This is a genomic window from Pseudomonas sp. E45-MNA-CIBAN-0222 (assembly GCF_040310405.1).
GTDB lineage: Bacteria > Pseudomonadota > Gammaproteobacteria > Pseudomonadales > Pseudomonadaceae > Stutzerimonas > Stutzerimonas stutzeri_AC.
The window spans coordinates 172,133-228,128 of sequence record NZ_JBEOPU010000008.1 but is presented as its reverse complement, the minus strand read 5'-3'; the positions used below and the strand labels follow the sequence as shown (position 1 = coordinate 228,128).

Genomic DNA, 55,996 nt, shown 5'->3' with positions numbered 1-55,996 from the left:
GCAATGATCCGCTGCTGTCGACGTTGCAACAGGCCGGGTATCCCGCGCGTCTGGCAAGCGGCGACACCCTGTCCAGCCAATCAACAGAAGGCGGCGGCCGAAGTTGCTGCAGCCGAAATTCTTAAAACATAGGAAGAGGTGTAATACACATGAACCGTACTACTCAATTTCGCTCTCTGATTGTTGGTGCCTGTCTTGCGACCGGGTTGCTGATCACATCGGTCGCTCAGGCCCATATCTCCCTCGTCAAATCCACACCGACGGCCGATGCTGTTGTCACGACACCGCAGCAGATCGATCTCGTCTTCAGTGAACAGCTTGTACTTCGCGCCTCGCGCTTGGAGCTGAGCGTCATAAAGGACGGTGGGGCCGCAGAGAAAGTCGAGCACATCGACGTTGAACTCATCAACGACGGCAAGACGCTGCGAGCTACGTTGCATAATCCCCTCGGAGTAGGCGTCTACCACGTGCAATGGCGCGCCGTCGGTGATGACAACCATCCGATGACTGGCGAATACAGCTTCACCATCAGATGAGCGGGCGCCAACATCATGTCCAGTCTTCCCGACTATACGCTTCGGTTCATGCAGTACCTAGACTTGATGCTGCTGTTCGGATTGCCGCTATTCGCGTGGTACGGTCCGGTCGCCTCAACGATCGGCGGCGATAAGCGCTCCCCCCAGCCCAGATGGGCCTTGACCCGGGGGCTCCTGGTCTGTGGAGTGCTCGGCTTGGCGCTAGTGGGCATTGAGATTGTGCGCAGCACGGCTGGCATCATGGGGGGCGCGGTTTCCGATCTGGTGCGGGACGACTTGGCCTGGTATCTGTTCGACACCGCCGCTGGGCGCGCCGGGCTGACGCGAGCATTCCTGCTGGTTCTGCTGCTTGCTGTACTCGGCTGGCAGTCGCAGCGCGCCGAGCGCCCATTCCCCATTCGGCGAGTGACCCTGCTGGCCGGTGTGGCGCTGGTCAGCCTGGCGTGGAACGGACACGCTGCCAGTGGCGAGGGTGTGAGTGGTACGGTGCGGCTGGTGGCTGGTATGGCGCACCTGCTCGCTGCCGGCGGCTGGATCGGGGCCATCTTCGCCTTGCTGATTCTGTTCGTTCGACACGGAAAGCCCGCCGCGGGTGAGGGCTTGCACATGCTGTGGCGGGCACTGCACACCTTTTCGCGCCCAGGCACCGTCTTCGTCGGTGTCCTGGTGGTGACCGGCATCCTTCACTACGGGGATCTGGTCGGCTGGTCCATCGCACCGCTGTTTCACAGCCGGCACGGCAACCTGATGCTGCTCAAGCTGGCGCTGTTCGCTGCGATGCTGGGCCTCGCCGCCCTGCATCGCTGGTGGTTGGTGCCCCGGCTCGAACGTGACATCCATACCGGCGCCCCCTCGCACTCTGCACAGCACCTGCGACTGAGTGTGACCATCGAGGCGACGATCGCGCTCCTGATTCTGGTAAGCGTAGCGGTACTCGGCACCCTCAGCCCTCATGGATGACAACACTTGGAGGCCAACAGGTGGACAACAACCAACCAGGGACTTCGTGCATGCCATGCACGAGTAATGAAGGGGCCTCATGGAGCTACGTCATTTACGATGCTTTATTGCAGTTGCGAAAGAACTCCATTTCGCCCGCGCTGCGGAGCGGCTACACATCGAGCAGTCGCCGCTGTCACGCGCCATTAAGGAATTAGAAGAAGAACTCGGGGTTCGTCTGTTCGACAGGACGACCCGCAGCACGCGATTGACCCGCGCGGGGAAACTTTTCCTTGAGCATGTGCCACGTGTCTTTACTGCTCTGGAGCAGGCGCGTGGCAGCGTGAGGGCAGCGGCGGCCGGCTATCAGGCTCAACTGCGCATCGCGTTGTCCGATGGCATCACACCGTCGCGCTTCACTGCCTTGCTGGCGCAATGCCGACAGGACGAACCGGAGGTCGATATCCGGTTGTATGAAGTGCCGCTGTCGCAGCAGATCAGGGGATTGCACGACGATCTCTACGACGTAGGATTCGCGCAGTCCGCCGAGGTGGGTGAAGGCATCCTGGCCGAAGCGGCCTGGAGTGATCCGCTGGTGGTCGCCGTACCCGCACGGCATCCACTGCTGACGTACAAACGCATTCCGCTGGACGAAGTGCTGCGCTATCCGCTGGTGATGTGCGATCCGCAGCTATGCGAAGGCTATGGCCGGCAGATTGCGCGCATTCTTCGCACCGTGGACGTGGAACCGCTTGTCGCGGAAGAAGTGGCGTCGCTGGACCTGATGCTGGCGCTGGTGGCAGCAGGGTATGCACTGGCGTTGGTCGGATCGTCGCAGATCATCGCTTGCCGTAACGCCGACGTGATCGGCAGACCCCTGGCGGGCGGTGATTGACCCGACCAACCTGATGCAGAACACGCTGACCGCGATCCGCACGCTGGAGCAGATCAACAACCAGGTGCGGCAGCTTCAGAACGAAGCGCAGATGCTTATCAACCAGGCGCGCAATCTGACGAGCCTCGACTACAACGTGGTCAACCGGCTGCGCTCGACGCTGGCGACCACCGAACGCCTGATCGCCGAGGCGCAGGGCCTGGCCTATGACGTGGCGAGCATGGACCGGGAGTTTGCCCGGCTGTACCCGCAAGAGTATGCCGCCACCGTCAGCGGCGACCGCATGGCGCAGGACGCGCGCGAGCGCTGGCGCCACACGCTCGACGGCCTGCACACCGCGATGCGGATGCAGGCACAGGTGTCGCAGAACCTTGGTGAGGACGAAGGCGTGCTGGCCGATCTGGTGGGCCAGAGCCAGTCGGCCACCGGCGCGCTGCAAGCAGCGCAGGCGACCAACCAGTTGCTGGCCTTGCAGGCCAAGCAAGCGATCCAGTCTCAGCAGCTCCAGTTGACGCAGGACCGCGCCGCGTCGCTGGAGCTGGCGCGGCAGGCGGCGGCCACCGAACGTGCCCGCGAAGTGCGGCGGCGATTTCACGGCGAGGGCACGCCCTACACGCCGCAGACCGTGCCGTTCTACGGCGGCGACTGAGGGCACGCGCCATGAACGACATCTCGGTGATCGACCGCTTCCTCATCGTCTTCTCCACTTACATCGACTCGGGCTTCGGTCTGCTGGGTGGCGAGGTGGCGTTCCTCACCGCCACCTTGATCGTGATCGACATGACCATCGCGGGCCTCTATTGGGCGATGAGTCACGCCACCGGCCAGGGCGACGACGTGATCGCCAAGCTGATCCGCAAGGTGCTCTACATCGGCGCTTTCGCCTACATCATCGGCAACTTCAACTGGCTGGCGAGCATCTTGTTCCGCTCGTTCGCGGGGCTGGGTCTGATGGCGTCGGGTTCCACGATCTCGCAGGCCGAGTTCCTGCAACCCGGTCGGCTGGCCAAGGTGGGCGTCGATGCCGCCGCGCCGATCCTCGAACAGATCAGCGACATGGCGGGCTTCCCCGAGGTGTTCGTGAACATGACCCCCATAGTGGTCATGTTCCTGGCCTGGCTGGTGGTGATCGTCACGTTCTTCGTGCTGGCGATCCAGCTTTTCATCACGCTGATCGAGTTCAAGCTGACGACGCTCGCAGGCTTCGTGCTGGTGCCGTTCGCGCTGTGGAACAAGACCGCGTTCCTGGCCGAGAAGGTGCTGGGCAACGTGGTGTCCTCCGGCATCAAGGTGCTGGTGCTGGCGGTGATCGTCGGTATCGGCACCGGCCTGTTCGCCGAATTTCAGGTCGCGCCGGATGAACCCTCCATCGACCACGCGCTGGTCATCATGCTGGCGTCTCTCTCGCTGCTGGCGCTCGGGATCTTCGGGCCGGGTATTGCTACCGGCCTGGTGTCCGGTTCGCCGCAGCTCGGCGCCGGTGCGATGGCGGGTGCCACGCTCGGCGCGGCCGGTACGGCTGTCGCGGTGGGCGCGGTGGCCACGGGTGTAGGTGGTGCCGTCGCGGCCGGTGCGCGCATGACGCCCGGCGCTGCCCGCATGGCCGTCGGCGGCGCACGTTCGATGGCATCGACCGCCAGCAGCGCCAGGTCCGCCTTCCAGGCAGGTTCCGCCGGTGCTGGCGGTGGCCTCAGGGGCGCGGCGATGGGTCTCGGCAACGTCGCCCGGACCGGCGCGCAGTCGGTCGGGCAGCGCGTGGCCGCCGGTGCGCAGTCGCTGAAGGCGCGTGCCGCTGCTGCCGTCAATCCCGATGGTTCCACAGGCAGCGCTGCTACCGGCTCGCCCGCTCAGGGCAGCGCGGAGGCCGCGACCGCCAACACCGGACAACCCGCGTGGGCCAGCCGCCTGCAACGCCGCCAGCAGCTCACCCATGCCGCCACCACCGTCGCACACACGCTGCGCGGCGGCGACGGTGGCGGCTCGGGCAGCGGCCCCAGTCTGCGCGACCCATCGAACTCATAAGGAGAACCTGCCATGCGATTCAAACGACCGCAGGTGCGCTACGCCGACACACCGCAGCCGGCCACGCCGTACCAGGCCGCCGAACAGGTATGGGACGAGCGCATCGGCTCGGCCCGCGTACAGGCGAAGAACTGGCGGCTGATGGCCTTTGGCTGCCTCGCACTCGCGTTGCTGATGGCCGGCGGCCTTGTGTGGCGCTCAGCGCAGTCCATCGTCACGCCCTACGTGGTGGAGGTGGACCACGGCGGGCAGGTGCGCGCCGTTGGCGAGGCCGCCACGCCGTACCGGCCCAACGATGCGCAGGCCGCGCATCACCTCGCGCGCTTCGTCACGCTGGTGCGCTCGCTGTCCATCGATCCGATCGTGGTGCGGCAGAACTGGCTGGATGCCTACGACTACACCACCGACCGCGGCGCAGCCGTGCTCAACGACTACGCGCGCGTCAACGATCCCTTCGCGCGCATCGGCCGGGAAACGGTGACGGTACAGGTCAACAGCGTCGTGCGCGCAAGCTATGCGTCATTTCAGGTGCGGTGGACGGAGCGCCGCTACGTCAACGGCGCAGCGGCAGGACTGGAGCGCTGGACGGCGGTGGTCTCGATCGTGCTGCAAGCGCCGCGCACCGAGGAGCGGCTGCGCCGCAATCCCTTGGGCATCTACATCAACGGCTTGTCGTGGAGCCGGGAACTCGACTCGATCGAAGGAGACAGGCCATGAAACCGTCTTTACGCTTTTACGCTGTTGTACTGATTACCGTCACGCTGGCGGGCTGCGCCACGCCGCGCAAGCCGCCGACCATCACGCTCGACGAGCCGGTGCAGGCGCAGCCCCTGCCCGAACCGCCCCTGCCGGTAGAAGTGGTCGCGGTGCCGGAGCCCTTGCCGCTGCCGGGACAGTTGATGCCGCTGCCGGTGCAGGACGAGACGCCGCCGACGCCCGAGCCGGAAGACGCGCGCGAGCGCGTATCCCTCGCCAACGCGGAAGCACGCATGGCGCCCACACGCGAAGGCTACATCAACGCGATTCAGGTCTGGCCCTTCACCGACGGCGCGCTCTATCAGGTCTATACCAGTCCAGGCCGCGTGACGATGATCGCCTTGCAGCCCGGCGAGGAACTGGTGACGGTCGCCGCCGGCGACACGGTACGCTGGATCGTCGGCGATACCTCCAGCGGCGGCGGTGACGAGTTGCGCGTCAACGTGCTGGTGAAGCCCACCCGCACCGGACTGAAGACCAACCTGGTCATCACCACCAGCCGCAGGACGTACCTGATCGAGCTGACCTCGACCGAGAGGGCGTGGATGGCGTCGGTGTCCTGGGACTATCCGCGCGACCGCATGCTCGCTTTGCAGCGACAGTCACAGGCGGCGCAAAGCACCGCGCCGGTCGATACCGGCCTGACGCTGGAGAACATCCGCTTCCGCTATGCGATCAGCGGCAGCAATGCATCGTGGAAGCCGCTGCGCGCCTTCGACGATGGCGAGAAGGTTTACATCCAGTTCCCCGGCGGCATCGCACAGGGCGAGCTGCCGCCGCTGTTCGTGATCGGTGCGCAGGGCGATGGCCAGCTCGTGAACTACCGCTTCCGGTCGCCGTACTACATCGTGGACCGGTTGTTCGGCGCCGCCGAACTGCGCCTGGGCGGCGACAAGAGCGACGTGGTGCGCATCGAGCGCACGGATGGCGTCGCGCGGAGGAATTGACCATGAACCAGGACGATTCCCCAGACATGCCTGGTGCCGCACCGAAGCTGGCGCCGGAACAAGTCGCCCTGCGGGCGCAGCCGCGTCCGGTCACGCGGTTGAACCGGCGCATGCTGGCGATTCTGGTTGGCAGCGTGGCCACCGCAGTATTGGGCGCAACGCTCTGGTCGCTGCAAGCACCGCAGCGCCGTGGCGCAGGCGAACCGGCCGAGCTGTACAACGTCGATCGGGTGTCGCGCTCCGAAGGGCTGGCGCAGTTGCCCGCCAACTATTCGCAACTACCGCCGACCTTGCCATCGCTGCCGCCGGAGCTGGGCGAACCCTTGCCCGGCGACCTCGGCGCGCCAATCCTGCGCGCCGAGCAGCGGGCGCAGGGTTACGCACAACCGGGCTATGACCCGGCAGAGACCGAGCGCCTGGCGCGGCTCAAGGAGGCCGAGGAAGCGGCGGCTTCGTCCGTGTTCTTCAGCACGGGCGGACAGCGCGCCACCGTAGCCTCTCCCACGCAGAGCGTGGCAGGGCCGCCACCGCTGACCGGACTGACTGGCTTCGATCCGCTGGCCGCCGGGCCGGCTTCGACGGCCGCGCAGCCTGCCGATCCCACCGCCGTGCAGAACCGGCAGGACCAGAAGGAAGCGTTTCTGAGCAATGCCGGTTCTACGCAAACCCGTAATTCCGGCAACCTGCAACTGCCGGCCTCACCGTACCAGGTGATGGCCGGCACGGTGATCGCGGGCGCACTGGTGACGGGCATCAAGTCCGACCTGCCGGGCGACGTGATCGCCACGGTGACGGAGCCGGTCTACGACACCGCCACCGGCCACCATCTGCTGATCCCGCAGGGCTCGCGCATCCTGGGCCGCTACAACAGCCAGGTCAGCTACGGGCAGACCCGAATCCAGATGGTGTGGCACCGACTGATCCTGCCGGACACTTCATCAAGCCAGCTCGACAACCTCGTGGGCACCGACCCGGCCGGCTATGCGGGCCTAGAGGATGGTGTCGATTGGCATTGGGACCGCGTCTTCGCTGGCGCGGTGCTGACCACGCTGCTGGGTGTCGGCGCCGAGCTGGCCGCCCCGGAGAATCGCCAGGACGGCGATCGCGTCATCGTCGCCGGCCGCGACAGCGTGCAGGACAGCGTGAACCAGATCGGCCAGGAGATGACCCGCCGCAACATGAACATCCAGCCCACGCTGACGGCTCGCCCCGGCCTGCCGGTGCGCATCATCGTCAACCGGGATCTGGTGCTGCGGCCGTACCAGCCTTTGTTCTTCCAGAGAGGATCATCGCAATGAACACGAATAAACTGCGGCTCGGCCCACTGCCCAAGAGCGAGACCTTCAAGCTGACATTCGCGTGTCCGGCCAGCCTGAAGGCTGACCTTGACCGCTACGCCACGCTGCACACGCAGACCTACGGCGAGGCGGTCGACGCGGTGACGCTGATCCCGCACATGCTGGAAGCGTTCATCGCACGAGATCGGGGATTCAGGAAAGGGATGGCCGCGAAAGCGCCACCAGCGCCCCGGCGGGACGCGCCGCCGACGTAGGCGTGCCTCACATCGGCGGCAACTCACGAAGGCGCAGGTCACTGACCTGCGCCTTCGCTTTTCTGGCTATGGCTCGCGGGAGCCTTGTCATATCATTTGCACGGACATTGCCGGACGCTTGCTCGGCTACGCCGAGACCCGCAACCGCCTTGCTCCTATGTGGCTCCCAGCTTGCAAGAGCAGGTATGTGCTAGAAGCTGGCATAGAAGCCAAAATCCTTGTCCCATATAGACTTAGGTGTTTTGCCTGTCAGCAGAGAGTTCTTGACAGGCGACATTTTTTATTGCCTCTGGACTCTCACCAGGGACTGCGTCCCAGGTTATTCGCTTCGCTCACCCCTTCGGGGCCGCGCTGAAGCGCGTTCTAGGGTCTTCATAAACGACGCGTACACCCCGCTTGCAGGCATTCAGTCAGGAACCGGCACGCCCACTCGCTGACGCCACCACGCCTGCGCCAGCATCCAGCCACACCAACCGGAGATGACACCCAATACGTTCGCGACCATGTCCCAACGCGAAGCCGTTCGATGGGGCAAAAGGCCTTGTGCCATTTCGATCCCCAACGCCGCCATAAGCGTAAGGCCTATCCCCCAGAATATTGGCAGGCGCGGAAAGGCGAGCCGCAGAGTAAAGACGAGCGCCGCGAAGCCCATCATGTGATGAAGCTTATCCTGCTGATTGAAAAGCTGCGGCACGGGGTCCGGTTTGAGACCGGCGAAAAGAACGACCGCCAGCACAATCAGAAAGGGCAACATTCGCAAATAAGGCATACGGCGGTTCTCGTTTGAAGATTTGGTCGATGGCAGGCTCCTGCAACGACGCGTCCTCTGACCCGCAAAAATCGGTAAAGATCACCGCCAGCGGACGCTGATTCTTTACTTCATATCTCGGTCACAAAAAAATACCCGCATCAACGGATGCGGGCATTTTTTGAAGCACCTACGGTAACGTCAGATGCTTATGCTTCGGTCTTGCCGACAGCTGACTTGATCAGAGGCTGCAGCTCGCCCTTCTCGAACATCTCAAGAATGATGTCGCTACCACCGACCAGCTCACCATTGACCCACAGCTGAGGGAAGGTCGGCCAGTTGGCATAAGTCGGCAGGTTGGCACGAATTTCGGGGTTCTGCAGGATGTCGACATAAGCGAACTTCTCACCACAGCCCATTATCGCCTGGGTCGCACGAGCGGAAAAGCCGCACTGCGGGGCGTTGGGCGAACCCTTCATGTAAAGCAGCACCGGGTTGTTGGCGATCTGTTCTTTGATGGTTTCGATGATATCCATGGAGTACCTCGGCTAGACACGGTTGCCGCGCATTGTAACGGAAAACGCACGGGAAAGCCGAGCGGAGGACTCGGCTTTATTGTGGCGTAAAGGCCGTCAATGCTGCGATTCAGCCCACCGGAGGCCGTGGGTCGTGGATTTGCGCCTGTGCTCGCTTTCTGGATAAGATCGCGCCTTTCCCGTTTCGTCGCTCCCCGTGCGACCCTCAGTCGTCGGTCCCCTTTTTCTGTCGAAAAGCACTGGATCGCGCTGCGGCAATAAAGGTAGTTGATATGAGCGCAAGGCATTTTCTCTCACTGATGGACTGCACGCCCCAGGAGCTGAACAGCCTGGTCCGCCGCGGCATCGAGCTGAAGGATCTGCGCGAGCGCGGCGTCCTTTTCGAACCGTTGAAGAACCGCGTGCTGGGCATGATTTTCGAGAAAGCCTCGACCCGCACCCGACTGTCATTCGAAGCCGGCATGATCCAGCTCGGCGGCCAGGCGATCTTCCTCTCTCCGCGCGACACCCAGCTGGGTCGCGGCGAGCCGATCAGCGATTCGGCCATCGTCATGTCACGCATGCTCGATGCGATAATGATCCGCACCTTTGCTCATGCGACCCTCACCGACTTCGCCGCCAACTCCAGCGTGCCGGTTATCAACGGCCTATCGGATGACCTGCACCCCTGCCAGCTGATGGCCGACATGCAGACCTTTCATGAACACCGTGGCAGCATCGCCGGCAAAACGGTGGCCTGGATCGGCGACGGCAACAACATGTGCAATACCTATATAGAAGCGGCCATCCAGTTCGACTTCCAACTCAAGGTCGCCTGCCCCGAGGGCTACGAGCCCGACGCCGAGCTTATGGCGCGTGCAGGTGATCGCGTGCAGGTAATGCGTGATCCGCGTGAAGCCGCCGCAGGCGCGCACCTGATCAGTACCGACGTCTGGGCGTCCATGGGCCAGGAAGACGAAGCCGCAGCGCGGCTCGCCACTTTCCGCCCCTATCAAGTAGACCGCGCCCTCCTCGACTGCGCCGCCGAGGACGTGCTGTTCATGCACTGCCTGCCGGCCCACCGTGGCGAAGAGATCAGCCATGACCTGCTCGACGATCCCCGTTCCGTGGCCTGGGATCAGGCCGAAAACCGCCTGCATGTACAGAAGGCGCTACTGGAATTCCTCGTCGAACCGGCCTATCACCACGCATGAAACACGAACCGCCGCTGCTGCAACTGCGTGATCTGGCCTGCGGCTACGGCGAGCAGAGCATCGTCCAGCACCTCAACCTGCACCTGAATCGCGGTGACATCGGCTGCCTGCTGGGCCCTTCCGGTTGCGGCAAAACCACCACACTGCGTGCCATAGCCGGGTTCGAGCCTGTACACCAGGGCGAAATTCAGCTGGCAGATACGGTTATCTCCCGCGCCGGTTTTACCCTGGCACCGGAGAAGCGCCGCATCGGCATGGTGTTCCAGGATTACGCACTGTTCCCGCATCTAACCGTGGCAGAGAACATAGCCTTCGGGATTCGCAAGCAGCCTGACTACTCACGCATCGTTTCCGAGATGCTCGAACTGGTGCACCTGTCGGCCCTCGGCAAACGCTACCCCCATGAGCTCTCTGGGGGGCAGCAGCAGCGCGTGGCGCTGGCCCGAGCCCTGGCACCGGAACCCGCATTGCTGCTGCTTGACGAACCCTTCTCCAACCTTGACGTTGAATTACGCCGACGCCTCAGCCATGAGGTGCGCGAGATCCTCAAGGCGCGTAATACCAGCGCAATCCTAGTCACTCATGACCAGGAAGAAGCCTTCGCTGTCAGCGATCAGGTTGGCGTGTTCAAGGATGGTCGCCTGGAGCAGTGGGATACCCCCTTCAACCTCTATCACGAACCGCTGACACCCTTCGTTGCGAGCTTTATCGGCCAGGGTTACTTCATTCGCGGGCAACTGCTGGACCCTGAAACCGTACAGACGGAGCTCGGCACGATTCGCGGCAACCGGGCCTACACCTGGCCCGCCGGCAGCTCGGTCGACGTGCTGCTGCGCCCGGACGACATCATCTACAAACCGGAAAGCCCGCTGCGCGCGCTGATCGTCGGCAAGACCTTTCTTGGCGCATCGACGCTATACCGGCTGCAGCTGCCCACAGGCAATCAGCTCGTGGCAATCTTCACCAGCCATGCCGACTACCCGACTGGGCAGGAAGTGGGTATCGCCATTGCGGCCGATCATCTGGTAGTGTTCCCGGCCCAGGGCAGTATTGCCGCCCATGAAACCCTGCCACTGGCCGGCGTGGCTCGCTAGGCTTTCTGCCGGCGCTGGCGGAAGAACTCGCTGAGTACCGTTCCGCATTCCTCGGCCAGCACGCCCCCCTCGACCAGCACCCGGTGATTGAGAAAGTCCTGCTCGAAGAACTTGCCGCGACTGACCACCACGCCGGCTTTTGGCTCGGCAGCGCCGTAAACGACACGCTGAATACGCGAGTGCACGATAAGACCTGCGCACATGCTGCACGGCTCGAGCGTGACATAGAGCGTAACGCCGGGTAGCCGATAGTTCTGCAGCGCCTGCGCCGCATCGCGCACCGCGACCATCTCGGCATGCGCGCTGGGGTCGTGCTGCGAGATCGGGCAGTTGTAGCCACGCCCGATGATCTGGCCGCCCTGCACCAGCACCGCGCCCACCGGCACCTCGCCCAAGGCCGCGCCCTGCGCCGCCAGCACCAGGGCTTCGCGCATGAAGTGCTCGTCCTGGCTGCGGTCAATGATCTGCGGTTTTCTCACTGCTGCGCCCTGCCCTTTCTCATACCACCTCGATCGCCGCCATCAACCCGGTTTCCATGTGGTCGATGACATGACAATGGAACATCCAGACACCCGGATTATCAGCGACGAGCGCAATACGGGCCGTTTCGTTCTTGCCCAACAAGTAGGTATCGGTGAACCACGGATCGATCTTGCGGCGACTGGACGAAATCACCTTGAAGGTCATGCCGTGCAGATGGATCGGATGCTGGTACTGGCTGAGATTACGCAGCTCGAAGATGTAATGGCCATCCTTCTTCAGCGTCGCAATCGGGCGATCGGCGCAGGTCTTGTCATTGATGTCCCAAGCCTGGCCGTTGATCTGCCAGAAGGTATAGGCGCCGCCCTGCTCGACGTCGGCCGACAGGGTACCAGCCCACTCGAAATTGAAGCGCAGGGTTTCCGCGCGTTGCAGATCCGGCTCCGCCACGGGATTGGCCGGCAACGCCGGCGGCCAGTCGCTAGCGATTTCGTCATGCGCCACCGAGCGCAGCGTCGCCAGCCGTAGCGGACCATTGCGCAAGGACAGCTCCGTGCCGACCTCCGGCACCTTCAGCGCCAGGTCGATACGCATGCCCGGCCCAAGCCAGTATTCCTTGCCCAACGGCATCGGAGCGACTGGATGTCCATCGAGCGCATAGATACGCGCCTCGCCCTCCGGCAGATTCAGCCGATAGGTCAGCGTGTTGTCGAGATTCAGCAGCCGCAGCCGCACGACCTGCCCGACTGGTAGCTCAACCGTGGGCGCATGCGTGCCGTTCACCGTCGACAGCACACCTGGCGTACCGCCGCGGGCCGCTTCGCGCGGCACGCTGAATTCGGTGAACGCACCCTGCTTGTCGACGTGCCAGCTTTTCAGATTGAGCGTGCGCTCGTGCCTGAAACCGCTCGGTTCGCGCTCCTCGACAATCAGCGGACCGACCAGCCCACGCCCCAGCTGCGCCGCACTACTGGTGTGCGGGTGATACCAGAAGCTGCCGGCATCGTGCAGCTGGAAGCGATAGTCGAAGAACTCGCCGGGCAAAACCGGCAGCTGCGATACATAGGGCACGCCGTCCATTTCCAGCGGCAGACGAATGCCATGCCAGTGGATGGTAGTGGGCTCGGGCAGGTTGTTGATGAAGCGCACCCGCAGCCAGTCACCCTGACGGCCACGCAGCTCCAGGCCCGGCGCCTGCCCACCATAGGCCCAAGCCGGCGTGACGTGACCAGGCACCAGCTCCACATCCAGCGGGGCGGCAATCAACTCATAGTCATGGGTGGTGATGTCGGCCGGGCGACCGAGCCAGTAGCGCGCGCCACTGCCGGCAAGGCCAACGACACCAAGACCGGCCAGGCCGGTGAGAATCTGTCTACGGGTAAAGGACATGCATGGGCTCCAGCCAGTCCGAATTCATGGGCCCATCAGGCTCGACGCGCTTCTCTGCGGAAGCTGCGCATAGCATGAGGGCAGCCTGGGCTGCCCTCATTGCTTCAGATCACTCCCACTCGATGGTGGCAGGCGGCTTGCTCGACACATCGTAGGTCACCCGGGAGATGCCTTCGATTTCGTTGATGATGCGGTTGGACACCTTCTCCAGCAGCTCGTAAGGCAGGTGCGCCCAACGTGCAGTCATGAAGTCGATGGTTTCCACCGCGCGCAGTGCAACGACCCAGGCGTAGCGACGGCCGTCGCCTACCACACCGACCGACTTCACCGGCTGGAACACCACGAACGCCTGGCTGGTCTTGTGATACCAGTCGAAGTTGCGCAGCTCTTCGATGAAGATGTGATCCGCGCGACGCAGCAGGTCGGCGTATTCCTTCTTCACTTCGCCGAGGATGCGAACGCCCAGGCCTGGGCCTGGGAAAGGATGACGGTAGACCATGTCGTAGGGCAGGCCGAGTTCCAGACCGATCTTGCGCACCTCGTCCTTGAACAGCTCACGCAACGGCTCGACCAGCTTGAGGTTCATTTCCTCCGGCAGGCCACCGACATTGTGGTGCGACTTAATGACATGCGCCTTGCCGCTCTTGGCGCCCGCAGACTCGATCACGTCCGGGTAGATGGTGCCTTGGGCAAGGAACTGGATGTTGTCCAGCTTGCTGGCTTCGGCATCGAACACGTCGATAAAGGTGCGACCGATGATTTTGCGCTTCTTCTCCGGGTCCGCCTCGCCTTCGAGGTTGCCGAGGAACTGCGCTTCGGCGTCGGCACGGATCACTTTGACGCCCATGTTCTCGGCGAACATGGCCATCACTTGATCACCCTCGTGCAGGCGCAGCAGGCCGTTGTCGACGAATACGCAGGTCAGCTGCTCGCCAATGGCCTTGTGCAGCAGCGCCGCGACCACCGACGAATCGACACCGCCGGAAAGGCCGAGCAGGACGTTGGCATCACCGACCTGGGCACGCACCTGGGCAATGGCATCTTCGACGATGTTCGAAGGCGTCCACAGTGCTTCGCAGCCGCAGATATCGAGGATAAAGCGCGACAGGATGCGCCCACCCTGGCGAGTGTGGGTCACTTCCGGATGAAACTGCACGCCGTAGTAACCACGGGAATCGTCGCCCATTGCGGCGATCGGGCAGCTGGGGGTGCTAGCCAGGAGGTGGAAGCCGGCCGGAATCTCGGTGACCTTGTCACCATGGCTCATCCATACGTCGAGGCCGAATACACCATCGTCATCCATGTGGTCTTCGATGCCGTCGAACAGCCGTGACTTGCCGACCAGGTCGACGCGGGCATAGCCAAACTCGCGAACGTCCGAGCCCTGCACCTTGCCGCCCAGCTGCTCGGACATGGTCTGCATGCCGTAGCAGATACCGAATAGCGGCACACCGAGATCGAACACAGCCTGAGGCGCGCGCGGGCTACCCTCTTCGTGAACCGACTCGGGGCCACCGGCGAGAATGATGCCGCGCGGGGCGAAGGCACGGATGTCCTCATCGCTCATGTCCCAAGGGTGCAGTTCGCAGTAGACGCCGATCTCACGCACACGACGAGCGATCAGCTGGGTGTACTGGGAACCGAAATCCAGAATCAGGATGCGGTGGGCGTGGATGTCAGGATGAGCCATAGATGCCTCTGCGAGGCAGCTGCAAGCCTCAAGCTGCAAGCTGCAAGTGAAAAAACGAAGCGGCAGCCACGACACCCATTGGCTTGTAGCTTGCCGCTTGAAGCTGGTGGACCTTAGCCGACCCGGTAGTTCGGCGCTTCCTTGGTGATCTGCACGTCATGCACGTGCGACTCGGCCATGCCGGCACCGGTGATACGCACGAACTGCGGCTTGCTGCGCATCTCGTCGACGGTAGCACTGCCGGTATAGCCCATGGATGCACGCAGACCGCCCATCAGCTGGTGGATGATCGCGGCCAGCGAGCCCTTGTACGGTACGCGGCCTTCGATGCCTTCGGGGACCAGCTTCTCGGCACCGGCGGCGGAGTCCTGGAAGTAACGATCCGAGGAGCCCTGTGCCTGGGACATGGCACCCAGCGAGCCCATGCCGCGGTAAGCCTTGTAGGAACGGCCCTGGAACAGCTCGATTTCGCCCGGGGCTTCTTCGGTACCGGCGAACATCGAGCCCATCATCACGGCGTTGGCGCCTGCAACGATGGCCTTGGACAGGTCACCGGAGAAGCGGATACCACCGTCGGCGATCATCGGCACGCCGGTGCCTTCCAGTGCGGCGGATACGTTGGCGATGGCGGAGATCTGCGGCACGCCGACACCGGCGACGATGCGCGTGGTGCAGATCGAGCCCGGGCCGATACCGACCTTGACCGCATCGGCGCCGGCCTTGACCAGGTCCAGCGCAGCTTCGGCAGTGGCGATGTTGCCGCCGATCACCTGCACCTGCGGGAAGTTCTCCTTCACCCAACGCACGCGATCGATCACGCCACGGGAATGGCCGTGGGCGGTGTCCACCACCACCACATCGACACCGGCAGCAGCCAGTGCTTCGACGCGATCACCGGTATCGGCGCCGGTACCGACCGCTGCGCCAACGCGCAGACGCCCCTGGCTGTCCTTGGAGGCCAGCGGGTAGGTCTTGGCTTTCTCGATGTCGCGGAAGGTGACCAGGCCGCGCAGGTGGAAATTGCCGTCTACCACGAGCATCTTCTCGATGCGGTGCTTGTAGAGCTCAGTCTTGATTTCTTCCAGGGCGGTGCCTTCGAGCACGGTGACCAGCTTGTCCTTGGGCGTCATGATCGCTGCGACGGAGTCGCCGGCATTGGGTGTGAAGCGCAGGTCTCGACCGGTGACGATGCCGACCAGCTCCTTGCCGGACACTACCGGAAAGCCGGAGAAGCCCAGTTCATGCGCCTTGCGCAGCAGCTCGCTGATCTTGGTCTCCGGCGTGACGGTGACCGGATCGTGAACGATGGCGGTCTCGTGACGCTTGACCTTGCGCACCTCGGCAGCCTGCTGCTCGATGCTCATGTTCTTGTGGATGATGCCGATGCCGCCTTCCTGAGCCATGGCAATGGCCAGGCGCGCTTCGGTGACGGTGTCCATGGCCGCGGAAACCAGCGGAATGTTCAGCTCGATTTCGCGGGTCAGACGGGTCTTCAGGCTGACATCCTTCGGCAGAACCTCGGAATATCCCGGGATCAGGAGAACATCATCGAAAGTCAGGGCTTCTTGGCTGATACGCAGCATGGCGGGGGCTCCCAGGCGGGAAAAAGGAAGCGCGGCATTATACCCACGGACCCCTCCTCGCTCAATGCGGATGTGCGGGGCTTCGCGCTCGACTAAAAGCGCAGCCCTCAGAAAATGACCGACCGGTCACAGTCGATCGATCACCAGAGCCACCTTAAAACCCAGGCGGTCGGCGAATTCATCGAGAAACGACTGACGCAAGCCCGCCTCGCCCCAGCCGTTGAAGATAAAGCCAAGATTGGAAAAGCCGCACGCCGGAATGAACAAGAAGCCGTTGATGTCGTCTTCGAAGCCACATTCCGGGCAGGTGAAGTTGTCGGTCTGCCGAGGCATCCATTCGTCGAGACTCTCGAACAACGCTTCTCCGATCTCGCGACGACATTCAGGGCAGCCTGCCTCCTCGGCAAAATCTCGTGTCGGCGTGTAGATGCAGCGTTTGGTCACCACCTCAAGGCCGTTGATGGCCTCGCCAAAGGGCAAGCGTTCCGGATGCTGCACGACACTGCGCGCGCCGGAAGCGATGGCGTAGCCCATGCCGCCTACACCGCGACCGCAGGTGGTTGGCAGCGCCTCGACGATGCGCCGCTCGGCCAGCCAGCGCAGAATCATCCGCGCCTTGGCTTCGTGCGCCGGGAACGTGGAAATGCGCGGCACGATGATCGCTTGACTGTGGCTCATGGCGGCTCGGAACGGGAGATGAAGAAAGGCCGCGCAGCTTAGCGCCACCCGTTGGCCGGTCAAGGCCCGCTGGACGGAGGCGAAGCAGATTCGGTTTCCGCCTGGCCGCGCCCGGCTTATCATCGCCGCCATGCTCAAAGATCCCTTCCAGCGTCTGAATCTCGATCGCGAAGTGCTGACCGTCAGTCAGCTCAACGGTCGCGCCCGCCTGTTGCTCGAGGACGTGTTCGCCCAGGTCTGGGTCGAAGGCGAGATTTCCAACCTCGCCCGCCCGGCTTCCGGCCACATCTATTTCACCCTCAAGGACAAGAACGCCCAGGTGCGCTGTGCGCTGTTCCGGCAGAACGCGGCGCGGGTTCGCCAGGCACTGCGCGACGGCCTGGCGGTGAGGGTACGCGGCAAGGTTTCGCTGTTCGAGGGACGCGGCGACTACCAGCTGATTCTCGACACGCTGGAGCCGGCCGGCGACGGCGCTTTGCGCCTAGCCTTCGAGGCACTGAAGGAAAAGCTCAGCACCGAAGGCCTGTTCGCTGCCGAACGCAAGGCTGCCCTGCCCGCCCACCCGCGGCGCATCGGCATCGTCAGCTCGCCGACCGGCGCGGTCATTCGCGACATCATTTCGGTGTTCAAGCGCCGCGCACCTCAAGTCGAGCTGACGCTGATCCCCACCGCCGTGCAAGGTCGCGAAGCCACCGGACAGATCGTCCGCGCACTGCAGCTAGCCGATGCCCAGGGCTTCGATGCGCTGATTCTGGCCCGCGGCGGCGGTTCGCTGGAGGACCTATGGTGCTTCAATGAAGAAGCGGTGGCGCGCGCGGTGGATGCCTGTGTCACGCCGATTGTCAGCGCCGTGGGCCACGAAACCGATGTCTCGATCGCCGACTTCGTCGCGGACGTTCGCGCGCCGACGCCATCGGCTGCCGCCGAACTGCTGGCACCGAGCAGCGCCGACCTGCAACACCGGCTGAGCGGGCTGCAACAGCGCCTGGTATTGCGCATACGCGACCGCCTGCACCGTGACGCCATGCGCCTGGAAAGTCTGACTCGCCGCCTGCGCCACCCCGGCGAACGCCTACAACAGCAGGCCCAGCGCATCGACGACCTCGAGCAGCGCCTGCTACGCGCCGTCGACCGACGCCTGTGCAGCGGGCAGGAGCGTGTGGCACGCCTGGAAACCCGACTCGCCGCGCAACATCCGGGGCGCACCCTCAACCTGTTGCGTCAGCGCCTCGAGCATCTGTCCTCGCGCCTACCACGGGCAATGCAGGGCAACCTGAAGGGGCGACGCCAGCACCTGCAAGGCCTCGCCCAGACACTAAACGTGGTGAGTCCGCTGGCCACGCTCAGCCGCGGCTACAGTATTCTGCTCGACGAGCGCGGCCAGGCGATCCGCAGCGCCAGCCAGACCCAGCCTGGCCAGCGGCTGAAAGCCAGGCTCGGTGAAGGGGAACTGGAGGTCAGGGTGGAAGACAATCATCTGGAGCCGATCACACTGCCGCTGCTATAAAGCGGGCGCTGTAGTTGGGCGTGTGGAGCAATAAGCCTGCGCGTAGTGCCCCCCCTTCTATTGCAGCCCGAAAGCTTCGCCTCGAGGGCGTGCCGCCCACGAGACAGCTGAGATGCGCCCAACTATCTGAGTTCAAAGGGTACCCACGACGGTCGGCACGCCGACCAGCAAGAGGCGACATCGACGCCCGCCGCGCAACGAGGCAGGCCGGCACCACTGACCTGCCTCTTTCTCTCTGCCGATGTTTACGCGAGGATGGGCCGTTTCTATTAGCGGATCCATCCATGTCACGTTTCCTCGCCCTGCTGCTCTGCCTCACGCTTGCCCTACCCACCCACGCCGAAGGCTTCATCACCCGTCTGCTGAACAAGCCCGTACCTGGCGGCGTTGCCGTGATCGAGCTAGGTGACGGCGCTACCGCACCGCAGGCTCGCTATCAGGGCAAGCCGACGTTGGTGGTGCGCGAGGATGGCAAGCGCTGGATCACTATCGTCGGTATCCCGCTGTCGGCGAAGCCGGGCCAGCAACAACTGGAGGTCGACGGCCGTCCCCAGACCTTCCAGGTCGAAAGCCGCGAGTACCGTGCGCAGCACATCACCCTGAAGAATCAGCGCCAAGTCAATCCGAACCCGGCAGACCTCAAGCGCATCGAGCGTGAGCTGGACGAACAGAACCGCGCCTACCGCCAGTTCAGCACCAATCAGCCGAGCAACCTGCTATTCGATCGCCCGGTCAACGGCCCGCTATCTTCGCCGTTCGGCCTGCGTCGTTTCTTCAACGGCGAGGAGCGCAATCCGCACTCAGGGCTGGATTTCGCCGCAAAGACCGGCACTCCGATCAAGGCACCGGCAGCGGGCAAGGTCATACTGACCGGCGACTATTTCTTCAACGGCAAGACAGTCTTCGTCGACCATGGCCAGGGGTTGATCAGCATGTTCTGCCATCTTTCCGAGATCGGTGTGAAAGTCGGCGACCAGCTGGCACGGGGTCAGGTGCTCGGCAAAGTCGGGGCAACCGGGCGTGCCACTGGCCCCCACTTGCACTGGAACGTAAGCCTTAACGACGCGCGAGTCGACCCGGCCATCTTCATCGGCGCGTACAAGCCTTGAACACATCAAGAGGAACGACAGCGATGCGCATCAAAGCGACGGACTCCACCCTGCTGATCATCGACATCCAGGAACGCCTGTTCCCGGCCATCCTCGACAATGAAGCCATGGCCGAGCACACCGCCTGGCTGCAGCAGGTGGCCCAGCGAGTCGGCGTACCGGTGCTGCTGACCGAGCAGTACAGCAAGGGACTCGGCCCAACGATCGCCGCCCTGCGCAATGGGGTGGATGAAGCGGCCATTGTCGAGAAGCTGCATTTCTCCGCGGCAGGCGACGGCGAGCTGTTCCAACGCGCTGGTGGCGAACGCCGGCAGTTCATCATCTGCGGCTGCGAGACTCACGTGTGCGTGCTGCAAACCGTGCTCGAGCTGCGCGAGCGCGGCAACGAGGTCTTCGTCGTGGAAGAAGCCGTCAGCTCGCGGCGGGCCAGCGACAAGGCGCTGGCCTTGGAGCGCATGCGCCAGGCCGGCGCGGTGATCGTCTCGCGGGAGATGGTCGCTTTCGAATGGATGGAACGCGCCGGGACCGAGATGTTCAAGAGCATCAGCCGCGAATTCATCCGCTGAGCAAAGCCGCCACATGAACAACCGAGCCGCGACCGGCGCACTTTTGCCAAGGTCGCGCCCGAACATATTGGATGGAGTAGATCATGTCTGACGATCTGGCCGGCTGGCTGGACTGGCTCAGAGCCCACCCTGAACTGCAGACGCTGCTCGCCAGCGCCACGCTGATATTCGCCGCCTGGCTGTCCAACTGGGTTGTCAAACGCATCCTGGTGCGTGGCCTTTACCGCCTGCTGCAACACACCCGCGAGAACAAGCTGCAGGATTTCGGCGTCATCAAGCGCCTGTCGAACATCGTCCCGGCACTGGTGCTGTCGATCGGCGTGACGACCGTGCCGGGTCTGCCGAAAGCCGCGGTAACCGTGGTGCAGAATGTCTGCGGCGGCTTCATCGTGCTGACCATCGCACTGGCCCTGGGCGCGGTGCTGGACATCATCAACCTGATCTACCAGCGCCGGCCGGATGCGCGCCTGCACCCGATCAAGGGCTATCTGCAGGTGGTGAAGATCGTCGTCTATGCCATCGCGACGATCCTGATCATCGCCACGCTGATCGACCGCTCGCCGCTGATCCTGCTATCCGGCCTTGGCGCCATGGCGGCGGTGCTGATGCTGATCTTCCAGGACACCCTGCTCTCACTGGTGGCCAGCGTGCAGATCACCTCCAACGACCTGATCCGCGTCGGTGACTGGGTAGAGATGCCGCAGCTAAACGCCGATGGCGACGTGATCGATATAGCCCTGCACACGGTCAAGATCCAGAACTGGGACAAGACCATCACCAGCATTCCCACCAAACGCTTCATTTCCGACTCGTTCAAGAACTGGCGCGGAATGCAGGAAAGCGGCGGCCGACGCATCAAGCGCAGTCTGTATCTGGATCAGCAGAGCGTGCATTTTCTGAGCGAGGACGAGTGCAAGCATCTGCACCGCTTCAACCTGCTGGACGAATACCTCACCAACAAGCGCCATGAGATCGACGAATGGAATGCCAAGCTCGAAGAGCGTGGCAAAGAGCCGGTGAACACCCGGCGTATCACCAATATCGGCAGCTTCCGTGCTTACGTCGAACGCTACCTGCGCAGCCACGGCGGCATCCATCAGAACATGACGCTGATCGTACGGCAGCTGAGCCCGACCGCGGACGGCCTGCCACTGGAGATCTACTGCTTCACCAACACAGTGGCGTGGACGCAATACGAGGCGATCCAGTCGGACATTTTCGACCATCTGCTGGCGATCCTGCCGGAATTCGGTCTGCGCGTGTTCCAGCACCCAAGCGGGGCCGACATGCGCAACTGGGGCGAGTCGCTAGGGCAGCGTGGCGCACCGGCACTTCCGCCTGCGGAAGAACAGCCAGTCGTGCGCGATCGTGAAGAAAGTACGTCAACGATAGCTGAGCAGAGGTAGGCAATGATCGGCGCGCAAGCAGCGTTTTGCGAGCCGACGACTCGAACCGAGTCATAACGCAGCGTCGCCAACCCGGGGGCTTCACAGAGCCCTAATCGTAGGTTGGCGCTGAGGCACGAAGCAGCTGGTGAAGCTTTGAGCACTGCCCATGCGTCGTCCCTGACGCCAGCGCCGCGAGCCGCTCCAGCACGCCCCGCGCCTCAGCGCCAACCTACGTCCGGAGCGAGGCGAACCCTCGCTCCTTTATCGCCGTTGTCTCGTTAGAAGCTCATGTCGACCCGCGCCCAGTAGGTGCGGCCCGGTTCGTTGACTCGGCTGGTGGGCTCAAGGCCGTAATCGGCGAAGCCCGCACTGCCGGCTAGATTGAGATGCTCGCTGTAGGCCTTGTCCAGCAGGTTGTCGACGCCCGCACTGAGCTTTAAGTTCTTGTTCAGCCGGTAGGCGCCGTTGACCGCCAGCACGCCGAAACCAGCGCTCTCGTCGAAGTCCTTGCCGACCACCGTGCCCTGGTTCTCTGCGACCCTTCCCTGCGAGGCAACCACGCGCCAGAGGCCACTGGTGCTCCAGTTGTCGCGCTCGTAGGTCAGCCCCAGGCGCGCTTCCAGTGGCGGAATCTGTGGCATGGCGCGATCATCGCTGCGGTTCTTGCCCCAGGCGTAGGCCAGGCTCGCATCACCCTTCCAGTTGCTGGTGAAACGGTAGCTTGCGCCCATCTCGGCACCGGCGATGGTGGCGTCGATATTGCTGACCTCGGCACGGAGCATGCCGGGCATCACGCCAGGCACATAGCTGAACAGGATGTAGTCCTCGACCAGGCCGGCATAGGCGGAAACCCAGGCCTCCAGTGGTCCTTTTGCGTATTGCAGGCCGACATCCAGCTGGGTGGTCTTTTCCGGCCGCACCGAATCGAAGGGTTGCACCGTGCCCACCGGGCCGGGATTGGAGACGAACAGCTCCCAGTAGTCGGGAAAGCGCTGCGCGTGGCCGAGACCTGCGTACCAGGTCGCCGGCAGGCTGACGAGCTCCTCCTCAAAGCGCACGAAGCCGCTGTAGAGCGTGTCGCGACGGGTTTCGCCCTGGGTCGGGTTGTCCCAATCCTGACTGACCGGCATACCCATCATGTTTTTCAGGGTCGGGTGATGGCTGCGGAAGAAATCGCGCTCGTCTGTCGCCTCATGCAGGTCCAGACGCAGGCCAGTGATGAGCTTCTCACGCTCACTGAGCTGCCACGTCAGTTCGCCGAAGATGCCATAGCTATGCAGCATTGCGTCCGGCACCCAGGGCAGCGCGTCGCTTCCCGCGGCCGCAACCATCTGGTTGACGTGCAGGTTCGGGTCCATGACCTTGCGATGCTCGCTGCGCTGCGCATCGACACCAGCCTTCAGTTCGGCATCAGCCCACTGCCAGGTGCCCACCAGGCGGCCGCCCAGCGTGCGGCGATCAACGCGCGACAAGGTCCGCTGGGTCATCATCGAAGTCGGCACGAAGTCGCGCAGGCTGTAGTTGTCCATGATGTGGTCGGCGTAGTTGTAGTAGACCTGCGCCTCCAGGCCGTAGAAGGTCTCGCCCAGATTGGTCTTTTCGAAGCGCAGCCCCAGGCTTTCGCGCTGGAACTGGCTACCGTCCATGCCGCGCCCGGCATAACGCGCGTAACCGTCACCACGGCCGGCGGTCAGCTCGACCAGGGTGTCCGCATCCGGCGTCCAGCCCAGCGCCACGTCGGTGTTCCACTTGTCGTAACGCGACGGCACGGTGTTGCCATTGCCATCGGCGTAATCGTCGGCCTGGGAGCTGTTGGCCATCAGCCGTGCGTAGCCCTGGCTGTTGCCGGCGGCCGCATCCAGGTTGCGATCGAAGCGGCCGTTGGAGGCAGTCAACAGGCTGCCGTTGATGCGGTAATCCGGCTCGGTGAACTGCTCCGGCTCGCGCTCGAAGAGCACGGTGGCAGCCGAAGCGCCTGGCCCCCAGAGCACGCTCTGCGGCCCTTTGATGACCGTCAGCTTGTCGAAGGTATCCGGGCTGATGTACGAGCTCGGCGAATCCATGCGATTCGGGCAGGCACCGAGCATTTCGCCGCCGTTGGAGAGCAGTTTCAGGCGCGAACCGAACATGCCGCGGAACACCGGATCGCCATTGACGCCGCCGTTACGCACGGCAGAGAAGCCGGGAATGGTCTTCAGGTAGTCGGCACCATCGCTGGCCGGCATCGGCTGGCGTGGGATCTTGGGGTCGGTAACGACCGTCAGCGGGGATTGCTGGCCGACGCCGGTAATGACCATCGGCGCCAGTTCGACGGCATCGGCGTGCGCCGCATGAACGGAGTGGTCGGTTTCGGCCGCCAGTGCACTGCCGGCGAGCATCCCCAGCAGCGCGGCATGGGCGAACTGCCAACGCAGACGGGACGGTTGAATCGAAAAACGCTCAGACAGGCGCGCAGGCGCCGTACAGCCATGAGTAATGCTGGACATAAGAACTTCCACTTCTGCATGTGATTAGGCCGCAACGAGGCGGCCGATTACGGTCAGCAGTGGAGATGCGGTGGAGCGCGGGGGTGGCCGCTGCTGCGGCGAGACGCAGGAGCCTGCGGCTGTTCGGGAAGTGGGTGGAAGTAGGCCGGCGCGTGGCGCGGCAGCACCAGATCGACGGACAGGTTGAGCGGCGGGTTGACCGTCAACAACTCGCAATAGCCGCAAAGCTCGAGCGCTGCTAGCCACGCAGGCTCGCCTGCACGCGCCTGGCCGTGATGACCGTGGGCAGCGGGCTCATGCTCGGCATGGTGATGGTGCTGCGCATTGGCCTGGGCGGCCTGGACGGCGGAGTACAACGGGCCGACATGAATCATCAGCATGGCGAACAGGCCAAGCCAGATGCTCATTGTCGAAAGCCGTTTGCGTGTCACTGGCGTGTCCTTCGTGACATGACCCTATGGAGTGGCTGGATGATCGCACAGCCTTTTCGCCCCGGCCGCTGCGACATGAGGCCGCAACAGAGCCGCGCAATCAAGCTTTGATTTTCATAACCAAGCCAGCACCAATCACCAATAAGCACCACTTACAGCAATAAAACATCAATTTTTTATCATCCCTTGCAATGCATAACCACGAAGCACTAGCTTTGCACCATAAACCAATGCTCGTAGTGGGCAGACATGTTGCTAGCTCAAGGATTGCCTGGGGAAAAACCATGACCATGCTCAAGAACCCTTCGAAAAAATACCGCGCCTTTCGGGCCATCGATATTCCGGATCGCACCTGGCCGTCCAAGTCGATCACCCAGGCACCGATCTGGCTGAGCTCGGATCTGCGCGATGGCAACCAGTCGCTGATCGAGCCGATGGATGCCGCGAAGAAGATGCGTTTCTTCAAGACCTTGGTTCAGGTCGGCATCAAGGAAATCGAGGTCGGCTTCCCCTCTGCTTCGCAGACCGACTTCGACTTCGTCCGCGAGCTGATCGAAGGCGGCCACATCCCCGACGACGTAACTATCCAGGTGCTGACCCAGGCGCGCGAAGACTTGATCACCCGCACCTTCGAGTCGCTGAAAGGCGCCAGGCAGGCCATCGTCCACTACTACAACGCCACCGCTCCGAGCTTCCGCCGCATCGTCTTCAATCAGGACAAGGCCGGCGTGGTGAACATCGCGGTCAACGCAGCAAAGATCATCAAGCGCCTGGCCGCACAGAATCCGGAAACCGCCTGGCGTTTCGAGTACTCGCCGGAGATCTTCAGCTCCACCGAGCCGGAATTCGCGGTCGAGGTATGCAACGCCGTGATCGAGGTGTTCCAGCCGACACCCGAGCAGAAGCTGATCCTTAACCTGCCGGCCACGGTCGAAGCCGCCACACCCAATATCTACGCCGACCAGATCGAGTGGTTCTGCCGTCATGTCGACCGCCGCGACAGCGTGCTGGTGAGCCTGCACACCCATAACGACCGGGGCACCGGCGTGGCCGCCACCGAGCTGGGCCTGATGGCCGGCGCCGATCGCGTCGAAGGCTGCCTGTTCGGCAACGGCGAGCGTACCGGCAACGTCGACCTGGTCACCGTGGCGCTGAACATGTACACCCAGGGCGTCGACCCGCAACTGGACTTCTCCGACATCGACGCCGTGCGCAAGGTGGTCGAGGAATGCAACCAGTTGCCGGTGCACCCACGTCATCCCTATGTCGGTGATCTGGTGCATACCGCGTTCTCCGGCTCGCACCAGGATGCGATCCGCAAGGGCTTTTCCCAGCAGGATCAGGAGGGCGTCTGGGAGGTGCCGTATCTGCCGATCGACCCGGCCGACATCGGCCGCAGCTACGAGGCGGTGATTCGCGTCAACAGCCAGTCCGGCAAGGGCGGCATCACCTTCCTGCTCGAGCAGGAGTACGGCATCAGCCTGCCGCGGCGCATGCAGATCGAGTTCAGCCAAGTGGTGCAGAAGGAAACCGACCGCCTCGGCCTGGAAATGAGCGCAAAGCAGATCTATGCGCTGCTGGAAGCCGAGTACCTGCAAGCCACCGCGCCCTACACGCTCAAGGGCCATCGCCTGCAGGAAGAGAACGGCACCAGCGCGGTGGATGTGGAAGTCGCGACCAATGGTGAGGTTGCCCACTGGCGCGGCATCGGCAAGGGGCCGCTGGAAGCGCTGGTAGCCGCGTTGCCGGTCAAACTGGAGATCATGGACTACCACGAGCACTCCATCGGCGCCGGCAGCAACGCCAAGGCCGCCGCGTACATCGAGGTACGCCTGGACGGCGAGCGCCCTCTGCACGGCATCGGCATTGACGAGAACATCACCACTGCCAGCATCCGCGCGCTGTTCAGCGCCATGAACCGGGCCTTGCGTGAGGCGCAGGAGCAGGCCGCCTGACCCCCTGCGGCGAAGCCCATCGGGCTCGCCATTCCTGAGCGCCACGCCGGCAAGCTCGTCCCGCCGGCGCCATCACTGATGGCGCCGGCACCTTGCTACAGCACCGCCACGCGTCGCCGGTCGCGACCAGCAGCGGTGAACGACTGAACTGTTCGCCTCCCAATACCCTCCCAACTCAGCCAGCCAAGCCCCGGCAATTCGGCAGAAACACGTCAGCCATCGGCAGGATTGTGCAAACGCTCCTGTTTCCGCTGCCGTTAGGCTTGGCCTCTGCAAATCCCGAACGAACAAAGGAGCCGTCATGAGCAACAGCATCGGTTACGCCGCCCTCGACCCGAGCGCCCCACTTGCCCCCTACTCATTTTCGCGCCGCGAAGTTGGGCCTAACGACGTACAGATCGAGATTCTCTTCTGCGGCGTCTGCCATTCGGACCTGCATACCGCACGCAACGAGTGGAACAACACCCTGTATCCCTCGGTGCCCGGCCACGAGATCGTCGGCCGCATAAGCGCCGTCGGCGCGAACGTCAGCAAGTTCAAGGCGGGCGATATTGCCGGCGTTGGCTGCCTGGTCGACAGCTGCCGCACTTGCTCGTCTTGTGGCGAGGGGCTGGAGCAATATTGCGAGAACGGCTTCGTCGGCACTTACAACGGTCCAGCCTTCGGCGGTGGCGAGAACACCCTCGGCGGCTATTCGGACAACATCGTGGTGGATGAAAAGTACGTGCTGCGCATCAACCACACTGACAACCTCGCCGCAGTCGCGCCGCTGCTTTGCGCGGGTATCACCACCTACTCGCCGCTGCGCCAGTGGAAGGTCGGCCCGGGGCAGAAGGTCGGTGTAGTCGGCCTCGGCGGGCTCGGCCATATGGCGGTGAAGATCGCCAACGCCATGGGGGCGAAGGTCGTGCTGTTCACCACCTCGCCAGACAAGCGGGAAGATGCCTTGCGTCTTGGCGCGTCCGAAGTGGTGGTATCGAAGAACAAGGACGAGATGGCGGCTCACGCCAACAGCTTCGACTTCATCCTCAACACCGTTGCCGCGCCGCACAACCTCGATGCGTTCGTGAATCTCCTCAAGCGCGACGCCACCATGACGCTGGTCGGCGCACCGGCTTCGCCGCATCCGTCTCCCAGCGTGTTCGGTCTGATCTTCAAGCGCCGCCGCATCGCCGGCTCGCTGATCGGCGGCATCGCCGAAACCCAGGAGATGCTCGACTTCTGCGCCGAGCACGGCATCGTCTCGGACATCGAGATGATCCGCATGCAGGACATCAACGAAGCCTACGAGCGCATGCTCAAGAGCGACGTGAAGTACCGCTTCGTCATCGACATGGCCACCCTGAAGGCGGCCTGATCGTTCGGCTGGCAAGCCTGCGGGCGCGCCAGCCCTTCCCTCTTTGTTGCGCAGCCGCTAAGGTCGCCCGCCTTCGTCATGGAGGCGGCATGCGCTATCTGATCTTCGTCACCCTGCTCTGGGCCTTTTCCTTCAACCTGATCGGCGTCTACCTGGCCGGCCAGGTGGACAGCTATTTCGCCGTGCTGACGCGGGTGATTCTCGCCGGTCTGGTGTTCCTGCCGCTGACCCGCTGGCGCGGTGTGGCGCCCGGCTTCATCGCCGGCGTGACCCTGGTCGGCGCGCTGCAATTCGGCGTCACCTACCTGTGCCTGTACATGAGCTTCAACGTGCTGACGGTCGCCGAGGTGCTGCTGTTCACCGTGCTCACTCCGCTGCACGTGACGCTGATCGACGACGCGCTCAACCGTCGCTTCAACCCCTGGGCGCTGGTCGCGGCAGCCGTCGCGGTGTTCGGCGCCGGGCTCATCCGTTACGACGGCGTCTCCGGCGACTTTCTCGGCGGCTTCCTGCTCATGCAGCTGGCCAACTTCACCTTCGCCGCCGGCCAGGTGTTCTACAAGCATCTGACGCAGCGTTACCCCTCCGATGTGCCATTGCACCGTCGCTTCGGCTACTTCTTCCTCGGCGCACTGCTGATCGTGCTGCCGGCCTGGCTGCTGTTCGGTAACGCCGAGAAACTGCCGACCACGACGACGCAATGGGCGGTGCTGATCTGGATGGGTGTACTGGCCACGGCTATCGGCCAGTTCTGTTGGAACAAGGGCGCGACGCTGGTCGATGCCGGCACCCTGGCGGTGATGAACAACATGGCGGTGCCGGTGGGTCTGGTGCTCAATCTACTGTTCTGGGGCACTACGACCAACCTGATACTGCTAGCGGTCGGCGGCGCAATCATTCTCGCCTCCCTGCAGATCAATCAACTGGGTCAGATGAAGGCCTGATGACATCAGGCAAACCATTGTTTTTTATGACTTTTAATTAACTGACAGGTAAGATGCCGGCCCGCGCATGGATGCGACACTCGTTCAGTTGTCGAGAATTCCATGCGTCGCCTCAGTCTCTTCCTGCTTGCCCTGTTCTGCTGCACCATTACTTATGCCGATGCTCCTCGCACCTTCCGTGAAGCGAAGAAGGTCGCCTGGACGCTTTATGCCGACCGACCGGTGGACTTCTACTGCGGCTGCAGCTTCAAGGGCAATCGCATCGACCTGCGCAGCTGCGGCTACGTCCCGCGCAAGCAGCCCAAGCGCGCAGAACGGGTCGAGTGGGAACACATCGTTCCGGCCTGGGTCATCGGCCATCAGCGTCAGTGCTGGCAACAGGGCGGGCGCAAGCAGTGCACCGCCAAGGACCCCGTTTTCAGCCTGGCCGAAGCCGATCTGCACAACCTGGTCCCGGTGGTCGGCGAGGTAAACGGTGACCGCAGCAACTTCGGTTTCGGCATGCTTAGCGAAAAGCCCAGCCAGTACGGCGCCTGCCCCTTCGTGGTGAACTTCAAACAGCGCACGGCTATGCCGCCCGAGTACAGCCGCGGCGCCATCGCCCGCACCTATCTGTACATGAGCGAGCGCTACAAGCTGCGCCTGTCGAAGCAAGACCAGCGCCTGTACGACATCTGGAACCGCCAGCACCCGGTCAGCGAATGGGAGCGCACGCGCAACCAGCGCATCGCCTGCGTGCAGGGCAACGCCAATACCTATGTCGGTGAAGTCGATCTGCGGCGCTGCAATCGCTCGATCTCCCGCTCGGCAACGGCAGCCGGCCGCCAGGGCTGAAACACCACTCGCCTGCGTCCGGTTGCAGGCCGTCTGGCTCCCCGGCATGCTGCCGGCTGGATCGATCACGACGGCTAACCCGATGCAGGACAAAACGCTCTATTCAACGCTGGGATTGGTTGTGCTGCTGGCGCTGGCTTGCTCCGCGATTGCTCCGTATGACCGTGCCACCTGGCTGCTGGAAGTCGCTCCGGTACTGATTGCTGCGCCCCTGCTACTGTGGAGCCACCAGCGCCTGCCGCTGACGCGACTGCTCTACGTGGTGATCGCCGTTCATGCGCTGATCCTGATCCTCGGCGGCACCTACACCTACGCGCGAGTCCCGCCGGGGTTCTGGGTGCAGGAGTGGTTCGACCTCAGCCGCAATCCATACGACAAACTGGGGCATTTCATTCAGGGCGTGACACCTGCCCTGCTCGCTCGGGAGATCCTGCTACGCCTGCGTTTCATTGCACCTGGGAGAATGCTGGGCTTTCTCGCAGTCTGCGTCGCGCTGGCGTTCAGCGCGTTCTATGAGCTGATCGAGTGGTGGGTGGCACTCATTGCCGGACAAGGCGCAGAGGACTTTCTCGGAACCCAGGGCGATCCATGGGATACCCAATCGGACATGTTCATGGCACTGCTTGGAGCGCTCTGGTCCGTCGCCCTGCTGGCGAGGGTACAGGATGGTCAGATCACACGCATGAGCCGTCCGGACAAGGCGGAGTAGCGCGATGTTCTATCGTGTTGGCGCGGACGCCGTGTTGCTCCTGCACCTCGGTTTCATTCTCTTCGTGCTGTTTGGCGGCTTGCTGGTCGCGTGGAAACGCGGCTTTGTACTGCTGCACATTCCGGCGATCGTCTGGGGCGTGTTCGTCGAACTGACCGGACGCCCCTGCCCGTTGACGTACTGGGAAAATCTGCTGCGACACCTGGCGGGCGACGCGGGCTACCGGGCCGGTTTCATCGAGCACTATCTGCTGCCACTGATCTATCCGGCCTGGCTGAGCACTCCGGTTCAGTACGTGCTGGCTGCCGTCGTAGTGCTGGTCAACCTGCTCATCTACGGCTGGCTGCTGTGGCGCCGGCGGCGCAATGCCGTCACTCACGAGTCGGTCAGAAAGTAGCCGAGGCGCCTTCGGCGTCGCACTTTCACATCGGGTTACAAGCTGCCAATACTCGGCCAAAGCGTCTATCGACGGGTCTTTGCGGGTGCGTTTCGACATCTTGCGCATCGTCCGTAGCCCTGCGCCGAGAACCTTGTGGCGGTGGCCGGGTCGGGACATTAACGCCCCAGCCAAGCCGAACGGGGCTGGAACTCGCCTAGGGGATAATTCATGTCACTCGCGTTCGCTCGCTGTCCCGCTTTACTCATCGCGCTGCCTTTTCTAATCGCCACGCTGACTGTCGCCCATGCGCAGGACGCGCCAGAGCTCGACGTGCCTTATGTGCCAACGCCGGACCGTGTGGTCGCCCGGATGCTTGAGATGGCCAACGTGAAGGCCGGCGATACCGTCATCGATCTCGGCTCCGGCGACGGGCGCATCGCCATCGCCGCCGTCCGTGATCGCGGCGCCGACTCGGCCGTGGGTATCGACCTGGACCCCGAACGGGTAGAGGAAGCCGAGGCCAATGCGAAATCGGCTGGCGTAACCGACAAGGTCAGCTTTGAACAGGGCGACTTGTTCAAGAAGGACATTTCCGAGGCGACGGTGCTGACCATGTACTTGCTGCCCCGTTTGAACATGCGCCTGCGCCCGGTCATCCTCGACACGCTGAAGCCCGGCACGCGGGTAGTGTCCCACGCGTTCGGCATGGACGACTGGACAGCCGACCGCACGGACTATATCGGCGGCAGCTATGTCTACCTGTGGATCGTTCCGGCAAAGGTCGAGGGTCGCTGGGAGGTCGAGACGCCTGACGGGCGCTTCATCCTCGATCTGCAGCAGCAGTTTCAGCAGGTACTCGGGGTCGCCAGCTCCGGTGGTTTACAGAACGCCGTGAGCGGCAGCATCGAAGGGGACGTGATCCACTTCGACGTCGGTGGCAAGCAATACGCCGGAAAGGTCGAAGGTGATCGCATCAGCGCGCTGAAAGGCGAAGGCTCAGCGGCTGGTTGGAGCGCGCGGCGCAGCTGAGCATGGACGCTCGCGCAGATACCCGGCACGCAACCGGGCTTTCCGTTCTCGACGGGGTCGCCGTGCTGGTGGGCGTCGTGGTCGGCGTGGGAATCTTCGGCTTTCCACCACTGGTTGCCCAGCATGCCGACAGCTCAGCGACTTACATCGTCTTGTGGCTGGCCGGCGGCGTGCTGATGCTGGTTGGCGCGCTCTGTTATGCGGAGCTTGGCGCAAGTTGCCCGAGCGAAGGCGGCGAGTACCACTACTTATGTCTGGCCTGGGGGAACAGGCTAGGGCTGATGTTCGCCTGGGCACGCGGCACCGTTATCCAGACCGGCGCCATTGCGGTCGTCGCATTCATCTACGGTGATTACGCACAGCGACTCCTGCCCTTGGGTGATCATGGAGGCGCGTTGCATGCGGCCTTCTCCGTGGTCCTGCTGACCACACTCAACGTGCTCGGCACCCGTCAATCCAAACGCATCCAGGTGGTCCTTAGCGGCCTGACGCTGCTCGCTCTCACCACGCTGATGTTCGCCGGCCTGCTCGCACCTGAACAGACCAAGCCAGAGCCGGTGATCGAACCCATCGATGGAGGGATCGGTATGCTGGGAATGGGCATGGTCTTCGTGCTGCTTACTTACGGCGGGTGGAACGAAACAGCCTACTTGTCCGGAGAGCTGCGCGATCCGGGACGCAACATGAGCAGGGTTCTGCTTCTCGGCACCGTCGTCGTGACCCTGCTCTACCTGCTCAGCAACATCGCGCTGCTTCAGATCTTCGGCCTGCAGGCGCTGCGCCAGTCGGATGCGATCGGCGCCGATTTGCTGGAAGTTGTTACCGGGAGCTGGGCCGCACAGGGTTTGAGCCTACTGATCTGCCTCACCGCGCTGAGCACAATTAACGCGACCATTCTTACCGGTGCCCGGGTGTATTACGCACTGGGGCGCGATGTCCCACGGCTTGGGATGCTGGGCGCTTGGAACGAGCGCGGCTCGACACCCGTTCGCGCGCTTCTGGTTCAGGCTGCCATTACGCTGCTGCTGATCCTGTTCGGCGCGTTAAGCCAGAGCGGCGTGCAGGCCATGGTCGCCTATACCGCCCCGGTCTTCTGGTTCTTCATGTGCATAACGGCGCTGTCGCTGCCGCGCTTGCGCAAACTGCAGCCAGATGCTCCACGCCCATTCAAGGTGCCGTTCTACCCCGCGCTGCCGCTGATCTTCGCCGCCAGCTGCCTGGCATTGTTCATCTCAAGCACCTTGTACGCTGGCGCAGGCGCGCTGCTCGGGCTCCTGGTCCTGGCGTCCGGGCTCCCGCTATTGCTGATGCGCGGCACTACACCCGCCGCGCAAACCCGACCCTGAGCCACTACGGCTTCAGCTCGAACTCATCGCAGTCGTGATAAGCCGGAAAGCGCTCGCGAAAGGTCGCCAAGTCGCGCGAGCGCAACGTGCAGCGCAGTACCGTGTCTCGATCTTCGCCGTTCAGCAGCGTATCGCCCTTGAAGTCGAGTATCTGGCTGTCGCCGCTGTAGGGATAGCCCTTGCCGTCTTCGCCGACCCGGTTGACCGCTGCGACATAGCAAAGATTCTCGATAGCCCGCGCCGGCAGCAGGCGGTTCCAGGCGTCGCGGCGCGCAGCAGGCCAATTGGCGGTGTAAAGCAGCAGGTCGGTGCCGTGTGGATCGCGGCTCCACACCGGGAAGCGCAAGTCGTAACAGATCAGGGGGCGCACGCGCCAACCGTTCACCTCGAACAGCGCCTGCTGCTGCCCGGGAGTGTAGTGCTTGTGCTCGCCGGCCATGCGGAACAAATGGCGCTTGTCGTAATGCAGCACCTCACCATCGGGGCGCGCCCAGAGCAGGCGGTTGCGATGGCTGCCATCGGCCGCCTCGATGATCACACTGCCGGTAACTACTGCGTCCAGCCCCGCAGCCTGAGCGCGCAGCCAGGCATAGGTCGGCCCCTCTTCCGGCTCAGCCAGCGCCGCCGAATCCATGGAAAAACCGGTGGTGAACATCTCCGGCAGCACCACCAGGTCCGCGCCGCGGGCCTGATCCAGCAAGGTGGCGAAGCGTTCGTGGTTGGCGGCAGCGTCCTGCCATATCAGGCTGGTCTGCACCAGCGCGAGTTCGAGGTCGGGCAGATTGTTCAGATCGCGCATAGTCGTTCCGCCGCTTGACGCAGCGTCTCCTCTCGTTTGGCAAAGCAGAAGCGCACCAGCCGCAGATCGGCCGGCGGGTTCTGGTAGAAAACCGATATTGGAATGCTCGCAACGCCATGTTCACGGGTCAGCCATTCAGCCATGGCTACATCGTCGAGATCAGGCCGGATCGCCGAATAATCGGCCAGCTGGAAATAGGTCCCGGCAGCCCGGGTGAAACGTAAACGCGAGCCTGCAAGCAGCTCGCAGAACAGATCGCGCTTGGCCTGGTAGAACGCCGGCAACTCACTGATGTGCTCGGGATGCTCGGCCATGAAGTCCGCCAGCGCCCACTGCAGCGGCGTAACCCCTGTGAAGCTGACATATTGGTGCACCTTGCGCAGCTCACTGCTGAGCGCCGGCGGCGCCACGACGTACCCGGTTTTCCAGCCGGTGACGTGGTAGGTCTTGCCGAAGGAGCTGATGACGAACGCACGCTGATACAGCTCATCGTGACGCAGCACGCTGGCATGCTCGCGCCCGTCGAATACCAGATGCTCGTACACCTCATCGCTGAGCAGATAGATGTCACGCTCGCGAATCAGTGCTGCCAGGCGATCGAGATCACCCGCATCGATCAATGCACCGCTGGGGTTGTGCGGTGTATTCAGCACGATCATCCGTGTGCGCGGCGTAATGGCGTCGGCCAGGCGCTGCCAGTCGATATGGAAATCCGGCAGGCTCAGTTGCTGATGAATGCAGACGCCGCCAGCCAGCTGCACCGACGGCTCGTAACTGTCGTAACAGGGATCGAAGACGATGACCTCGTCGCCCGGGCAGATCACCGCCTGAATCGCACAGAAGATCGCCTGGGTAGCACCCGGGGTTATCGTGACCTCGGTGGCGGCATCCACTTTTCGTCCGTACAGCCCGGCGACCTTCACCGCGACCTGCTCGCGCAGGGCCGGCAATCCGGTCATCGGTGCATACTGGTTGTGTCCCGCCATGACATGGCGGGCCAGTGCCTCGCGCAGCGCATCGGGGCCATCGAAATCGGGAAAGCCCTGGGAGAGATTCAGCGCACCCGTGTCCGCCGCCAGCTGGGACATGGTGGTGAAGATGGTCGTGCCAACGTTGGGCAGTTTACTGATGAGCATGTCAGCCTTCCGACAAGCCTGCCGCATGGAGGGTTCGGCAGGAAGGCAAACAGGATAGCCGATGACGACTGCGCGATACGAGACCGCCACAGCGGCCCCCGCTGGGCTGCTACAGTTGCAATCATCAGGCATCACTTGCATCGATCATAAGGAATCCCCCATGCCGAGCCATTCCGTCAGCGCCTTGTGGGGCGACCTGCGCACCCAGGCGAATCACGCTCTGGAAACGGAGCCGACGCTGGCTACGTTTTTTCGCCAGGCCATCCTTGAGCATTCCGACTTCGGCAGTGCGCTGGCGTACCGCATTGGCCATGCGCTCGCGGAAAGTGCCGAGCAGAGCCATTCGCTTGCCGATCGCTTCGTCGGCGTCCACCACCATGCCGCACAGCTTGCCGACTCAGCGTGCCGCGACCTTCAAGCGATCGTCAGCCGTGACCCAGCGTTCGACACGGCGCTGGAAGTCTTCCTCTTCTCCAAAGGCTTTCTGGCGCTGCAGGCCTATCGCGTCGGCCACGACCTGCAAGCCCGGGGCGAGCGTCTGCTGGCGATGTTCATCCAGGCGCGCTGCAACGAACGTCTGGGTATCGATATCAACCCGGCGAGCCGAATTGGCAGCGGCATCATGCTCGACCACGGTACCGGCATCGTCATCGGCGAAACCGCGGTAGTGGGCGATGACGTCTCGATCCTGCAGGGCGTGACTCTGGGTGGTACCGGCAAGGAAGGCGGCGATCGTCATCCGAAGGTGCGCAGCGGCGTGATGATCGGCGCGGGCGCGAAGATTCTCGGGAACATCGAAATCGGCGAGGGTGCCAAGGTGGGCGCTGGCAGCATCGTGCTGCACGCCGTTGCACCACACACAACGGTGGTCGGCAATCCGGCCCGTCAGGTCGGTACGCCGCGCCACGCACGACCGGCCCTGGATATGGACCAGTCGTTCGACGGAGATCGCTGAGCCGTCAGCGCTTGTCGCGGCGCTTCTTCTCGGCCTTCTTGTGGTGCGACATGAGACGGCGCTTCTTGTTGACCTGGCGGTCGGTCAGGGTGTTCTTCTTGCCCTCGAAGGGGTTCTCGCCGCCCTTGTACTCGATACGGATGGGCGTACCGACCAGCTTCAGCACACGCCGGTAGGTATTTTCCAGATAACGGGTGTAGGACTTGGGAATCGAGTCGACCTGGTTGCCATGGATCACGATCAGCGGCGGGTTGGCGCCACCCAGGTGTGCGTAACGAAGCTTGATCCGGCGACTGGCAACCATGGGCGGCGCATGCTCGCGAACCGCATCTTCAAGGATCTGTGTCAGACGGCTGGTAGGCCATCGCGTCACGGCCGAAGTGAACGAAGCCTGCACGGACTTGTACAGATTGCCGACGCCGGTGCCATGCTTGGCAGAGATGAAGTGGATGTCGGCGAACTCGACGAAGAACAACCGGCGCTCCAGCTCGGTCTTCACGTAGTCGCGCTCACTCGGTTCCATGCCGTCCCACTTGTTCAGTGCGATGACCAGCGCCCGACCACTTTCCAGCACGAAGCCGAGCAGGTTCAGATCATGCTCGACCACGCCTTCGCGGGCATCCATGACGAAAATCACGACATTGGAGTCCTGGATCGCCTGCAGCGTCTTGACCACCGAAAACTTTTCGACGGCCTCGAAAATCTTGCCGCGGCGGCGCACACCGGCCGTGTCGATCAGCGTGTACTTCTCGTCGTCACGTTCGAAGGGAATGTAGATGCTGTCACGGGTTGTACCAGCCTGGTCATAAACGATGACCCGCTCCTCGCCAAGCATGCGATTGACCAGCGTCGACTTACCCACATTGGGCCGGCCGATGATCGCGATCTTGATGCCATCTTTTTCGCTCGGTCCGGGGATGCGCTTGAGCTCTTCGCCTTCGGCAACCGTCTCGCCTTCTTCACCCTCGCCTTCGGCAACTTCGGCGTTGTCCTTGGGAAACACGCCGAGCGCCTGCTCGAGCATATGGGTGATACCACGGCCATGGGCGGCGGCGATCGGCAGGGCGTCGCCCAGGCCCAGCGGGCTGAATTCCGCTCGGGCGATATCCGGATCGATGCTGTCGACCTTGTTCGCCACCAGGAAGTGGCGCTTGTTCATCTTGCGCAGGTGCTCGGCGATCATCTGATCGCCGGGCGTCATGCCGGCGCGCGCGTCGACCATGAACATCACCGCATCGGCCTCTTGCATGGCTTGCAGAGACTGCTCGGCCATCTTGGCGTCGATGCCCTCCTCATCGCCGGTCAGACCGCCGGTATCGATGACGATGTAGGTGCGGCCCTGCCATTTGGCCTCGCCGTACTGGCGATCTCGGGTCAGACCGGCGTATTCGGCCACGATGGCGTCGCGGCTCTTGGTCAGACGATTGAACAGGGTGGACTTGCCGACGTTCGGGCGGCCCACCAGGGCGATTACGGGAACCATAAGGCTCTCCACTGCGATATTTCAGAAAACACGAAGGCCGCTGCAAGGCAGCGGCCGAATATTCAGGGCTCCGCCAGGCGGAGCCGTGGGGCGCAACGTGCGGTCAGTCAGCCTGACGGATAGTCAGCGCCACCAGCTTGCCGTCATTGCCGAAGGCATACAGCCAGTCGCCTTCGACTACCGGACGGGCACGGACGCCGGAGCTGTCGATACGCTCGCGAGCGACGAAACGACCATCAACCTGACTCAGCAGGTGCAGATAACCTTCGATGTCACCCACCACAACATAGCTGGAAAACACCGCCGGAGCTGAAAGCTGACGACGGGCCAGCGACTCGTTACGCCACAGGGCAGTAGTCGAACGCTCGTCGATGCCTTCGACAGTACCGTCGGCAAGGCTCAGGTAGACACTGCCATAACCAAGCGCCGCCCCGGAATAGCTGGAGGCGTCGCGCTGCCAGAGCACCCGGCCACTTTCCAGTTCCAACGCCGCAGCGCGGCCCTGATAGCTTGCAACGTACAACGTGCCCCCGGACAAAAGCAGGCCACCGTCGATATCCACAACCCGCTCAAGCTCGGAGCGACCTTGCGGAATGGCGACGCGCTGCTCCCACACCGGAAGTCCGCGACGGGTATCCAACGCAACGACCTTGCCACTCGACAGACCAGCAACAGCTAGCTGATTGGTCAACAGCGGCGCACCAGTGCCACGCAATGTCAGCACGGCAGGCGAGCTTTCGTAGCTCCAGCGCTGGGCGCCGGTATCGATTTCCAGCGCGATCAGCCGATCATCCTGGGTTTGCACCAGAACGATATCGCCGTTGACGGCAGGGGCGGCCAGCACTTCACTGCTGACCTGGCTGCGCCAGCGCTCCTCGCCAGTGCTGACGTCCAGCGCAAGCACCTCACCACGCAGGGTGCCGACAAGAACGAGGCCGTAACCAGCACCCACAGCGCCGGAAACCGGCTTGTCGAGCTTCTTCTTCCAGTTGACCTTGCCGGTCAACCGGTCCATCGAAACCACAAGCCCTTCGACGTCGGCGGCGTAGATCTGATCGCCGTATACCACCGGGGTCAGCAGGTTGTAGGTTTTGCCCTGCCCATCACCAATCGAGCGGCTCCACTCTTTCTTCAAGGAGATTTCCGACTTGAACTTGGTGAGTTCTGCCGGCTCCAGCTCTTTCGTGTCTTTGCTGCTGCAACCGGCGGCCAGTACGGCCAAGGTCAGCAACGCTGCAGTCTTCCAGCGCATCGTTTATGCCTCCCCTCGGGCCAGATCATCCAGCTTCATTTGCAAGCCACCAATGGCGGCATCCTGAGACAGCGACTCCTTGGCCTTGGTGTAGGCGGCATGCGCGTCGTCGCTACGGCCCAGCTGCACCAGAAGGTCACCCCGGAGCTCTTCACGGCTGGCGACGAACGCCTGGTCGGCCTTGCCGTCCAGCAACTTGAGTGCTTCTTCAGCCTTGTCCTGGGCAGCCAGTACACGAGCCAGACGCTGGCGCGCCAGCTCATCCAGGGTCTTGTCGGCAGGCTTGTCGACAACAGAGCGCAATTCGCTCGCCGCCTCATCCAAACGACCGGACTCAACTGCGACCTTGGCCATGAACAGGCTGCCGTACTGCGCGTAGTGTGTGCCGGCAAAATCTTTCTTCAGCACATTGGCCACGCGTGACACCTCGGCGACGTCGGCCTCACCGCCTTCCAACGCAGCAACCAGCAACTGCTGGTAAACCAGCGAGGCGCTCTGCGCCTGGTTGATCTGATGCTTCTGCCAGAACTGCCAGCCAAACACCAATACCAGGGCCAGCACCGCCCCCAGCAGCAGCGGCTTACCATTGCGCTGCCACCACTCTTTGATCTGCGCCAGTGTTTCTTCTTCGGTACCCGAGGTCACGCTGTCACTCCTTTCATTCGCTTAGTCTCAGACCTGCTCGAGGCAGGCAGCCAGACGCTCGGGTAGAGCATCCCAGGCAATGCTTTGTTGTTCGCTGTCGTCGCGCAGCGGTTTGCAACCTACCACGCGCCCTGCCAGTTCGTCCTCACCCAGAATCAGTGCGAAGCGCGCGCCGCTCTTGTCGGCTTTCTTGAACTGACTCTTGAAGCTACCGCCACCGGCATTGACCAGCAGGCGAAGGCCTGGCAATGCGTCACGCAGGCGCTCGCCCAATGCCAGAGCAGCCAGCTCGGCAGCCTCGCCGAAGGCACAGATATAGGCGTGCGGCGCGGGGCTCAACGCATCCGGTACCAGTTCGAGTGTTTCCAGCAGCAGCACTAGGCGCTCGACGCCCATGGCGAACCCAACGCCAGGCGTCGGCTTACCACCGAACTGGCTGATCAGGCCGTCGTAGCGACCGCCGGCACAGACCGTTCCCTGGGCACCAAGCTTGTCGGTGACCCACTCGAAAACGGTACGACCGTAGTAGTCCAGCCCGCGCACCAACTTCGGATTGATCTGATAGGCGATGCCCACTGCATCGAGGCGTGCCTTCAGACCGTCGAAATGCACCCTCGACTCGTCATCAAGGTAGTCATGCAGGGTCGGAGCATCAGCCAGCAGCGCCTGAGTCTGGGCATTCTTGCTGTCGAGAATACGCAGTGGATTGGTCGTCAGACGCCGCTGACTGTCCTCGTCGAGCTGGTCGAAACGCTGCTGCAGGTAGACAACCAAAGCATCGCGATAGCGTGCGCGGGCTTCGCTGGAACCCAAGCTGTTGAGCTGTAGGATTACCGCATCGGCAAGGCCGAGCTGCTTCCACAAGCGCGCCGTCAACACGATCAGCTCGGCGTCGACATCCGGCCCAGGCTGGTTGAAGACTTCCACGCCGATCTGGTGAAACTGGCGATAACGACCTTTCTGCGGCTTCTCGTAACGGAACATCGGTCCGGTGTACCAGAGTTTCTGCACCTGGCCGCCGCCGGTCAGCCCGTGCTCAAGGACAGCACGCACGCAGCCGGCAGTACCCTCAGGACGCAAGGTCAGCGACTCTTCGTTGCGATCGAGGAAGGTGTACATCTCCTTGTCGACCACGTCGGTACCTTCACCGATACCGCGAGCAAACAGATCGGTGAACTCCAGGATCGGCAGGCGAATCTCGCTATAACCGTAGCTGTCGAGCAGCTGCGCGAAAGTGCTTTCCAGGTAACGCCAGATCGGGGTCTGCGCGGGCAGAATATCGTTCATGCCACGAATGGCTTGCAGGGACTTGCTCAATGGGATTCCTTAAAGATCAGCTGCGCGCGATGACCGCCGCGTCGGCCGCGAGCTTCTCGGCGGCCTTGCGCCGGATGAGCCGCTCCAGCTCATCGACGAGGTTTTCGTTGTTCAGTTTCTGTGCCGGCTTGCCATCGATGTAGACAAGGTTGTTCGGGCTGCCACCGGTCAGGCCCACGTGCGCCTCCTTGGCCTCGCCCGGGCCATTGACCACACAGCCGATCACCGCGACGTCCAGCGGCACCAGCAGGTCTTCCACGCGGACTTCCAGCTCGTTCATGGTCTTGACCACATCGAAATTCTGCCGTGAACAGCTCGGGCAGGCGATGAAGTTGATACCACGCGAACGCAGACGCAGCGATTTGAGGATATCGAAGCCAACCTTGATTTCCTCGACGGGATCAGCCGCCAGCGACACGCGAATGGTGTCGCCGATGCCTTCGGCCAGCAACATGCCCAAGCCCACCGCAGACTTCACCGTGCCGGAGCGCAATCCGCCCGCCTCGGTAATGCCGAGATGCAGCGGTTGCTCGATCTGCCCGGCCAGTAAGCGATAGGCCTCCACCGCCATGAACACGTCGGATGCTTTGACGCTGACCTTGAAATCCTGGAAGTCCAGCCGATCAAGATGATCGACGTGGCGCAATGCGGACTCCACCAACGCTTGCGGTGTCGGCTCGCCATACTTCTTCTGCAGATCCTTTTCCAGCGAACCGGCATTGACGCCGATTCGGATCGGGATTCCCTTATCGCGTGCCGCGTCGACCACGGCGCGCACGCGATCCTCTCGCCCGATGTTGCCCGGGTTGATGCGTAGGCAATCGACACCAAGCTCGGCCACTCGCAGAGCGATCTGGTAATCGAAATGGATATCGGCCACGAGCGGCAACTGAACGAGCTGCCTGATACGACCAAACGCTTCAGCTGCCTCCATCGATGGAACCGAAACCCTGACGATATCGGCGCCAGCATTGGCCAGGCGCTGGATCTGCGCAACCGTCGCCTCGACATCGCAGGTTTCGGTATTGGTCATGCTCTGTACGGAAATCGGCGCATCGCCACCGACCGGAACGCTACCCACCCAGATCTTGCGAGATTGGCGGCGCTTGATAGGAGATTCGGAATGCATGGTCAGGTTACTGTCCGAGCTTGAGGCGCGCAGTCTCGCCGCGCATGTGAGAGGCGAGGTTCACAGCCTCGCCGTTGTAACTGAGTTTGGCGCCGCGGGCGTACCCCAGGTGCACATCTAGCGGCGGCTTGCCGCTTACCGTCCTGCTGGTTCCGGCCTTGGCCAGCGCACTGAACAGCACCCGACCATCGGCATCGCTAACACGCGTCCAGCAATCGGCGGTAAAGCTCAACTCCAGCTGCGACTCGCCGGGCGCTGGTGCCACTGCGCTCGCCGACTCGCTCGTTGCTGCTGGCTCCGGCGCTTGAACGACGGTGTTCTCAGCCACACTTTCAGGCAATGCCAGTGGCAGTGATTGCGCTGCCTCGGAGCCCGCTGCGCTAGCGCCTGACTCGGCGGGAGCCAGCGTGGTTTCGGAAGGCTCGACGACTTCTTCGCCTGCGCTCAGTTGCGCTAGCGGCTCAGCTTGTTGCTCTGCCTGCTCCGCGACTTCATCGGCCCGGTCGAGCAAGTGAATCTGCGTCGTCCCGTCAGCGCCCTCAACTTCGATTCGCTCCAGCGCTGATATAGGTCGCGTAGTGGACTCCCCCGCGGAATGTTCCTGCCACCAAAACCAGGCCGCTGCAGCAAGGACCAGCAGCAACGCGAATCCGAAGAAGCGCATGAAGCTCCGAGATAAACGGCCGGGCTCTTCGATGCGACCCAGACTGTGGACACTGCTCCCTGAAGCATTGGTGCCGGTGTGCTGGTCGAACTCCTGAACCAGGCGAGTCTGATCCAGACCCAGCAACTTGGCATACGCACGAACGTACCCCCGGGCGAAGGTATGCCCGGGGAGCTGGCTAAAATCACCAGCTTCTATGCGGGCAAGGGATCGCTCGGTGAGATTCAGCTGCTGCGCAACCGCGGCAAGGGTCCAGCCCTTTTCTTCGCGCGCGTTACGCAAGGTTTCGCCGGGATTGTTGCCCATCGGTGCAGCGGATTCTTGGTGCGGCGCGGTCATCGTTGCTCCGAAAGATATTGCTTGTACTCATCCGTACCGGGATACAACCGCCTTAGCTGCAATCCGAGGCTCGCAGCGGTATCGCGGTCCTGATGGATGTTGGCCAGGCGGATACCGAGTAACAAGCTGCGTGCATTCTGCTCGGCCAACTGGCTGAAACTATCGTAGTAACGCTTTGCTGGGACGTACTGCTTGTCGTCGAAGGACATAAGCGCCAGTTCCAGCAAGGCACGTGGCTGACGCCCATCGAGCCGCAGTGAGCGGGTGAAGTGACGCTCGGCCTCCTCACGCTGGCCCAACTGCAAGGCTGTCATTCCAAGGTTTTGAAAGACACGCGCACGCTCGGGATACAGATTATCCTCGGCGGCCTGACTGAAACGCTCCATGGCCTCAGGATAGCGCTTCTGTTCGAACAGGAAACTGCCGTAGTTGTTCAGGATGCGTGCATCCTTGCGGCTGGATAGCGCCTCACGATAGTGCTTATCGGCCAGGTCGTTTTCCATTTCCGTCTGGAACACCAGCGCCAGCGCCGCATGTGCGTCGGCACTGCGCGGATCCATCTCAAGCGCTTTGCGTAATGGTGTTTTGGCACGCGCGGCGGCGCCTTGCTGCAGATAGCCGATGCCCAGCTGAATGTAGGCGTCACGCGCCTGTTGCCGGCCCTGGTCGGTTTTTAACGGATCAACGGTTCCAGAAGACACACAACCGGCCAATAGGCCGGTCATTAGAAGCAGCAGCGCAGCGCGCAGAATCATCAGCATCCCCCTCAGGATCGGTTCGAAGCAGTTTGCGCCGCACCTGGCTCGCTCTGTAGCTCACGCACAGCGATGTATCTCTCGCTTCGACGCGTCCGATCCAGAACCTGGCCGACGAGCTGACCGCAAGCCGCGTCGATGTCTTCGCCGCGGGTGGTACGCACCGTCACATTGTGCCCACCTTTGTGCAGGATGTCCTGAAAACGGCGAATGGCATTGTTGCTCGGCCGCTCATATCCGGAATGAGGGAATGGATTGAACGGGATCAGGTTGATCTTGCACGGGATGTTTGCCAGCAGCGTGATCATCTGCTCGGCGTGCTCGGGCTGATCGTTAATGCCTTTGAGTAGCGTGTACTCGATCGTCAGCACGCGTTTCTCGCCAAGCTGGGAAATGTAGCGCTTGCATGCCGCGAGCAACATATCCAGCGGATACTTCTTGTTGATCGGCACCAACTGGTCACGCAGCTCATCGTTGGGCGCGTGCAGCGACAACGCGAGAGAAACGTCGATGACCCTGGCCAACTCATCGATCATCGGCACAACGCCGGATGTCGAGAGCGTCACCTTGCGCTTGGAAATACCGTAACCGAGGTCGTCCATCATGATGTGCATGGCGGCAACGACGTTGTCGAAATTCAGCAGTGGCTCGCCCATCCCCATCATCACCACGTTGGTGATCGCACGATCGATTTTCGCCGGGATGGAGCCGAATGATTTGTTGGCAATCCAGACCTGACCGATTACCTCGGCCGCCGTCAGGTTGCTGTTGAAGCCTTGTTTGCCGGTGGAGCAGAAACTGCAATCCAGCGCACAACCGGCCTGCGAGGACACGCACAGCGTTCCACGCCCGCCTTGGGGGATGTACACCGTTTCCACGCAACTGCCCGAAGCGACACGCACAACCCACTTGCGGGTACCGTCGCTGGAGATGTCTTCGCTGACAATCTCCGGGCCGCGAATCTCGGCGCAAGCCTTGAGCTTTTCGCGCAAGGCCTTGCCGAGATTGCTCATGGCGTCGAAATCATCGACACCAAAATGGTGAATCCACTTCATCACCTGACCGGCGCGAAAACGCTTCTCCCCGACGGACTCGAAGAAGCTCTCCAGTTGAGACTGGGTAAGCCCGAGCAGATTCACTTTACCGGTCGTGGCAATCATTGAATTCACCTTCGCTCAATCAGCGAATGCGTGCACACACTTCGGTGGCAGCAAAGAAGTAAGCGATTTCACGAGCAGCGGAAGCTTCCGAATCGGAGCCATGTACAGCGTTCTCGTCGATGGAAACGGCGAAGTCGGCGCGAATGGTGCCGGCAGCAGCTTCTTTCGGGTTGGTAGCACCCATCAGTTCACGGTTCTTGGCGATGGCGTCTTCACCTTCCAGAACCTGAACGATGACAGGACCGGAAGTCATGAAAGCAACCAGGTCCTTGAAGAAGCCGCGCTCGCTGTGCTCGGCGTAGAAGCCAGCTGCTTCGCGCTCGGACAGCTGAACCATCTTGGAAGCGACGACGCGCAGGCCGGCCTTCTCGAAACGGGTGGTGATTTCGCCGATAACGTTCTTGGCGACGGCGTCAGGCTTGATGATGGAGAAGGTGCGTTGCAGGGCCATGTAGGACTCCAAAACTGATGGGTTAAAGCGAACGAGTAAACCCGCGGATTATACGCGGGTTCATGTCAAAACATAAGGGTAGAGGGCCGGACTCTGGATGATGCAGCAGACCGCCGAACGGTCTGCAACGGGCGCACGACGAGCAGGAGAAACCTCAACCAGGCTTATTCAGCCTCTTCGATCCAGGCTGCCTGGATAGCTTCGAGGACCTTTTCGCCACCTCGACTCGGTTCATCGGCAAAATCCGGCAACTCCAGCACCCAACGATGCAGATTGACGAAATTCACATAGCGCGGATCGACATCGGCCTTGCGCTCAGCCAGCTCGATGGCAATCTCCTGCACATCACTCCATTTAAGCTGCATGACGCATGCCCCTCAGTGCCCTTCGGAAACCTGATTAATGGTGTACTTGGGTATCTCTACCACGAGATCGGCGTCAGCCACGACCGCCTGGCATGACAACCGCGAATTGGGCTCCAAACCCCACGCCTTATCAAGCATGTCGTCCTCCAACTCGTCGGAGGCTTCGAGCGACTGGAACCCCTCGCGCACCACTACGTGACAGGTCGTGCAGGCGCAGGACTTTTCGCAAGCATGCTCAATGTCGATGCCATAACGCAGCGCGGCATCAAGCACCGTCTCGCCGACCTGCGCCTCTATAACGGCCCCTTCCGGGCAATGGTCGGCGTTGGGCAGGAAAATGATCTGCGGCATCAGGGTCAATCCTCAATATCGTTAAGCCGCCGCCCGGCCAGCGCGGCCTTGACGGTGGAATCCAGCCGGCGCGCAGCGAAGGCGTCGGTAATCTGGCTCAGGCGTTTGGTCTGGCGCTCTATGGCTACTACATCCTGACTGTCCAGCAGCCCGCGCAATTCAGCCACTTGCGAGTCGATCGCTACGCGCTCTTCGACGGACAGCAAACGCTCGCCATCGGCGACTAGTGCGGCCTCCACCGCCTCGAGCAGGCGCTGGGCATCTACCAACTGCTCACGCAGTGCGCGCGCATCTCGATCCACATCAGCCTGGCGGAAAGAGTCTTCCAGCATTCTGGCGATCTCGCCATCTGTAAGCCCGTAGGATGGCTTGACCTGGATGCTGGCTTCGACGCCGGACGCCAACTCACGCGCCGACACGCTGAGCAAGCCATCAGCATCGACCTGGAAGGTCACACGAATTTTTGCCGCGCCTGCAACCATTGGCGGAATACCGCGCAACTCGAATCGAGCCAGCGAGCGGCAATCGGAAATCAGCTCACGCTCGCCCTGCAGCACATGAATCATCATGGCCGACTGGCCATCTTTGTAGGTGGTGAAGTCCTGAGCGCGTGCGACCGGAATCGTCGTATTGCGCGGGATGATCTTCTCCATCAGCCCGCCCATGGTTTCCAGACCAAGGGACAGCGGGATCACATCCAGCAAAAGCAGCTCTTCTCCGTCGCGATTATTGCCAGCCAGCGTTTCGGCCTGAATCGCCGCGCCAATGGCTACGACCTCATCAGGATCGATATCGGTCAGCGGCTCGCGACCGAACAACTGCCCCACCGCCGAGCGCACCTTCGGCACCCGAGTCGAACCGCCGACCATGACCACGGCGGTGATCTCTTCGAGCTCCACCCCCGAGTCGCGCACCGCGCGCCGGCAGGACTTGAGACTGCGCGAAATCATCGGCTCGATCAACGCATCGAAGGTTTCCCGATGCAGCTCACCCGACCAGCCTGCATAATCGACACTCACCGCATCTACATCACTGAGACGCTCTTTGGCATCGCAGGCGATCTTCAACAATTCACGCTGCGCACCCGGTCCGAGATCGCCTGAAACACCAGCACACTCGAGGATCCAGTCCGCTATGGCATGGTCGAAATCATCACCACCCAGTGCCGTGTCACCGCCAGTCGCCAGCACCTCGAAAACGCCCTTGGTCAGGCGAAGGATCGATATATCAAAGGTGCCGCCGCCCAGGTCGTATATCGCGACGACGCCTTCCGCCTGGCGATCCAGACCGTAAGCGACCGCCGCTGCAGTCGGTTCATTGAGTAGGCGCAACACGCTGAGTCCGGCGAGCCTTGCGGCATCCTTCGTCGCCTGACGCTGCGCATCGTCGAAGTAGGCCGGCACTGTGATCACCGCTCCGACCAATTCACCACCCAGGCTCGCCTCTGCGCGCTGGCGCAGCGCGCGAAGGATCTCGGCAGAAATCTCCACAGGGCTCTTGGCGCCCTGTACCGTTTCAATGAACGGCATCTGCGACTCAGCTTGGCGAAAGCGATAAGGCAGCTGCTCACCAAGCTGCTTGACGTCGGCGAGACCGCGCCCCATCAGGCGCTTGACCGAACTGATGGTATTGAACGGATCAGTAGCAGCGGCAAGCTTGGCCTGCGCACCAACCTCCACGCGATCGGCGTGGTAACGCACCACCGACGGCAGGATTACCTGTCCATCGGCATCAGCCAGTGGCGCCGTAATGCCACTGCGTAGCGCAGCGACGAGCGAATTGGTGGTACCCAAGTCTATTCCGACAGCCAGGCGCCGCTGATGTGGCTGCGGGGTTTGTCCGGGCTCGGCAATCTGAAGTAAGGCCATGTCTGTCTGATATCGGGCGCAACGCAAAGCGCTGCGCGGGGTTAATCGTCGAGGCGCTCTTCTAGTTGGCGCACTTCCTGGGTCAGCTTGTCGAGAAACTGCATGCGTCGAGCCAAGCGCTCTGCATCTTCGCGGCGCGCCGGATCTCGCCAGATCTGGGCAAAATCGCTATTTAGCCCGTGCTGTGCTTGTTTCAAGCGAGACTTGAAAGCAGCAACACCATCAAGATCTGCTTGCTCCTGCAGCTCTTCGAGCTCTTCGCGCCAGTGCATTTGCTGCATAAGGAAGGCAGGATCCTGAACCGTCGTCTCCAGCGGCACCTCATGCCCACCGATCGCGAGCAGATAGCGCGCGCGCCGACTTGGGCTCTTCAGCGTCTGGTACGCCTCATTGAGATTGGCAGAACTCTCGAGCGCCTTACGCTGGTCACTCTCACCCGCGTCCGCAAAGCGATCCGGATGTACCTGGCGAGCAAGGTCGCGATAACGATCAGCAAGATGCGCGAGATCCAATTCGAAATCGGGCTTCAGCTCAAACAATGCAAAATGACAAGGAGTACCCACGGCGTCCTCAGATATTGAAGCTCTCGCCGCAGCCACATTCGCCACGAACGTTCGGGTTGTTGAACTTGAAGCCCTCATTGAGGCCTTCGCGAACAAAATCGAGCTCAGTGCCATCGAGATACACAAGGCTCTTGGGATCAATGATCACATTCACCCCGTGACTCTCGAACACCGAATCTTCTTCCGCCGTCTCATCGACGAACTCAAGGACGTAAGCCAGGCCGGAGCACCCCGTAGTACGCACTCCAAGCCTTACACCTACACCCTTGCCCCGCCCATCCAGAGAGCGGCGAACATGCTGAGCTGCAGCAGGTGTCATGGTGATAGCCATCGCAACCTCCCTTAGAGCAGACCTTTCTTCTCGCGATAGTCGCGTACCGCAGCCTTGATCGCATCTTCGGCGAGCACGGAGCAGTGAATCTTCACCGGCGGTAGCGCCAACTCTTCGGCCAGCTGGGTGTTCTTGATGGTTTCGGCCTCTTCCAGGGTCTTGCCCTTCATCCACTCGGTGGCGAGCGAACTGGAAGCAATGGCCGAACCGCAGCCATAGGTCTTGAACTTGGCATCCTCAATGACGCCCTGCTCGTTGACCTTGATCTGCAGGCGCATTACGTCGCCGCAGGCCGGCGCGCCAACCATGCCGGTACCGATGCTAGGGTCTTCAGCGTCGAACTTGCCGACGTTGCGCGGATTTTCGTAGTGGTCGATGACCTTATCGCTATATGCCATGGTGCAATCCTCTTAGATCAGGCTATGCGGCGCTGGGCGCCGGTCAGTGGGCTTGCCACTCGACCTTGGAAATGTCGACACCGTCTTTGAACATATCCCACAGGGGCGAGAGCTCACGCAGCTTGGTTACGGCCTCACACACCTTCTGCGCGGCGTAGTCGATCTCTTCTTCGGTCGTGAACCGGCCAAAGGTGAAGCGAATGGAACTGTGCGCCAATTCATCGTTGCGACCCAGCGCACGCAGCACATACGAAGGCTCCAGCGAAGCAGACGTACAGGCAGAACCCGAAGAAACCGCAAGATCCTTGAGCGCCATGATCAGCGATTCGCCCTCAACATAGTTGAAGCTGAGATTGAGATTGTGCGGGACACGAACGGTCATGCTGCCGTTCACATAAAGCTCTTCGAGGTGCTCGACCTGCTTGTAGAAGCGATCACGCAGCGCACGGATGCGCTCGTTTTCCTGGGCCATTTCCTCCTTCGCTATACGGAAGGCTTCACCCATCCCGACGAGCTGATGAGTTGCCAAGGTACCGGAGCGCATGCCGCGCTCGTGCCCACCACCATGCATTTGCGCTTCAAGGCGCACGCGCGGCTTGCGACGAACGTACAACGCACCAACTCCCTTCGGCCCGTAAGTCTTGTGGGCAGAAAAAGACATTAGATCGACCTTCATCTTTTCCAGATCGATCTCCACCTTGCCGGTAGATTGCGCCGCATCGACATGCAGAAGGATACCGCGCGAACGCGTCAGCTCGCCGATGGCAGTAATATCGTTGATCGTGCCGATCTCGTTATTGACGTGTATTACCGAAACTAGAATCGTGTCATCACGAAGTGCAGCCTCGACCATCGCGGGAGTGACGATGCCATCCTCTCCCGGCTCGATGTAAGTGACCTCGAAGCCTTCGCGCTCGAGCTGGCGGGTGGTATCCAGCACCGCTTTGTGCTCGATCTTGGTAGTGACGATGTGCTTGCCTTTGGAAGCGTAGAAATGCGCCACGCCCTTAATGGCCAGATTATCGGATTCGGTTGCGCCGGATGTCCAAACGATTTCCCGTGGGTCTGCGTTGACCAGCTCAGCCACCTGACGACGAGCATTCTCGACTGCTTCTTCAGCCTTCCAGCCGAAAGCATGCGAGCGTGACGCCGGGTTTCCGAAATTGCCTTCGACAGACAGACATTCAATCATTTTGGCGGCAACACGCGAATCCACCGGTGTGGTCGCGGAGTAGTCCAGATAAATCGGCAATTTCATTCAGATATCTCCTATCAGGCAGTCGCCCTGCTCATTCGATGGCGGACGTTTCTATCTTGTCCATCTGCGGCGTAGTGCCACCAGATTTACGCATATCCTGGCGCAGCGCGACCTGCTGTACGTCCTGACGCTTGACCAGATCAGCCAGACTGATACCGCTGAGAAACTCGTGGATCTGCTGACTGAGATCACACCACAGATGATGGGTCAGACAGGTATCACCAGAGTGACAGCCTCCCAATCCCTGGCAGCGCGTGGCATCGACAGACTCATTAACAGCATCGATCACCTGGGCCACCTGAATGCCCGCCATGTCACGCGAGAGCTGATAGCCGCCGCCCGGACCACGCACGCTGGTCACCAAGCTGCCACGGCGCAGCTTTGCGAACAGTTGCTCGAGATAGGAAAGGGAAATCCCCTGCCGCTCGGAAATGTCGGCCAGGGAGACCGGTCCATGCTGCGCATGTAGCGCCAGATCAAGCATGGCGGTAACGGCATAACGGCCTTTGGTGGTTAATCGCATCGGTCTGCACCAAGCTTTACGGTTTGGCGCAATTATGCAATTCCCGAGTATTTGAGTCAACTATAAGACCTATTAATTTAGTAGGTCTTTACCCGACTCCGCCTGATCCGCACCAGCTGGACGCACCAATGCGGCAGCCCGGCATGATACCAGCTGCTGCCAGCCACCGCACTTCAGGCGCGCGGCTCACCAACATCGGACTTTACTTCCACGAAGTCCTCTTCTCGCAGCTCTGGCAGATCCTTGGCGCAGTAATCGCTTCCCAATGCCTTGAGCGCCCCGCACATGCCCTCCAGTCGCTCCTCGACGGCCTGCACATGATCGAGCAACTGGCCAATGGCTCGCGCGACGGGGTCCGGCATATCCTCGCTGACACCATAGGCATCGAAACCAATCTTCTCGGCAATGGCTTTGCGCTTGGCTTCCTGCTCATCGCTAGACTTGACGATGACCCGCCCCGGGATCCCCACCGCAGTAGCCCCCGGCGGCACCTCGCGAGTGACGACTGCATTGGAGCCGATCTTCGCACCCGCGCCGACAGTGAACGGGCCTAGTATCTTGGCACCCGCCCCCACAATCACCCCATCTTCGAGCGTCGGGTGGCGCTTACCCTTATTCCAGCTGGTGCCGCCCAGCGTCACGCCATGGTAAAGCGTCACGTCATCGCCAATCTCCGCAGTCTCACCGATCACGATCCCCATCCCATGATCAATGAAGAAACGCCGGCCGATCCTGGCACCCGGATGAATCTCCACCCCTGTCAGCCAGCGCCCGAGATTCGAAGACACGCGCGCGAGCCATTTCCACTCATGCAGCCACAGCCAATGGGAAAGCCGATGCATCCATATGGCGTGCAGCCCTGGGTAGCAGGTCAGAATTTCGAACGCATTACGTGCCGCTGGATCGCGATGAAAAACACTCTGAATGTCTTCGCGCATGCGTTCGAACATCAGTCACTTCTCCGCTTATGGGGCTCGCCGCGGGCCGCCTTCTGAGTTTCGGTGAGGATACCGCGCAGGATATTCATCTCAAGCTTACTGATACCACTGCGGCCATAGAGGCGACGCAGTCGAGGCATCAAATGCCTCGGCTTGGCCGGGTCGAGAAAACCGATATCCACCAGAGTTTGCTCAAGATGACTAAAGTAATTCTCCAACTCATCTACGGTGACCGACTGGGCATCCAACATTGCAGTGGTTTCCAGCTTTTCGACCTTCGTCGGGCGCCCCTCGGCAACCAACCAAGCCATACGCACCTCGTAGGTAAGCACCTGCACAGCAGCAGCAAGATTCAACGAGCTGAATTGCGGATCAGACGGGATATGTACGTGATACTGGCATCGCTGCAGCTCTTCATTGGTCAGCCCGGCATACTCGCGACCGAACACCAGCGCGACCTCACCTCCCGAGGCGGCTTGCTCCACGGACACCGACGCACACTCACGAGGGTCCAGCAACGGCCATGGAATGCGCCTGTCGCGCGCACTGGTTCCGAGGACCAGACTGCAGCCAACCAAGGCCTCCTCCAGCGTTGCAACAACCTGCGCGGAGTCGAGAATATCGGTCGCACCAGACGCTCTAGCGACAGCGTTAGGGCTAGGAAAGTCCTCAGGATCGACCAGAACCAAGCGCGACAGTCCCATATTCTTCATGGCCCGAGCCGCGCCACCGATATTGCCGGCATGACTGGTATTGACCAATACCACACGAATTTTTTGCAGCGACACAATGATTCTCGGCTTGAAAGCGAGCAGAAAGCTTACAGGAAGCGCCTCCTTATTCGCCATCTGCCGTGCCCTGCAAAGGCACCGCTGACGCTACATGCGTGGACGCTTTCCTGATAGAATTTCGCGCTTTCTTTAATGACCAGGTAATTGATACATGCAGCCCATGCTGAATATCGCGCTGCGCGCCGCCCGCAGCGCCGGTGAACTGATTGTCCGCTCCACCGATCGCCTGGATGCAATCTCGGTCAACGAGAAAGAAGCGAAGGATTACGTCACTGAAATCGACAAGGCCGCCGAGCAAAGCATCATCAATGCACTGCGCAAAGCCTTTCCGAATCACGGCATCCTCGGCGAAGAAGGCGGGCTGCTCGAAGGAACCGGTGACGGCGCTGATTACCTGTGGATCATCGATCCGCTGGACGGCACCACCAACTTCGTTCGCGGCATCCCTCACTACGCCGTGAGCATTGCCTGCAAATACCGCGGACGCCTCGAGCACGCAGTCGTTCTCGACCCGGTGCGCCAGGAAGAATTTACTGCGAGCCGTGGCCGCGGCGCTGCTCTGAACGGCAGACGCCTGCGAGTCAGTGCGCGCAAGAGCCTGGATGGCGCCCTGCTCGGCACCGGCTTTCCATTCAAGGACGGCCAGATGGACAACCTGGACGCCTACCTGAACATGTTCCGCAGCCTGGTTGGCCAGACCTCGGGGCTGCGTCGCGCTGGCGCTGCCAGCCTCGACCTGGCCTATGTCGCCGCAGGCCGCTTCGATGCATTCTGGGAGTTCGGCCTGGCCGAATGGGACATGGCAGCGGGCGCCCTGCTGATTCAGGAGGCCGGCGGCCTCGTGAGCGACTTCAGCGGCGGACATGACTTCCTCGAAAAGGGGCAGGTCGTTGCCGGCAACACCAAGTGCTTCAAGGCCGTACTGACCACAATCCAACCGCATTTGACGCCGTCGCTCAAGCGCTGAGAACGGATCAAAAAAAACGCCCCAACGGGGCGTTTTTTTGGATCTGCATATTGGCTTACGCTTAGTGCTGCGAAAGCATCAGCTGGCCATCCTGCACAGGAATCTGGCTACCCGGGTCGCGATCCATCTGTACACGACCCACCTTGCCAGCGAGATCATATTTCACGTCATAACCGACAATCTTGTCATGCGTATCGGTTACGGTACTGCAACGCGTTTCGGTGGTGGTGTAGGTACTGCTGGCCTGCATCTTCCCCTGCACCTGATTACCGGCGTAACCACCGCCAACCGCCCCCGCAACCGTCGCAATCTTCTTGCCGTTACCTCCGCCTACCTGATTACCAAGCAGACCACCGACTACCGCACCAACTGCGGTTCCGGCTATGCGATGCTGATCCTGCACTGGCTTCTGGCGAGTTACCGTGACGTCCTTGCACACCTCACGAGGCGTTTTGATCGTTTCCTTAATTGGCTCAACCGCCAGAACCTCGGCAAATTTAGGCCCGCGATCAACCAGACTATAAGTAGCGAAAGCGCCGCCAGCCGTGGCAACAACCACTCCTAGTGCCGTACCGACCAACATGGACTTATTCACTGCGACATCCTCTTCCTAAGGGCTTAGCCCGTTCCACAGCCTTGGACAGCCAAAGGCTGTGGAAGTTTCAGAGAGACATCAGGGGCGCTCATCGACCTCTTCTTCCACCACTGGCGGAATCAGATCATCACGCGTGAGCTTGAGCCAGACAAGCAGCATGCCTGCAACATAAACCGAAGAGTAAGTACCGGCACCGACACCGATCAGCAGCGCCAACGAGAATCCCCACAGATTCTCGCCACCGAAGACCATCAGCGATCCAACTGCGAGCAACGTGGAGACCGATGTCGCTACGGTACGCAATAGCGTTTGCGTAGTGGAAATATTGATATTTTCCAACAGCTCAGCTTTGCGTAGCAGGCGAAAGTTCTCTCGGATTCGGTCAAAGATGACAATCGTGTCGTTCAACGAGTAGCCAATGACCGCCAACACCGCCGCCAGCACGGTGAGATCGAACGATATCTGGAAGAAGGAAAACACCCCCAGAACCAGAATCACATCGTGAAATAGCGAAAGCACTGCACCGAAGCCGAACTTCCACTGAAAGCGGAACGCCACGTAAACGAGGATCCCACCCAGCGCGAGCAACATCCCGAGCCCACCCTGATCGCGCAACTCCTCACCTACCGCAGGGCCGACAAACTCGACTCGTTTGACACTAACGGAGTTACCGCTATCGGCACTGCGCAATGCTTCGGCGACGCGCTCGCCTAGCTGCGGATCATCGCCTGGCATTCGCACCAGCACATCGGTAGTCGCACCGAAGCTCTGCACAACTGCATCGGAAAAACCCGAACTCACAAGCTGCCCACGCACCTGCTCAAGCTCTACCGGGCGTTCGTAGCCCAGTTCGATCAGTGTACCCCCAGTGAAGTCCAGCCCGAAGTTGAGCCCTTTGACGACCAGACTTGCCAGCGAAGCGACCGTCAACAGCACAGTAAGGGCAAAGGCCAAGTGGCGAACGCCCATGAAATTGATTACGCGTTTCATCGTGCTAGCCCCTTAAATCCACAGCTTCTTGAGATCGCGGCCACCGTAGATCAGATTGACCATGGCTCGCGTCACGATGATTGCGGTAAACATCGACGTCAGAATGCCGATCGACAGGGTGACCGCAAAGCCCTTGATCGGGCCCGTCCCCATGGCGAACAGAATGCCGCCGACCAACAGAGTGGTCAGGTTACCGTCCACGATCGCCGAAAATGCCCTATCGAAGCCCTCGTGGATGGCACGCTGAACGGACATGCCATTGGCAATCTCTTCACGAATACGCGAGAAGATGAGCACGTTGGCATCCACCGCCATACCCATGGTCAGCACGATGCCAGCGATACCAGGCAAGGTCAGCGTGGCATTGAGCATCGACATCAGAGCGGTCAGCACAACCATATTGAAGAGCAGTGCGATCGTCGCGAGCACACCGAAAAACTTGTAGATCAGCACCATGAAAATGGCGACGAAAAGGAAGCCCCACATCGCAGCCTGTACGCCAAGCTTGATGTTCTCTGCCCCCAGGCTCGGGCCGATGGTGCGCTCTTCGGCGAAGTACATCGGGGCCGCCAAGCCACCCGCGCGCAACAGCAGCGCCAGTTCGGACGACTCACCCTGACCATCAAGCCCGGTGATACGGAACTGACTACCCAGCGGCGACTGGATGGTTGCCAAACTGATGATCTTCTTCTCTTCCTGGAAGGTTTCGACACGCACTTCCTGCTCTACGCCGTCGACTGTTTGGCGCACGTAGCGAGTCATGGGCCGCTGCTCGATGAAGATCACCGCCATACTGCGACCCACGTTGTTACGCGTGGCGCGATTCATTAGATCGCCGCCGTGACCATCGAGGCGGATATTGACTTGCGGACGGCCGTTCTCATCGTAGCTGGCC

Annotated in this window: 59 protein-coding genes (2 of these 59 cut by a window edge); 26 read left to right on the top strand and 33 right to left on the bottom strand. The window is 61.8% G+C overall.

The annotated features are described in order from the left end of the window. The 10 genes from AAEZ08_RS14250 to AAEZ08_RS14205 form a co-directional block, all read left to right on the top strand. Positions 1–125 carry the final stretch of a heavy-metal-associated domain-containing protein gene (locus AAEZ08_RS14250; RefSeq protein ID WP_068810638.1) on the top strand. 151 nt of this gene lie to the left of the window's left edge, so the window shows 125 of its 276 coding nt (coding positions 152–276); its start codon lies off the left edge, out of view; its stop codon occupies positions 123–125. A 24-nt stretch (positions 126–149) separates the two neighbouring features. Continuing rightward, a complete protein-coding gene (copC, locus tag AAEZ08_RS14245; protein WP_008733943.1) occupies positions 150–536 on the top strand; it encodes a copper homeostasis periplasmic binding protein CopC in 387 nt (128 codons plus the stop codon). A gap of 15 nt (positions 537–551) precedes the next feature. Beyond that, positions 552–1,496, top strand: coding sequence for a copper homeostasis membrane protein CopD (gene copD / locus AAEZ08_RS14240; protein WP_500124581.1), 945 nt, complete (start codon positions 552–554; stop codon positions 1,494–1,496). A 79-nt stretch (positions 1,497–1,575) separates the two neighbouring features. Beyond that, positions 1,576–2,370 (top strand): LysR family transcriptional regulator, encoded by a 795-nt coding sequence (locus AAEZ08_RS14235; protein ID WP_500124580.1) that lies wholly within the window; start codon positions 1,576–1,578, stop codon positions 2,368–2,370. Then, the gene (gene trbJ / locus AAEZ08_RS14230; RefSeq protein ID WP_500124579.1) at positions 2,363–3,019 is read left to right on the top strand and encodes a P-type conjugative transfer protein TrbJ; all 657 of its coding nucleotides are present in this window, start codon (positions 2,363–2,365) and stop codon (positions 3,017–3,019) included. The genes AAEZ08_RS14235 and trbJ overlap by 8 nt, the downstream gene beginning before the upstream one ends. An 11-nt stretch (positions 3,020–3,030) precedes the next feature. Further along, positions 3,031–4,392, top strand: coding sequence for a P-type conjugative transfer protein TrbL (gene trbL, locus AAEZ08_RS14225; RefSeq protein ID WP_500124578.1), 1,362 nt, complete (start codon positions 3,031–3,033; stop codon positions 4,390–4,392). A gap of 12 nt (positions 4,393–4,404) precedes the next feature. Then, positions 4,405–5,109, top strand: a complete 705-nt coding sequence (gene trbF / locus AAEZ08_RS14220; protein ID WP_500124577.1) for a conjugal transfer protein TrbF — start codon at positions 4,405–4,407, stop codon at positions 5,107–5,109. Next, on the top strand, positions 5,106–6,095 hold the full coding sequence (gene trbG / locus AAEZ08_RS14215) for a P-type conjugative transfer protein TrbG (RefSeq protein ID WP_427702617.1): 990 nt from the start codon (positions 5,106–5,108) through the stop codon (positions 6,093–6,095). The genes trbF and trbG overlap by 4 nt, the downstream gene beginning before the upstream one ends. 2 nt (positions 6,096–6,097) lie before the next feature. Beyond that, positions 6,098–7,393 (top strand): TraB/TrbI/VirB10 family type IV secretion system protein, encoded by a 1,296-nt coding sequence (locus AAEZ08_RS14210; protein WP_427702618.1) that lies wholly within the window; start codon positions 6,098–6,100, stop codon positions 7,391–7,393. Beyond that, a complete protein-coding gene (locus AAEZ08_RS14205; protein WP_427702619.1) occupies positions 7,390–7,647 on the top strand; it encodes a DUF2274 domain-containing protein in 258 nt (85 codons plus the stop codon). The genes AAEZ08_RS14210 and AAEZ08_RS14205 overlap by 4 nt, the downstream gene beginning before the upstream one ends. Positions 7,648–8,053: 406 nt before the next feature. Here AAEZ08_RS14205 and AAEZ08_RS14200 read toward each other — a convergent pair whose 3' ends face one another. Together AAEZ08_RS14200 and grxD are read right to left on the bottom strand one after the other, a co-directional pair. Beyond that, positions 8,054–8,416, bottom strand: a complete 363-nt coding sequence (locus AAEZ08_RS14200; RefSeq protein ID WP_058065284.1) for a VanZ family protein — start codon at positions 8,414–8,416, stop codon at positions 8,054–8,056. 188 nt (positions 8,417–8,604) lie between these two features. Further along, the gene (gene grxD / locus AAEZ08_RS14195; RefSeq protein WP_003284603.1) at positions 8,605–8,931 is read right to left on the bottom strand and encodes a Grx4 family monothiol glutaredoxin; all 327 of its coding nucleotides are present in this window, start codon (positions 8,929–8,931) and stop codon (positions 8,605–8,607) included. Positions 8,932–9,203: 272 nt separating this feature from the next. On the opposite strand from grxD, the gene argF reads away from it, so the two are divergent. After that, positions 9,204–10,124 (top strand): ornithine carbamoyltransferase, encoded by a 921-nt coding sequence (gene argF / locus AAEZ08_RS14190; protein WP_003284604.1) that lies wholly within the window; start codon positions 9,204–9,206, stop codon positions 10,122–10,124. Beyond that, complete coding sequence (locus tag AAEZ08_RS14185) at positions 10,121–11,218, top strand: ABC transporter ATP-binding protein (protein ID WP_003284605.1); 1,098 nt, start codon at positions 10,121–10,123, stop codon at positions 11,216–11,218. The genes argF and AAEZ08_RS14185 overlap by 4 nt, the downstream gene beginning before the upstream one ends. On the opposite strand, the gene tadA is transcribed toward AAEZ08_RS14185, so the two are convergent. The 5 genes from tadA to AAEZ08_RS14160 form a co-directional block, all read right to left on the bottom strand. Further along, complete coding sequence (tadA, locus tag AAEZ08_RS14180; protein ID WP_058065283.1) at positions 11,215–11,697, bottom strand: tRNA adenosine(34) deaminase TadA; 483 nt, start codon at positions 11,695–11,697, stop codon at positions 11,215–11,217. The two genes, AAEZ08_RS14185 and tadA, sit on opposite strands and share 4 nt — an antisense overlap. 19 nt (positions 11,698–11,716) lie before the next feature. Continuing rightward, the gene (locus AAEZ08_RS14175; protein WP_500124576.1) at positions 11,717–13,087 is read right to left on the bottom strand and encodes a multicopper oxidase family protein; all 1,371 of its coding nucleotides are present in this window, start codon (positions 13,085–13,087) and stop codon (positions 11,717–11,719) included. 109 nt (positions 13,088–13,196) lie between these two features. Beyond that, positions 13,197–14,777 (bottom strand): glutamine-hydrolyzing GMP synthase, encoded by a 1,581-nt coding sequence (gene guaA, locus AAEZ08_RS14170; protein WP_003284610.1) that lies wholly within the window; start codon positions 14,775–14,777, stop codon positions 13,197–13,199. Positions 14,778–14,890: 113 nt separating this feature from the next. Continuing rightward, positions 14,891–16,360, bottom strand: coding sequence for an IMP dehydrogenase (gene guaB / locus AAEZ08_RS14165; protein WP_102823181.1), 1,470 nt, complete (start codon positions 16,358–16,360; stop codon positions 14,891–14,893). Between the two features lie 126 nt (positions 16,361–16,486). Then, entirely contained in the window at positions 16,487–17,038 is a 552-nt protein-coding gene (locus tag AAEZ08_RS14160; protein ID WP_036991946.1) for a hypothetical protein, read from the bottom strand. Positions 17,039–17,168: 130 nt separating this feature from the next. Between AAEZ08_RS14160 and xseA the strand changes: the two genes are divergently transcribed. The 4 genes from xseA to AAEZ08_RS14140 all read left to right on the top strand — a co-directional run bounded on the left by xseA (position 17,169) and on the right by AAEZ08_RS14140 (position 21,626). After that, entirely contained in the window at positions 17,169–18,545 is a 1,377-nt protein-coding gene (gene xseA, locus AAEZ08_RS14155; protein ID WP_500124575.1) for an exodeoxyribonuclease VII large subunit, read from the top strand. A 284-nt stretch (positions 18,546–18,829) separates the two neighbouring features. Next, on the top strand, positions 18,830–19,654 hold the full coding sequence (locus AAEZ08_RS14150) for a peptidoglycan DD-metalloendopeptidase family protein (RefSeq protein WP_500124574.1): 825 nt from the start codon (positions 18,830–18,832) through the stop codon (positions 19,652–19,654). A 23-nt stretch (positions 19,655–19,677) separates the two neighbouring features. Then, on the top strand, positions 19,678–20,220 hold the full coding sequence (locus AAEZ08_RS14145) for a hydrolase (RefSeq protein WP_500124573.1): 543 nt from the start codon (positions 19,678–19,680) through the stop codon (positions 20,218–20,220). An 83-nt stretch (positions 20,221–20,303) separates the two neighbouring features. After that, positions 20,304–21,626, top strand: coding sequence for a mechanosensitive ion channel family protein (locus AAEZ08_RS14140; protein WP_500124572.1), 1,323 nt, complete (start codon positions 20,304–20,306; stop codon positions 21,624–21,626). A gap of 260 nt (positions 21,627–21,886) precedes the next feature. On the opposite strand, the gene AAEZ08_RS14135 is transcribed toward AAEZ08_RS14140, so the two are convergent. Then, on the bottom strand, positions 21,887–24,094 hold the full coding sequence (locus AAEZ08_RS14135) for a TonB-dependent copper receptor (RefSeq protein ID WP_500124571.1): 2,208 nt from the start codon (positions 24,092–24,094) through the stop codon (positions 21,887–21,889). Between the two features lie 53 nt (positions 24,095–24,147). After that, complete coding sequence (locus AAEZ08_RS14130; protein WP_058065275.1) at positions 24,148–24,501, bottom strand: DUF2946 domain-containing protein; 354 nt, start codon at positions 24,499–24,501, stop codon at positions 24,148–24,150. A gap of 308 nt (positions 24,502–24,809) precedes the next feature. On the opposite strand from AAEZ08_RS14130, the gene leuA reads away from it, so the two are divergent. From leuA to AAEZ08_RS14090, 8 genes are all read left to right on the top strand, one after another. Then, positions 24,810–26,480, top strand: a complete 1,671-nt coding sequence (gene leuA, locus AAEZ08_RS14125; protein ID WP_500124570.1) for a 2-isopropylmalate synthase — start codon at positions 24,810–24,812, stop codon at positions 26,478–26,480. Positions 26,481–26,781: 301 nt separating this feature from the next. Beyond that, positions 26,782–27,837, top strand: coding sequence for an NAD(P)-dependent alcohol dehydrogenase (locus AAEZ08_RS14120; RefSeq protein WP_427703215.1), 1,056 nt, complete (start codon positions 26,782–26,784; stop codon positions 27,835–27,837). An 89-nt stretch (positions 27,838–27,926) separates the two neighbouring features. After that, a complete protein-coding gene (locus AAEZ08_RS14115) occupies positions 27,927–28,781 on the top strand; it encodes a carboxylate/amino acid/amine transporter (RefSeq protein ID WP_058065273.1) in 855 nt (284 codons plus the stop codon). Positions 28,782–28,883: 102 nt separating this feature from the next. Continuing rightward, complete coding sequence (locus AAEZ08_RS14110) at positions 28,884–29,615, top strand: endonuclease (RefSeq protein ID WP_003284632.1); 732 nt, start codon at positions 28,884–28,886, stop codon at positions 29,613–29,615. 46 nt (positions 29,616–29,661) lie between these two features. After that, a complete protein-coding gene (locus tag AAEZ08_RS14105) occupies positions 29,662–30,324 on the top strand; it encodes a DUF2238 domain-containing protein (protein ID WP_500124569.1) in 663 nt (220 codons plus the stop codon). Positions 30,325–30,328: 4 nt separating this feature from the next. After that, positions 30,329–30,721 (top strand): DUF2784 domain-containing protein, encoded by a 393-nt coding sequence (locus AAEZ08_RS14100; RefSeq protein ID WP_003284636.1) that lies wholly within the window; start codon positions 30,329–30,331, stop codon positions 30,719–30,721. A 210-nt stretch (positions 30,722–30,931) separates the two neighbouring features. Then, on the top strand, positions 30,932–31,732 hold the full coding sequence (locus AAEZ08_RS14095) for a methyltransferase domain-containing protein (protein WP_003284637.1): 801 nt from the start codon (positions 30,932–30,934) through the stop codon (positions 31,730–31,732). A gap of 2 nt (positions 31,733–31,734) precedes the next feature. Further along, positions 31,735–33,078, top strand: a complete 1,344-nt coding sequence (locus AAEZ08_RS14090) for an APC family permease (protein WP_036991961.1) — start codon at positions 31,735–31,737, stop codon at positions 33,076–33,078. 4 nt (positions 33,079–33,082) lie between these two features. Here the strand turns inward: AAEZ08_RS14090 and AAEZ08_RS14085 are convergent, their stop codons facing one another. After that, entirely contained in the window at positions 33,083–33,877 is a 795-nt protein-coding gene (locus AAEZ08_RS14085; protein WP_003284639.1) for an amidohydrolase, read from the bottom strand. After that, positions 33,865–35,013, bottom strand: coding sequence for a pyridoxal phosphate-dependent aminotransferase (locus AAEZ08_RS14080; RefSeq protein WP_003284640.1), 1,149 nt, complete (start codon positions 35,011–35,013; stop codon positions 33,865–33,867). The genes AAEZ08_RS14085 and AAEZ08_RS14080 overlap by 13 nt, the downstream gene beginning before the upstream one ends. Positions 35,014–35,173: 160 nt before the next feature. Here AAEZ08_RS14080 and cysE (AAEZ08_RS14075) point away from each other — a divergent pair, with 160 nt between their 5' ends. Further along, on the top strand, positions 35,174–35,968 hold the full coding sequence (gene cysE / locus AAEZ08_RS14075; RefSeq protein ID WP_003284641.1) for a serine O-acetyltransferase: 795 nt from the start codon (positions 35,174–35,176) through the stop codon (positions 35,966–35,968). Positions 35,969–35,972: 4 nt separating this feature from the next. Here the strand turns inward: cysE (AAEZ08_RS14075) and der are convergent, their stop codons facing one another. The 19 genes from der to trmJ form a co-directional block, all read right to left on the bottom strand. Next, positions 35,973–37,451, bottom strand: coding sequence for a ribosome biogenesis GTPase Der (gene der / locus AAEZ08_RS14070; protein ID WP_003284642.1), 1,479 nt, complete (start codon positions 37,449–37,451; stop codon positions 35,973–35,975). Positions 37,452–37,554: 103 nt separating this feature from the next. Beyond that, positions 37,555–38,703: an outer membrane protein assembly factor BamB gene (gene bamB, locus AAEZ08_RS14065; protein ID WP_003284643.1), complete on the bottom strand. Its 1,149-nt coding sequence runs from the start codon at positions 38,701–38,703 to the stop codon at positions 37,555–37,557. A 3-nt stretch (positions 38,704–38,706) separates the two neighbouring features. Then, positions 38,707–39,348 carry a tetratricopeptide repeat protein gene (locus AAEZ08_RS14060; protein WP_003284644.1) on the bottom strand — a complete coding sequence of 214 codons (642 nt, stop codon included), beginning with the start codon at positions 39,346–39,348 and terminating at the stop codon, positions 38,707–38,709. Positions 39,349–39,375: 27 nt separating this feature from the next. After that, positions 39,376–40,665, bottom strand: coding sequence for a histidine--tRNA ligase (gene hisS / locus AAEZ08_RS14055; protein ID WP_003284646.1), 1,290 nt, complete (start codon positions 40,663–40,665; stop codon positions 39,376–39,378). Between the two features lie 16 nt (positions 40,666–40,681). Further along, the gene (gene ispG, locus AAEZ08_RS14050; RefSeq protein ID WP_003284647.1) at positions 40,682–41,794 is read right to left on the bottom strand and encodes a flavodoxin-dependent (E)-4-hydroxy-3-methylbut-2-enyl-diphosphate synthase; all 1,113 of its coding nucleotides are present in this window, start codon (positions 41,792–41,794) and stop codon (positions 40,682–40,684) included. Between the two features lie 7 nt (positions 41,795–41,801). Further along, the gene (locus AAEZ08_RS14045; protein ID WP_102820208.1) at positions 41,802–42,797 is read right to left on the bottom strand and encodes a RodZ domain-containing protein; all 996 of its coding nucleotides are present in this window, start codon (positions 42,795–42,797) and stop codon (positions 41,802–41,804) included. Further along, positions 42,794–43,552 (bottom strand): type IV pilus biogenesis/stability protein PilW, encoded by a 759-nt coding sequence (gene pilW, locus AAEZ08_RS14040; RefSeq protein WP_003284651.1) that lies wholly within the window; start codon positions 43,550–43,552, stop codon positions 42,794–42,796. The genes AAEZ08_RS14045 and pilW overlap by 4 nt, the downstream gene beginning before the upstream one ends. A gap of 11 nt (positions 43,553–43,563) precedes the next feature. After that, on the bottom strand, positions 43,564–44,712 hold the full coding sequence (gene rlmN / locus AAEZ08_RS14035; RefSeq protein ID WP_058065264.1) for a dual-specificity RNA methyltransferase RlmN: 1,149 nt from the start codon (positions 44,710–44,712) through the stop codon (positions 43,564–43,566). 19 nt (positions 44,713–44,731) lie between these two features. Further along, entirely contained in the window at positions 44,732–45,163 is a 432-nt protein-coding gene (gene ndk, locus AAEZ08_RS14030; RefSeq protein ID WP_003284654.1) for a nucleoside-diphosphate kinase, read from the bottom strand. A 164-nt stretch (positions 45,164–45,327) separates the two neighbouring features. Further along, positions 45,328–45,528, bottom strand: coding sequence for a Fe-S cluster assembly protein IscX (gene iscX, locus AAEZ08_RS14025; protein ID WP_003284656.1), 201 nt, complete (start codon positions 45,526–45,528; stop codon positions 45,328–45,330). A 12-nt stretch (positions 45,529–45,540) separates the two neighbouring features. Next, positions 45,541–45,879, bottom strand: coding sequence for an ISC system 2Fe-2S type ferredoxin (gene fdx, locus AAEZ08_RS14020; protein WP_003284657.1), 339 nt, complete (start codon positions 45,877–45,879; stop codon positions 45,541–45,543). 5 nt (positions 45,880–45,884) lie between these two features. Then, entirely contained in the window at positions 45,885–47,747 is a 1,863-nt protein-coding gene (hscA, locus tag AAEZ08_RS14015; protein WP_003284658.1) for a Fe-S protein assembly chaperone HscA, read from the bottom strand. Between the two features lie 41 nt (positions 47,748–47,788). Beyond that, a complete protein-coding gene (gene hscB / locus AAEZ08_RS14010) occupies positions 47,789–48,310 on the bottom strand; it encodes a co-chaperone HscB (RefSeq protein WP_003284660.1) in 522 nt (173 codons plus the stop codon). Between the two features lie 7 nt (positions 48,311–48,317). Continuing rightward, positions 48,318–48,641 carry an iron-sulfur cluster assembly protein IscA gene (gene iscA, locus AAEZ08_RS14005; protein ID WP_003284663.1) on the bottom strand — a complete coding sequence of 108 codons (324 nt, stop codon included), beginning with the start codon at positions 48,639–48,641 and terminating at the stop codon, positions 48,318–48,320. Between the two features lie 11 nt (positions 48,642–48,652). Beyond that, positions 48,653–49,039, bottom strand: coding sequence for a Fe-S cluster assembly scaffold IscU (iscU, locus tag AAEZ08_RS14000; protein ID WP_003284664.1), 387 nt, complete (start codon positions 49,037–49,039; stop codon positions 48,653–48,655). A gap of 43 nt (positions 49,040–49,082) precedes the next feature. Further along, positions 49,083–50,297 (bottom strand): IscS subfamily cysteine desulfurase, encoded by a 1,215-nt coding sequence (locus AAEZ08_RS13995; protein ID WP_003284666.1) that lies wholly within the window; start codon positions 50,295–50,297, stop codon positions 49,083–49,085. A 31-nt stretch (positions 50,298–50,328) separates the two neighbouring features. Further along, positions 50,329–50,820 (bottom strand): Fe-S cluster assembly transcriptional regulator IscR, encoded by a 492-nt coding sequence (gene iscR / locus AAEZ08_RS13990; protein ID WP_003284667.1) that lies wholly within the window; start codon positions 50,818–50,820, stop codon positions 50,329–50,331. A 173-nt stretch (positions 50,821–50,993) separates the two neighbouring features. Next, positions 50,994–51,770: a serine O-acetyltransferase gene (gene cysE, locus AAEZ08_RS13985; protein WP_500124568.1), complete on the bottom strand. Its 777-nt coding sequence runs from the start codon at positions 51,768–51,770 to the stop codon at positions 50,994–50,996. After that, positions 51,770–52,606 (bottom strand): tRNA (cytosine(32)/uridine(32)-2'-O)-methyltransferase TrmJ, encoded by an 837-nt coding sequence (gene trmJ / locus AAEZ08_RS13980; RefSeq protein ID WP_482693853.1) that lies wholly within the window; start codon positions 52,604–52,606, stop codon positions 51,770–51,772. The genes cysE (AAEZ08_RS13985) and trmJ overlap by 1 nt, the downstream gene beginning before the upstream one ends. A gap of 94 nt (positions 52,607–52,700) precedes the next feature. Here trmJ and suhB point away from each other — a divergent pair, with 94 nt between their 5' ends. Further along, entirely contained in the window at positions 52,701–53,516 is an 816-nt protein-coding gene (gene suhB / locus AAEZ08_RS13975; RefSeq protein ID WP_500124567.1) for a type III secretion system regulator SuhB, read from the top strand. Between the two features lie 61 nt (positions 53,517–53,577). Here the strand turns inward: suhB and AAEZ08_RS13970 are convergent, their stop codons facing one another. From AAEZ08_RS13970 to secD, 3 genes are all read right to left on the bottom strand, one after another. After that, the gene (locus tag AAEZ08_RS13970; RefSeq protein WP_500124566.1) at positions 53,578–54,111 is read right to left on the bottom strand and encodes a glycine zipper 2TM domain-containing protein; all 534 of its coding nucleotides are present in this window, start codon (positions 54,109–54,111) and stop codon (positions 53,578–53,580) included. Between the two features lie 78 nt (positions 54,112–54,189). Continuing rightward, positions 54,190–55,101, bottom strand: a complete 912-nt coding sequence (secF, locus tag AAEZ08_RS13965; protein WP_181067163.1) for a protein translocase subunit SecF — start codon at positions 55,099–55,101, stop codon at positions 54,190–54,192. Between the two features lie 12 nt (positions 55,102–55,113). After that, a protein-coding gene (gene secD, locus AAEZ08_RS13960) for a protein translocase subunit SecD (protein ID WP_102820212.1) crosses the window boundary here: on the bottom strand, positions 55,114–55,996 show its end. It continues 986 nt past the right edge of the window; 883 of the gene's 1,869 nt are visible here — the last part of the coding sequence; its start codon lies off the right edge, out of view; its stop codon occupies positions 55,114–55,116.

Excerpts from the sequence above, each read along its gene's own strand:
- trbG (WP_427702617.1), top strand. The coding sequence starts at position 5,106 with ATGAAACCGTCTTTACGCTTTTACGCTGTTGTACTGATTACCGTCACG.
- grxD (WP_003284603.1), bottom strand. The coding sequence starts at position 8,931 with ATGGATATCATCGAAACCATCAAAGAACAGATCGCCAACAACCCGGTG.
- AAEZ08_RS14235 (WP_500124580.1), top strand. The coding sequence starts at position 1,576 with ATGGAGCTACGTCATTTACGATGCTTTATTGCAGTTGCGAAAGAACTC.
- AAEZ08_RS14185 (WP_003284605.1), top strand. The coding sequence starts at position 10,121 with ATGAAACACGAACCGCCGCTGCTGCAACTGCGTGATCTGGCCTGCGGC.
- iscU (WP_003284664.1), bottom strand. The coding sequence starts at position 49,039 with ATGGCATATAGCGATAAGGTCATCGACCACTACGAAAATCCGCGCAAC.
- AAEZ08_RS14105 (WP_500124569.1), top strand. The coding sequence starts at position 29,662 with ATGCTGCCGGCTGGATCGATCACGACGGCTAACCCGATGCAGGACAAA.
- AAEZ08_RS14045 (WP_102820208.1), bottom strand. The coding sequence starts at position 42,797 with ATGACCGCGCCGCACCAAGAATCCGCTGCACCGATGGGCAACAATCCC.
- fdx (WP_003284657.1), bottom strand. The coding sequence starts at position 45,879 with ATGCCGCAGATCATTTTCCTGCCCAACGCCGACCATTGCCCGGAAGGG.
- ispG (WP_003284647.1), bottom strand. The coding sequence starts at position 41,794 with ATGCATTCCGAATCTCCTATCAAGCGCCGCCAATCTCGCAAGATCTGG.
- bamB (WP_003284643.1), bottom strand. The coding sequence starts at position 38,703 with ATGCGCTGGAAGACTGCAGCGTTGCTGACCTTGGCCGTACTGGCCGCC.
- hscA (WP_003284658.1), bottom strand. The coding sequence starts at position 47,747 with ATGGCCTTACTTCAGATTGCCGAGCCCGGACAAACCCCGCAGCCACAT.
- cysE (WP_500124568.1), bottom strand. The coding sequence starts at position 51,770 with ATGTTCGAACGCATGCGCGAAGACATTCAGAGTGTTTTTCATCGCGAT.
- secF (WP_181067163.1), bottom strand. The coding sequence starts at position 55,101 with ATGAAACGCGTAATCAATTTCATGGGCGTTCGCCACTTGGCCTTTGCC.
- cysE (WP_003284641.1), top strand. The coding sequence starts at position 35,174 with ATGCCGAGCCATTCCGTCAGCGCCTTGTGGGGCGACCTGCGCACCCAG.
- argF (WP_003284604.1), top strand. The coding sequence starts at position 9,204 with ATGAGCGCAAGGCATTTTCTCTCACTGATGGACTGCACGCCCCAGGAG.
- AAEZ08_RS14085 (WP_003284639.1), bottom strand. The coding sequence starts at position 33,877 with ATGCGCGATCTGAACAATCTGCCCGACCTCGAACTCGCGCTGGTGCAG.
- der (WP_003284642.1), bottom strand. The coding sequence starts at position 37,451 with ATGGTTCCCGTAATCGCCCTGGTGGGCCGCCCGAACGTCGGCAAGTCC.
- xseA (WP_500124575.1), top strand. The coding sequence starts at position 17,169 with ATGCTCAAAGATCCCTTCCAGCGTCTGAATCTCGATCGCGAAGTGCTG.
- AAEZ08_RS14100 (WP_003284636.1), top strand. The coding sequence starts at position 30,329 with ATGTTCTATCGTGTTGGCGCGGACGCCGTGTTGCTCCTGCACCTCGGT.
- AAEZ08_RS14175 (WP_500124576.1), bottom strand. The coding sequence starts at position 13,087 with ATGTCCTTTACCCGTAGACAGATTCTCACCGGCCTGGCCGGTCTTGGT.
- AAEZ08_RS14200 (WP_058065284.1), bottom strand. The coding sequence starts at position 8,416 with ATGCCTTATTTGCGAATGTTGCCCTTTCTGATTGTGCTGGCGGTCGTT.
- guaA (WP_003284610.1), bottom strand. The coding sequence starts at position 14,777 with ATGGCTCATCCTGACATCCACGCCCACCGCATCCTGATTCTGGATTTC.
- AAEZ08_RS14130 (WP_058065275.1), bottom strand. The coding sequence starts at position 24,501 with ATGAGCATCTGGCTTGGCCTGTTCGCCATGCTGATGATTCATGTCGGC.
- AAEZ08_RS14110 (WP_003284632.1), top strand. The coding sequence starts at position 28,884 with ATGCGTCGCCTCAGTCTCTTCCTGCTTGCCCTGTTCTGCTGCACCATT.
- ndk (WP_003284654.1), bottom strand. The coding sequence starts at position 45,163 with ATGGCCCTGCAACGCACCTTCTCCATCATCAAGCCTGACGCCGTCGCC.
- iscA (WP_003284663.1), bottom strand. The coding sequence starts at position 48,641 with ATGGCTATCACCATGACACCTGCTGCAGCTCAGCATGTTCGCCGCTCT.
- AAEZ08_RS14150 (WP_500124574.1), top strand. The coding sequence starts at position 18,830 with ATGTCACGTTTCCTCGCCCTGCTGCTCTGCCTCACGCTTGCCCTACCC.
- AAEZ08_RS14210 (WP_427702618.1), top strand. The coding sequence starts at position 6,098 with ATGAACCAGGACGATTCCCCAGACATGCCTGGTGCCGCACCGAAGCTG.
- AAEZ08_RS13995 (WP_003284666.1), bottom strand. The coding sequence starts at position 50,297 with ATGAAATTGCCGATTTATCTGGACTACTCCGCGACCACACCGGTGGAT.
- guaB (WP_102823181.1), bottom strand. The coding sequence starts at position 16,360 with ATGCTGCGTATCAGCCAAGAAGCCCTGACTTTCGATGATGTTCTCCTG.
- copD (WP_500124581.1), top strand. The coding sequence starts at position 552 with ATGTCCAGTCTTCCCGACTATACGCTTCGGTTCATGCAGTACCTAGAC.
- AAEZ08_RS14140 (WP_500124572.1), top strand. The coding sequence starts at position 20,304 with ATGTCTGACGATCTGGCCGGCTGGCTGGACTGGCTCAGAGCCCACCCT.
- trbL (WP_500124578.1), top strand. The coding sequence starts at position 3,031 with ATGAACGACATCTCGGTGATCGACCGCTTCCTCATCGTCTTCTCCACT.
- iscX (WP_003284656.1), bottom strand. The coding sequence starts at position 45,528 with ATGCAGCTTAAATGGAGTGATGTGCAGGAGATTGCCATCGAGCTGGCT.
- trmJ (WP_482693853.1), bottom strand. The coding sequence starts at position 52,606 with ATGGCGAATAAGGAGGCGCTTCCTGTAAGCTTTCTGCTCGCTTTCAAG.
- AAEZ08_RS14090 (WP_036991961.1), top strand. The coding sequence starts at position 31,735 with ATGGACGCTCGCGCAGATACCCGGCACGCAACCGGGCTTTCCGTTCTC.
- rlmN (WP_058065264.1), bottom strand. The coding sequence starts at position 44,712 with ATGATTGCCACGACCGGTAAAGTGAATCTGCTCGGGCTTACCCAGTCT.
- AAEZ08_RS14160 (WP_036991946.1), bottom strand. The coding sequence starts at position 17,038 with ATGAGCCACAGTCAAGCGATCATCGTGCCGCGCATTTCCACGTTCCCG.
- AAEZ08_RS14115 (WP_058065273.1), top strand. The coding sequence starts at position 27,927 with ATGCGCTATCTGATCTTCGTCACCCTGCTCTGGGCCTTTTCCTTCAAC.
- pilW (WP_003284651.1), bottom strand. The coding sequence starts at position 43,552 with ATGATTCTGCGCGCTGCGCTGCTGCTTCTAATGACCGGCCTATTGGCC.
- copC (WP_008733943.1), top strand. The coding sequence starts at position 150 with ATGAACCGTACTACTCAATTTCGCTCTCTGATTGTTGGTGCCTGTCTT.
- AAEZ08_RS14080 (WP_003284640.1), bottom strand. The coding sequence starts at position 35,013 with ATGCTCATCAGTAAACTGCCCAACGTTGGCACGACCATCTTCACCACC.
- suhB (WP_500124567.1), top strand. The coding sequence starts at position 52,701 with ATGCAGCCCATGCTGAATATCGCGCTGCGCGCCGCCCGCAGCGCCGGT.
- AAEZ08_RS14120 (WP_427703215.1), top strand. The coding sequence starts at position 26,782 with ATGAGCAACAGCATCGGTTACGCCGCCCTCGACCCGAGCGCCCCACTT.
- AAEZ08_RS14135 (WP_500124571.1), bottom strand. The coding sequence starts at position 24,094 with ATGTCCAGCATTACTCATGGCTGTACGGCGCCTGCGCGCCTGTCTGAG.
- trbF (WP_500124577.1), top strand. The coding sequence starts at position 4,405 with ATGCGATTCAAACGACCGCAGGTGCGCTACGCCGACACACCGCAGCCG.
- iscR (WP_003284667.1), bottom strand. The coding sequence starts at position 50,820 with ATGCGATTAACCACCAAAGGCCGTTATGCCGTTACCGCCATGCTTGAT.
- AAEZ08_RS14145 (WP_500124573.1), top strand. The coding sequence starts at position 19,678 with ATGCGCATCAAAGCGACGGACTCCACCCTGCTGATCATCGACATCCAG.
- AAEZ08_RS14205 (WP_427702619.1), top strand. The coding sequence starts at position 7,390 with ATGAACACGAATAAACTGCGGCTCGGCCCACTGCCCAAGAGCGAGACC.
- AAEZ08_RS14095 (WP_003284637.1), top strand. The coding sequence starts at position 30,932 with ATGTCACTCGCGTTCGCTCGCTGTCCCGCTTTACTCATCGCGCTGCCT.
- leuA (WP_500124570.1), top strand. The coding sequence starts at position 24,810 with ATGACCATGCTCAAGAACCCTTCGAAAAAATACCGCGCCTTTCGGGCC.